54 protein-coding genes and 7 pseudogenes (1 of these 61 running past the window's edge) are annotated in these 56,993 nt (G+C 59.3%); 32 read left to right on the top strand and 29 right to left on the bottom strand.

What is annotated here, in order from left to right; translation table 11 throughout:
• The 3 genes from IB272_RS35715 to IB272_RS35710 all read left to right on the top strand — a co-directional run.
• A protein-coding gene (locus IB272_RS35715; RefSeq protein ID WP_348646837.1) for a hypothetical protein crosses the window boundary here: on the top strand, positions 1–378 show its 3' portion. 6 nt of this gene lie to the left of the window's left edge; 378 of the gene's 384 nt are visible here — the last part of the coding sequence; its start codon lies off the left edge, out of view; the stop codon is at positions 376–378.
• 783 nt (positions 379–1,161) lie between these two features.
• On the top strand, positions 1,162–1,416 hold the full coding sequence (locus tag IB272_RS32885; RefSeq protein ID WP_034800476.1) for a hypothetical protein: 255 nt from the start codon (positions 1,162–1,164) through the stop codon (positions 1,414–1,416).
• Positions 1,417–1,545: 129 nt separating this feature from the next.
• Positions 1,546–1,905: a DUF6766 family protein gene (locus tag IB272_RS35710; protein WP_348646840.1), complete on the top strand. Its 360-nt coding sequence runs from the start codon at positions 1,546–1,548 to the stop codon at positions 1,903–1,905.
• Between the two features lie 168 nt (positions 1,906–2,073).
• Here the strand turns inward: IB272_RS35710 and IB272_RS32880 are convergent.
• A pseudogene (locus IB272_RS32880) lies at positions 2,074–2,253 on the bottom strand (hypothetical protein); the annotation flags it as partial.
• A 382-nt stretch (positions 2,254–2,635) separates the two neighbouring features.
• Here IB272_RS32880 and IB272_RS32875 point away from each other — a divergent pair.
• From IB272_RS32875 to IB272_RS32865, 3 genes are all read left to right on the top strand, one after another.
• On the top strand, positions 2,636–2,830 hold the full coding sequence (locus IB272_RS32875; RefSeq protein WP_029742771.1) for a hypothetical protein: 195 nt from the start codon (positions 2,636–2,638) through the stop codon (positions 2,828–2,830).
• Between the two features lie 360 nt (positions 2,831–3,190).
• A complete protein-coding gene (locus IB272_RS32870) occupies positions 3,191–3,580 on the top strand; it encodes a hypothetical protein (RefSeq protein ID WP_029742772.1) in 390 nt (129 codons plus the stop codon).
• Positions 3,581–3,715: 135 nt separating this feature from the next.
• Positions 3,716–4,243: a DUF4142 domain-containing protein gene (locus IB272_RS32865; RefSeq protein WP_192445774.1), complete on the top strand. Its 528-nt coding sequence runs from the start codon at positions 3,716–3,718 to the stop codon at positions 4,241–4,243.
• Positions 4,244–4,431: 188 nt separating this feature from the next.
• Here the strand turns inward: IB272_RS32865 and IB272_RS32860 are convergent, their stop codons facing one another.
• Both IB272_RS32860 and IB272_RS32855 read right to left on the bottom strand, forming a co-directional pair.
• A complete protein-coding gene (locus IB272_RS32860; protein ID WP_112975839.1) occupies positions 4,432–5,049 on the bottom strand; it encodes an NAD(P)H-dependent oxidoreductase in 618 nt (205 codons plus the stop codon).
• 75 nt (positions 5,050–5,124) lie between these two features.
• The gene (locus IB272_RS32855; RefSeq protein WP_192445773.1) at positions 5,125–5,721 is read right to left on the bottom strand and encodes a cysteine hydrolase; all 597 of its coding nucleotides are present in this window, start codon (positions 5,719–5,721) and stop codon (positions 5,125–5,127) included.
• Positions 5,722–7,214: 1,493 nt separating this feature from the next.
• On the opposite strand from IB272_RS32855, the gene IB272_RS32850 reads away from it, so the two are divergent.
• From IB272_RS32850 to IB272_RS32835, 4 genes and pseudogenes are all read left to right on the top strand, one after another.
• On the top strand, positions 7,215–7,529 hold the full coding sequence (locus IB272_RS32850) for a hypothetical protein (protein ID WP_029742638.1): 315 nt from the start codon (positions 7,215–7,217) through the stop codon (positions 7,527–7,529).
• A 74-nt stretch (positions 7,530–7,603) separates the two neighbouring features.
• Positions 7,604–7,768: pseudogene (locus IB272_RS32845) on the top strand (DUF899 family protein); the annotation flags it as partial.
• An 18-nt stretch (positions 7,769–7,786) separates the two neighbouring features.
• Positions 7,787–8,115 (top strand): annotated as a pseudogene (locus IB272_RS32840) (DUF892 family protein); the annotation flags it as partial.
• 239 nt (positions 8,116–8,354) lie between these two features.
• Entirely contained in the window at positions 8,355–8,657 is a 303-nt protein-coding gene (locus tag IB272_RS32835; RefSeq protein ID WP_029742639.1) for a hypothetical protein, read from the top strand.
• A 176-nt stretch (positions 8,658–8,833) separates the two neighbouring features.
• Here IB272_RS32835 and IB272_RS32830 read toward each other — a convergent pair whose 3' ends face one another.
• On the bottom strand, positions 8,834–9,940 hold the full coding sequence (locus IB272_RS32830) for an AI-2E family transporter (RefSeq protein ID WP_113080034.1): 1,107 nt from the start codon (positions 9,938–9,940) through the stop codon (positions 8,834–8,836).
• Between the two features lie 919 nt (positions 9,941–10,859).
• Between IB272_RS32830 and IB272_RS32825 the strand changes: the two genes are divergently transcribed.
• The gene (locus tag IB272_RS32825; RefSeq protein WP_034800491.1) at positions 10,860–11,597 is read left to right on the top strand and encodes an NYN domain-containing protein; all 738 of its coding nucleotides are present in this window, start codon (positions 10,860–10,862) and stop codon (positions 11,595–11,597) included.
• A gap of 234 nt (positions 11,598–11,831) precedes the next feature.
• On the opposite strand, the gene IB272_RS32820 is transcribed toward IB272_RS32825, so the two are convergent.
• Complete coding sequence (locus IB272_RS32820) at positions 11,832–12,092, bottom strand: hypothetical protein (protein WP_113080032.1); 261 nt, start codon at positions 12,090–12,092, stop codon at positions 11,832–11,834.
• Between the two features lie 873 nt (positions 12,093–12,965).
• Here IB272_RS32820 and IB272_RS35705 point away from each other — a divergent pair.
• The 3 genes from IB272_RS35705 (at position 12,966) to IB272_RS32815 (ending at position 15,382) form a co-directional block, all read left to right on the top strand.
• Positions 12,966–13,265: a hypothetical protein gene (locus tag IB272_RS35705; RefSeq protein WP_348646839.1), complete on the top strand. Its 300-nt coding sequence runs from the start codon at positions 12,966–12,968 to the stop codon at positions 13,263–13,265.
• A gap of 51 nt (positions 13,266–13,316) precedes the next feature.
• Positions 13,317–13,439, top strand: coding sequence for a hypothetical protein (locus IB272_RS35480; RefSeq protein WP_029742645.1), 123 nt, complete (start codon positions 13,317–13,319; stop codon positions 13,437–13,439).
• A gap of 164 nt (positions 13,440–13,603) precedes the next feature.
• Positions 13,604–15,382, top strand: coding sequence for an SLC13 family permease (locus IB272_RS32815; RefSeq protein ID WP_113080031.1), 1,779 nt, complete (start codon positions 13,604–13,606; stop codon positions 15,380–15,382).
• Between the two features lie 286 nt (positions 15,383–15,668).
• On the opposite strand, the pseudogene IB272_RS35230 reads toward IB272_RS32815, so the two are convergent.
• The 13 genes and pseudogenes from IB272_RS35230 to IB272_RS32765 all read right to left on the bottom strand — a co-directional run.
• Positions 15,669–15,846: pseudogene (locus IB272_RS35230) on the bottom strand (Na+/H+ antiporter NhaA); the annotation flags it as partial.
• 147 nt (positions 15,847–15,993) lie between these two features.
• Positions 15,994–16,155, bottom strand: coding sequence for a Thivi_2564 family membrane protein (locus tag IB272_RS35700; RefSeq protein ID WP_089046019.1), 162 nt, complete (start codon positions 16,153–16,155; stop codon positions 15,994–15,996).
• Between the two features lie 415 nt (positions 16,156–16,570).
• Positions 16,571–17,092, bottom strand: a complete 522-nt coding sequence (locus tag IB272_RS35225) for an NAD-binding protein (RefSeq protein ID WP_348646838.1) — start codon at positions 17,090–17,092, stop codon at positions 16,571–16,573.
• Positions 17,089–18,315, bottom strand: a complete 1,227-nt coding sequence (locus IB272_RS32810; RefSeq protein ID WP_246810502.1) for a cation:proton antiporter — start codon at positions 18,313–18,315, stop codon at positions 17,089–17,091. The genes IB272_RS35225 and IB272_RS32810 overlap by 4 nt, the downstream gene beginning before the upstream one ends.
• 179 nt (positions 18,316–18,494) lie before the next feature.
• Complete coding sequence (locus IB272_RS32805) at positions 18,495–19,004, bottom strand: PTS sugar transporter subunit IIA (protein ID WP_060529277.1); 510 nt, start codon at positions 19,002–19,004, stop codon at positions 18,495–18,497.
• 378 nt (positions 19,005–19,382) lie between these two features.
• Positions 19,383–19,991 carry a ferric reductase-like transmembrane domain-containing protein gene (locus IB272_RS32800; RefSeq protein ID WP_246810501.1) on the bottom strand — a complete coding sequence of 203 codons (609 nt, stop codon included), beginning with the start codon at positions 19,989–19,991 and terminating at the stop codon, positions 19,383–19,385.
• Positions 19,992–20,001: 10 nt separating this feature from the next.
• On the bottom strand, positions 20,002–20,490 hold the full coding sequence (locus IB272_RS32795) for a twin-arginine translocation pathway signal (RefSeq protein ID WP_110819467.1): 489 nt from the start codon (positions 20,488–20,490) through the stop codon (positions 20,002–20,004).
• A 123-nt stretch (positions 20,491–20,613) separates the two neighbouring features.
• Complete coding sequence (locus IB272_RS32790) at positions 20,614–21,528, bottom strand: hypothetical protein (protein WP_113080029.1); 915 nt, start codon at positions 21,526–21,528, stop codon at positions 20,614–20,616.
• 127 nt (positions 21,529–21,655) lie between these two features.
• Entirely contained in the window at positions 21,656–22,723 is a 1,068-nt protein-coding gene (locus IB272_RS32785) for a DUF2218 domain-containing protein (RefSeq protein ID WP_113080028.1), read from the bottom strand.
• Positions 22,720–23,559: an ABC transporter ATP-binding protein gene (locus IB272_RS32780; protein WP_192445772.1), complete on the bottom strand. Its 840-nt coding sequence runs from the start codon at positions 23,557–23,559 to the stop codon at positions 22,720–22,722. Before IB272_RS32780 ends, IB272_RS32785 begins: the two co-directional genes overlap by 4 nt.
• Complete coding sequence (locus IB272_RS32775; RefSeq protein WP_192358763.1) at positions 23,556–24,596, bottom strand: iron ABC transporter permease; 1,041 nt, start codon at positions 24,594–24,596, stop codon at positions 23,556–23,558. Before IB272_RS32775 ends, IB272_RS32780 begins: the two co-directional genes overlap by 4 nt.
• Positions 24,593–25,528 carry an iron ABC transporter permease gene (locus tag IB272_RS32770; RefSeq protein ID WP_210339552.1) on the bottom strand — a complete coding sequence of 312 codons (936 nt, stop codon included), beginning with the start codon at positions 25,526–25,528 and terminating at the stop codon, positions 24,593–24,595. The genes IB272_RS32775 and IB272_RS32770 overlap by 4 nt, the downstream gene beginning before the upstream one ends.
• A 31-nt stretch (positions 25,529–25,559) precedes the next feature.
• Positions 25,560–26,555 (bottom strand): iron-siderophore ABC transporter substrate-binding protein, encoded by a 996-nt coding sequence (locus IB272_RS32765; RefSeq protein WP_060520245.1) that lies wholly within the window; start codon positions 26,553–26,555, stop codon positions 25,560–25,562.
• A 297-nt stretch (positions 26,556–26,852) separates the two neighbouring features.
• On the opposite strand from IB272_RS32765, the gene IB272_RS32760 reads away from it, so the two are divergent.
• A complete protein-coding gene (locus IB272_RS32760; RefSeq protein WP_192358766.1) occupies positions 26,853–28,994 on the top strand; it encodes a TonB-dependent siderophore receptor in 2,142 nt (713 codons plus the stop codon).
• A 39-nt stretch (positions 28,995–29,033) separates the two neighbouring features.
• Here the strand turns inward: IB272_RS32760 and IB272_RS32755 are convergent.
• Both IB272_RS32755 and IB272_RS32750 read right to left on the bottom strand, forming a co-directional pair.
• Positions 29,034–29,931 (bottom strand): annotated as a pseudogene (locus IB272_RS32755) (AraC family transcriptional regulator).
• Positions 29,932–30,411: 480 nt separating this feature from the next.
• Positions 30,412–30,897: a DUF3016 domain-containing protein gene (locus IB272_RS32750; RefSeq protein WP_063891190.1), complete on the bottom strand. Its 486-nt coding sequence runs from the start codon at positions 30,895–30,897 to the stop codon at positions 30,412–30,414.
• Positions 30,898–31,553: 656 nt separating this feature from the next.
• Between IB272_RS32750 and IB272_RS32745 the strand changes: the two genes are divergently transcribed.
• Positions 31,554–32,768 (top strand): diguanylate cyclase, encoded by a 1,215-nt coding sequence (locus IB272_RS32745; protein ID WP_246810504.1) that lies wholly within the window; start codon positions 31,554–31,556, stop codon positions 32,766–32,768.
• A gap of 240 nt (positions 32,769–33,008) precedes the next feature.
• Complete coding sequence (locus IB272_RS32740; protein WP_134887132.1) at positions 33,009–33,266, top strand: hypothetical protein; 258 nt, start codon at positions 33,009–33,011, stop codon at positions 33,264–33,266.
• Between the two features lie 78 nt (positions 33,267–33,344).
• Here the strand turns inward: IB272_RS32740 and IB272_RS32735 are convergent, their stop codons facing one another.
• The 6 genes from IB272_RS32735 to IB272_RS32710 form a co-directional block, all read right to left on the bottom strand.
• A complete protein-coding gene (locus IB272_RS32735) occupies positions 33,345–34,514 on the bottom strand; it encodes an alpha-hydroxy acid oxidase (RefSeq protein ID WP_113080024.1) in 1,170 nt (389 codons plus the stop codon).
• Positions 34,515–34,644: 130 nt separating this feature from the next.
• Positions 34,645–36,153: a tripartite tricarboxylate transporter permease gene (locus IB272_RS32730; RefSeq protein WP_082566397.1), complete on the bottom strand. Its 1,509-nt coding sequence runs from the start codon at positions 36,151–36,153 to the stop codon at positions 34,645–34,647.
• 10 nt (positions 36,154–36,163) lie between these two features.
• The gene (locus tag IB272_RS32725; RefSeq protein WP_192445771.1) at positions 36,164–36,628 is read right to left on the bottom strand and encodes a tripartite tricarboxylate transporter TctB family protein; all 465 of its coding nucleotides are present in this window, start codon (positions 36,626–36,628) and stop codon (positions 36,164–36,166) included.
• Positions 36,628–37,584: a tripartite tricarboxylate transporter substrate binding protein gene (locus IB272_RS32720; protein ID WP_110819478.1), complete on the bottom strand. Its 957-nt coding sequence runs from the start codon at positions 37,582–37,584 to the stop codon at positions 36,628–36,630. Before IB272_RS32720 ends, IB272_RS32725 begins: the two co-directional genes overlap by 1 nt.
• A 157-nt stretch (positions 37,585–37,741) precedes the next feature.
• Positions 37,742–38,425 (bottom strand): RraA family protein, encoded by a 684-nt coding sequence (locus IB272_RS32715; protein ID WP_060520252.1) that lies wholly within the window; start codon positions 38,423–38,425, stop codon positions 37,742–37,744.
• A gap of 47 nt (positions 38,426–38,472) precedes the next feature.
• The gene (locus tag IB272_RS32710) at positions 38,473–39,462 is read right to left on the bottom strand and encodes a hydroxyacid dehydrogenase (RefSeq protein WP_192445770.1); all 990 of its coding nucleotides are present in this window, start codon (positions 39,460–39,462) and stop codon (positions 38,473–38,475) included.
• 194 nt (positions 39,463–39,656) lie between these two features.
• On the opposite strand from IB272_RS32710, the gene IB272_RS32705 reads away from it, so the two are divergent.
• From IB272_RS32705 to IB272_RS32635, 15 genes are all read left to right on the top strand, one after another.
• On the top strand, positions 39,657–40,523 hold the full coding sequence (locus tag IB272_RS32705; protein ID WP_244496886.1) for a LysR substrate-binding domain-containing protein: 867 nt from the start codon (positions 39,657–39,659) through the stop codon (positions 40,521–40,523).
• Between the two features lie 196 nt (positions 40,524–40,719).
• Positions 40,720–41,262 carry a hypothetical protein gene (locus tag IB272_RS32700; RefSeq protein ID WP_113080022.1) on the top strand — a complete coding sequence of 181 codons (543 nt, stop codon included), beginning with the start codon at positions 40,720–40,722 and terminating at the stop codon, positions 41,260–41,262.
• Between the two features lie 857 nt (positions 41,263–42,119).
• On the top strand, positions 42,120–42,839 hold the full coding sequence (locus tag IB272_RS32695) for an IclR family transcriptional regulator (RefSeq protein ID WP_029742651.1): 720 nt from the start codon (positions 42,120–42,122) through the stop codon (positions 42,837–42,839).
• On the top strand, positions 42,840–44,576 hold the full coding sequence (locus IB272_RS32690; protein WP_060610091.1) for a hypothetical protein: 1,737 nt from the start codon (positions 42,840–42,842) through the stop codon (positions 44,574–44,576).
• Positions 44,573–45,289 (top strand): hypothetical protein, encoded by a 717-nt coding sequence (locus IB272_RS32685; RefSeq protein WP_113505536.1) that lies wholly within the window; start codon positions 44,573–44,575, stop codon positions 45,287–45,289. Before IB272_RS32690 ends, IB272_RS32685 begins: the two co-directional genes overlap by 4 nt.
• An 11-nt stretch (positions 45,290–45,300) precedes the next feature.
• The gene (locus tag IB272_RS32680) at positions 45,301–46,272 is read left to right on the top strand and encodes a dipeptidase (RefSeq protein ID WP_134887130.1); all 972 of its coding nucleotides are present in this window, start codon (positions 45,301–45,303) and stop codon (positions 46,270–46,272) included.
• A gap of 104 nt (positions 46,273–46,376) precedes the next feature.
• Positions 46,377–47,450 carry an extracellular solute-binding protein gene (locus IB272_RS32675; protein WP_134887129.1) on the top strand — a complete coding sequence of 358 codons (1,074 nt, stop codon included), beginning with the start codon at positions 46,377–46,379 and terminating at the stop codon, positions 47,448–47,450.
• A gap of 131 nt (positions 47,451–47,581) precedes the next feature.
• The gene (locus tag IB272_RS32670) at positions 47,582–48,433 is read left to right on the top strand and encodes an ABC transporter permease (protein ID WP_113294291.1); all 852 of its coding nucleotides are present in this window, start codon (positions 47,582–47,584) and stop codon (positions 48,431–48,433) included.
• Positions 48,430–49,260, top strand: coding sequence for an ABC transporter permease (locus tag IB272_RS32665; protein WP_029742658.1), 831 nt, complete (start codon positions 48,430–48,432; stop codon positions 49,258–49,260). Before IB272_RS32670 ends, IB272_RS32665 begins: the two co-directional genes overlap by 4 nt.
• 15 nt (positions 49,261–49,275) lie before the next feature.
• Positions 49,276–50,325, top strand: a complete 1,050-nt coding sequence (locus tag IB272_RS32660; protein ID WP_113294290.1) for an ABC transporter ATP-binding protein — start codon at positions 49,276–49,278, stop codon at positions 50,323–50,325.
• 39 nt (positions 50,326–50,364) lie between these two features.
• Positions 50,365–51,750 carry an aspartate aminotransferase family protein gene (locus IB272_RS32655; protein ID WP_192358779.1) on the top strand — a complete coding sequence of 462 codons (1,386 nt, stop codon included), beginning with the start codon at positions 50,365–50,367 and terminating at the stop codon, positions 51,748–51,750.
• A gap of 14 nt (positions 51,751–51,764) precedes the next feature.
• Positions 51,765–53,225: an NAD-dependent succinate-semialdehyde dehydrogenase gene (locus tag IB272_RS32650; RefSeq protein WP_192445769.1), complete on the top strand. Its 1,461-nt coding sequence runs from the start codon at positions 51,765–51,767 to the stop codon at positions 53,223–53,225.
• Positions 53,226–53,251: 26 nt separating this feature from the next.
• Complete coding sequence (locus tag IB272_RS32645) at positions 53,252–53,638, top strand: RidA family protein (RefSeq protein WP_029742662.1); 387 nt, start codon at positions 53,252–53,254, stop codon at positions 53,636–53,638.
• Positions 53,639–53,649: 11 nt separating this feature from the next.
• The gene (locus IB272_RS32640) at positions 53,650–54,033 is read left to right on the top strand and encodes a RidA family protein (RefSeq protein WP_034802064.1); all 384 of its coding nucleotides are present in this window, start codon (positions 53,650–53,652) and stop codon (positions 54,031–54,033) included.
• 200 nt (positions 54,034–54,233) lie between these two features.
• Positions 54,234–54,485, top strand: coding sequence for a hypothetical protein (locus tag IB272_RS32635; RefSeq protein ID WP_234824651.1), 252 nt, complete (start codon positions 54,234–54,236; stop codon positions 54,483–54,485).
• Between the two features lie 95 nt (positions 54,486–54,580).
• Here the strand turns inward: IB272_RS32635 and IB272_RS32630 are convergent.
• The 3 genes and pseudogenes from IB272_RS32630 to IB272_RS32620 all read right to left on the bottom strand — a co-directional run.
• Positions 54,581–56,107 (bottom strand): annotated as a pseudogene (locus IB272_RS32630) (MFS transporter); the annotation flags it as partial.
• Positions 56,104–56,541 carry a DoxX family protein gene (locus tag IB272_RS32625; protein ID WP_113294287.1) on the bottom strand — a complete coding sequence of 146 codons (438 nt, stop codon included), beginning with the start codon at positions 56,539–56,541 and terminating at the stop codon, positions 56,104–56,106. The pseudogene IB272_RS32630 and the gene IB272_RS32625, both read right to left, overlap by 4 nt.
• Before the next feature lie 221 nt (positions 56,542–56,762).
• Positions 56,763–56,993: pseudogene (locus tag IB272_RS32620) on the bottom strand (amidohydrolase); the annotation flags it as partial.

Genomic DNA, 56,993 nt, shown 5'->3' with positions numbered 1-56,993 from the left:
ATGGCCAAGCGCAAGCGTTATCCCAGTATCCCCGATAAGGGCGGAGACAGTTGTGCGCCTGATAGCGAAGTGGGTCGCAGTATGGCTTCACGGCCTCAATGGAGGAGCGGCTCTACTGAAAAAAATCGACGTCAGATGGACCCCGGTGAAATCCCGGCCTTCGTCGACGACGTCATCGAGGCAGGCTGCGACATCTGCGCCGTGGGGCATGACAGCTACGTGATTAGCGAAATTGAGGAGCAGACCGCAACTAAGGAAAAGCTTGACCGAATAGTAGAGAAGTACGGCGATCGCGACGCCCTGAGGTGGGAGATCGTCGCCTACCTTTGGTCGATTGGCCGGTTCCTAGAGCTTGCGTCCGAAATCACCCGTCACTAGTTTCGCAAACTCCCGCGGGCAGACACAGTGCCGAGGCTACGGGTAGAATAAAAGCCTCTGCCGGGATCGGCAGAGGCCAATGCACGCTGGTGCAAGCGGCTCGTCTGAGCGGATGGAGCACGCTTCAAAAGCTACTGATGAAGGGCGGGGCGACAATTCACCCCAATGGAAGTGCATGCTCCGCCGACATGGAAAGTTTCGCTTCTTGAGCTACCATTGGGAGCGCGCCATATGGGAACGGTTTAGGCTGCACGCCTCTGGGTCTTGATCGCCTTGGAAGTTGGCTTGTCGCCCTTAGCCCTGACGCCATAATTTCGTATGTCTTCAACTGCCCGCCGTCGACCTCCTGCAGAATCCCCTTCATCACGTGCCCGAATAGCCCGAAATGGGTATTTCCCCGGTGGAACCAGGCAAGCCCTGCCGACGTTTTGTGGACGCGAATACCACGAACGCTTTGCCGCCCTTCATGGGAGGTCCCAAATGTACTTTCATTCGGATGATCTCAACTGCGCTCTCGGCCCTAAAGACGTAGAAATGCTGCATCGAGTATTTGAGAGGACCTGCTTCTTAGCGGGATTTCCCAAACTTTCCAAGCGAGGCAATCAACTGGCAAGATTCCTGATTGACGAGTTCCGTGTCGGCCATACCGACGAGGCTTGCCTCCTGGAGTGCGCTCTCTGGTTCACAAAGCGGGATACGCGACAATCGGAGTTCTCGTCTCGTCGTGGGCTGGGTGAAATATCCCGTGTTCGTGGCCCGGCACATGAGTAATCTGGAGGCTACATGGGTTTAGTTCACCTCGGACGGGCGCGCTTGGCAATGGCTCTGCCCGCTCATCGCGAACGATTGCGTTCAGTCAAAGATCATGGTTTGTACGACCTCTTCGAAAAATATGCGTTGGCGGCAAATACACTCGATGCTCTTCAGCGCGAGACGCCCCGACGGGAGGAGCGAATCCATGATTTTCAGCAGCTTTGCCTGGATTTACAGGCTGAGGTCGTCGTCGTGCTTGACCGGCTGCACGAGGAGAGCTGGTAGTCAGACGCAAATTGCATTCACAAACGTGATACGTCTGATCGCCTCAGCGAAGCTCACACCGAATGCCATCACCGCTTGAGGGATGATGTTACGGTCGGAATCAATTCCTCTCGCGCCACCTGAAAGGCGATAGCCCAACACGAAGCAGTCAGGCGGAGAACGCGGAAGTCTCGAGCCACGGGGATCCTCTGTTTCAGTGACCGATCACCTCGCCAGCTCTCAGTTCCGATTCGCGTCCTTCAGAACTGGCAAAGTGCATTTCTATCGACCGCCGTTCTCGTTACTCTCTCGATCTTCCCTAGGGTCCGTGGTTCCTCTTTCTGCCCCCCGCAATGGGGCATAAGGACACCTTGGAGATGGCTACCAGGGCGTATTCGACAGCGGCAGCCCGCGCACCTCAACTGGCCCGCGACCGGAGGGCAGGCCCCTATAGCGTGGCCGGAGAGGACATCGACGCTGCTCGCTGAGAGGCGCGGGAGCGGGTTCTGATTTCCCAACTCAACCAACGCGTTAGGAACATTCTCGTGGTTGTTGCGGCAGTTGACGCATGTTCTTGAGCTTCGTTGATTGAGCGCCGGGGATATTCGTCTTGGAAAATCTCGCGGGTGCGACGGTCGTTCCCACGACCGCTCCAACCGCGCCCACTCGCCGAGCGAACTATTCTTTCGACCGGTCCTGATCGAACCCCACGTCCCAGTCTTTCGGAGGTTCCCTATCTCCTGGCGGACTGCGGTGACCCGACATATCCTCAGACCCGGTGATCACGGTCGGCTTGGCGCTCGATACTCCCGTGCTCTTGCGGTTGCCTTGGGGGTCCGCAAACTGGCCCTTCGCGTCGGCCCTGGTCTTGGTCGCGTCAGAAGGGTCATTTCTCGCGGGTTCCCGATTGTTTTCGCCGGCCGCATCCCGATCCTTTTCGGGATCATTCGGCCTCGTTTTCTCCGGCCCTTCCCATCGCGGTGACTGGTCAGCGCTGCCCGGCGCGCCATCGTTCGGTTTGGTAATCGACATGTCTGCCTCCTTTTCGAAAGGCCGAACAGGCGATGCGCGTTGAAGTTCCCATCGGGATGCATCCGCACAGGCAGGCGCGCTGCACGTATGCGGGTTCGACACCCAACGTCGCGGGGCGATTTTTTGCTCGGCGGGGAACCATATCGATCCCCCACGCTTCTGTTGGTCCCCGCCGACTCTAGGGCGGGACCAACCGAGGAGAACGACAATGGCAAATCAACGCAGCCAGGGCGGCAGCAGCGAACAGCATCGCAAGGCTGGCGAACAAAGCCATAAGAACGACGACAAGCAGCGACAATCCGGCGGTCGCGAAACCGGGGCTGGCAAGAGTGCCGGTTCGGGCGGGGCTAAGAGTGGCGCTGGCACCACGGGCGGCGGTCGCGGCACCGACCGCAAGAGCTGAGGTTCCATGGAAAGGCGGCCAAGGACGTGCACGACTCGATGACGTCGACCGAACCCAGAGGTTTCGGGAAGTCGGCAGGTCACAGTGCCTCGAGCCCTTCCCGGGATCAGATGACGCGGAAGTCCGTCTGGAGACTGAGGACGAAATGCGGACTGTCTGCCCGGTTCCAGGCGAGGTCGCGAGTGCCGATTTGTCCACTCGCTAACCGGACGGGCTGGCTCATCCTAGTTTAGCATGATGACCGTCCGCCATCCCGGCGGGCGGTCCTTTTTGCATGAAAGCGTTGACAATCTTCGGAACCACCGGTCGCCGAACCGTGTTTTGCGTTGGCGTGTACCAACGAGACAGGAGACAGGAACCATGAACATCATCGCACAACAGGTGCTCACAGATCCCGGAGGCGTGATGACCGTCGAATGGGTTGCAGAAGGCGGAGATGTGATTTCCGTTCGCCTACAAAGCACTGGCGGAGACCTTGGCGTCGATGCGGCCGTGACCAAGGCCAAAGCTATGATGGTGCAAGTAGCCGCGTTCGAAGAGGGGGATGACCGCGAAATCGTCGGTGGCGATGAAACGGGATCGCCGGCGGTGGAGTCTTTGAGAAGCGCGCGCAGCGCAAAGGATACCGGCACTCTGGAAGAACAGCTCGACGAAGGTCTCGAGAGTTCGTTTCCCGCAAGCGACCCGGTTGCCGCGACCACCAGCTCTATTCCGACCGGACGCTCCGATCCCACGAAGAACGAAAGCTAGACACGCGGCCCGCGCGCACGTCTTCTTTGCTCGATCGCCAGCGCGTTGCCAGCGGGCGCTCGGCTGCACCCCGGATCCCGCATACGGCTTAACTCTTTCCACTTGGCAGTTGGACCTGCCGACAGGAGACCTATCATGAAACAGCTCGTTCTTGCTTCACTCGTGCTCACTCTGGCCGGTTCGGCCCTCGCCCAGTCCGCAATGGAAAAATCCGGCATAAACTCGCTGATCGGTGCTGCACCTAAAACACAGGATTTCGTCCAGGAAGCGGCGACAAGCGATCTGTTCGAAGTTCAGTCCAGCAGGCTTGCTTTGGAAAAGGGCGATGCCGCAACGAAGGCCTTCGCTCAGAAAATGGTCCAAGACCACGAAAAGACGACTGCTGACCTCAGTGGCCTCGTCTCCAGTGGCAAGGTCAAGGCGACCCTGCCGAAGACCATGACGACCGCTCAAAAGGACATGCTCGCCAAGCTGAACGATCTCAAGGGCGAAGACTTTGGGAAACAGTACCGTTCCGATCAGCAGGAAGCGCATGAAGATGCGGTGGACCTGTTCAAGCGCTACAGCGAAGGCGGAGAAAACGCTGAGTTGAAGGCTTGGGCTGCAAAAACGCTTCCGGCCCTGGAGCACCATCTAGAAATTGCGAAGAACCTTATCAAATAGCGCAATGGCGGTTCGAGGGCACGGCCGCGACTATCCGAGATGAAGCTCGATGGGACGAGGATCGCGGTGCGAGCGTCCGGGTCTAACTGGCGGGGCGCAAAATTGCGCTTTGATCGATTGAGCCGCAGCATCATCCAGGTTTTAAACCCGGTACCGATGGGGCTTACTTTGGCGCTTGTTGGAGGGCCTTAGTTCTCGTCACCCGGATATGCAGAGTTCTTCAGCAGGGTGGCAACATGGGATGCATTGCGGGCAAGCATTGCAATCATCGTTTTTACCGGCTCAGGGGTCTTTCTCAGATCGACGAAGTTGGTAGAGCCCATCGCTTCGCCAACCCAGTAAGCGACCGCATTTGCCGGAATGGTGAAGCCGACGTCGTTGAGTGCCTGAAAAACTTCAGCGGAAACGTGATGGGCGCCGTCTTCGTTGCCGACGACAGCAACGACGGCAATCTTGCCGTAAGAAACAATGCGCCCTTTTTCGTCGGTTTCATCAAGGAATGCGTCCATCCTCTCCAGGGCACGCTTGCAGACACTCGATGGCTGCCCGAGCCAGATGGGCGTGCCGATGAGCAGGATGTTGGCATCGAGGATCTTCTTGCGTATATCGGGCCAATCATCCCCCTCACCTTCATCGGAAGTCACGCCTGGTTTTACGTTGTGATCGGCCAGGCGGACCGTCTCAGTGTCGACGCGATGCTTCTCGAATTCCGCCGCAATAAGACTTAGGATTTTATCGGTGGACGACGCCTCGGTGGCTGCGGAGGATTTTAAGGTGCAGTTTAAGGCAAGCGCTTTCAGGGGCATCGACGGATCCTTCTCACTCGGGACGGGTAACCGGGTTGTTCAAACGACCAGATGTCGTTGACGCTCCGGACTGCGTTACGCTTCACGGCGAGGCGTCGCCGCTAAGAATTCTTCGGTCTTCACGAGTTCGAGCTGGACTGAATACCGATCGCTGAGCAGATCCATGGCGGCATCGTGCGTTTCGTCGGCGCCGCTATAAACCGCATCGCAAAGCACGGTGACGCCAAACCCGAGATCGATCGCGCCGAGGATGGTCGCCAGGACGCAGATATCCGTCTCGCCGCCGGTAACGACGAGGGTTTCCACGCCTTCTTGTCGAAGGTGCGAAAACAACCGGCCATCAACCCAGGGCGAATAGGTCGTTTTGTCGAAGACGCGGGCTGGCGGCACAAGGTTTTGAAAGGAGGGCGGCAGCTCGAGCATTTCTTTAGGCAGGTGCTCGCCGGTCATCATCCACCATTTTTGATAGTAATCCCTCCAACTTCCCGCCGCGTCGCGTGGATTCTGGGGTGGCATAAATCGGGTGAAGATTGTGTTGCTCGCATGGCGTTCCGATATTTCGACAAGTTGCGGTAGCACGTTTTTCATCCACGGCACGTGCCACGGCGTCTGCTCCAAAAACATCCGCTGGGCATCGACGCAGATATGCCGCCACTTGCCGACTGCTTCCATGCCCCGGTGCCTCCTTCAAGATCAACCGAACCCGCGAACGGCGTGACTGGTTCCCGGATGCCCGGAGTTTTCTGCCACAGGCCAATCACCACAGGCACACAGAACCTTCTTGCAGGCTCCGCGTTCTCTCTTGAGACAGGAGAGCATCAATAGCCTCACAAGCAGACACACCGATTTCGACCCGATTCTCACCCCACGAACGGGCATGACCAGTCCTGGGCTCAACAAGCGAGAATTCAGGCGACGATATCTCACACAATGAGAGGCCGCCAGCGTTTGAACACCTGAAGGCCCAGCTTAGTGACATCGCCAACGCCGCATGGGATGCCTATATGAGTCCAGAATGAGCCCCTACACCCGCAGGGCGGGACCCGGCTATAGAGATCCAGCCTACGAACTCTGTGTTGACTGGATTGCCGCGAAAAGCGATCGATGAGGCGAAAGTACGTCATGACGACAATACGTCGGCCATCTGGAATTCTGTTGGTCAACGCATCCGCGCGAAGCGAGCACACCTGTCCGGGGAGAATCCAAGTTCTATCGCAAGCTGGAGTTGGCTAAGGCGTCGATTGAAGAAAGAGGCGATGTTGACGTCGAATTCCTGTCGCTCGACCGGATAGCCTCTGAGTACGGTCGAAGCATTCACCCCCGCACGGCTTGCTTCTCCACCTCGCCAGCACTTTGTCATTGGCCCTGAGATGGACGGCTGGGCTTACCCGCGGCATCTCAAGGGCCGGATTTTCTCCGTCGTCGTGAGCGACACCGAAGGTGCGAAGAACACGCGGCGGGGCCGCGATCCACGTGGGCCGACAAGGGCGCGCCTTGAGATATGGACCGAGCCTCGTTGGTGAGCATGCAGAACCCGATGTTCTCGATGAGGTCGAGACCGTTTCGGTATCGCCTTGGTCGTGTATCAGTTTGCTTCACCTTTGATGATTGGATAAAACGGCGGCTGCCAGGCTGAAGTTCCACGAGCGCCCGATCACGCGGACGGCGCGCCGCCAAAACCGGCACTCCATCGGAGGCCAGACTACTTTGCTCTGCGTTGAGCCAGATGCATTCGAGCAGGTGCGCATCCACGGAACTTGTTTGGACCTGCTGGATTGACCAGGGTGGAGGCGCTGGTCTTGCCGAACACAATCGACGGGTAACGCACCACATACCATCGCTCTGCGCGAGGAATCTGCGATGTCTATGCTCGTCCTTGTTGCTGCTGCTTGTGGTTTCCTCGGAGTGCTGTCGCTCCTCTGGGAAGCACTGCGAACCCGGCCTCTCAGTGACTTTCACCGATCCGCCCGCTCAAGACCAACACTAGAGCCCAAAGGTCAGGCCTTCGCTTTGTCGGGCCGGTCAGAAACCGGATTGGCCTGAGCTTGATCGTGGCCGGCATCTTCATCTTTTTGACCGTCATGTAGATCGGCCGCTAGACCACGGAGCGGAACCTTGCCTGTTATCGAGAGTTTGAACGCGAGGTAGCGAGAAGGAGCGAAACCATGCCTCGAGGTGACAAGTCCGCATACACCGACAAGCAAAAGCGCAAGGCCGAGCATATTGAGGAGGGCTATGAAGACCGTGGCGTTCCGAAAAAGGAGGCCGAGCGTCGAGCCTGGGCCACGGTGAATAAGGAAAGCGGCGGCGGCAACAAGTCCGGTTCGGGCCGTGGGCACCCGGAGAGCAACGCCTCGTCTGAAAAGGGTGGAAGAAAAGGCGGACAAGCCGCTGCTTCGAGACCTAAAGCAGAGCGATCGGCCTCCGCAAAAAAGGCGGCTGCAACCCGTAAGCGCAACGCGGAAAGCGTCCATCATTGATCCACGACACAGGCGGCGGGTGCCGGTGTGGGACGTAACGTTCAAGGAGAAAACATGATGGACTGGGATCGCGTAAAGCGATCGGTCCGATCTTTACGCTCCTGGACCTCACGCCACTTGGCCGACAGGAAACCTGGCAGGACGTGCCGTCCGGCCGTACGCAGGGAGATCCATACAAGTGGTGGGGGCTTCACGACCACTACGGAACCGCGAACAAGCCTGACATCGTTAGCCCGTAGCCCCTGCTGAAGGAGGATGTCTAGCGGCTTGACGAAGTGTTCAGGATCATCGGCAAAAAGCCTGAAAAAAGATGTGGCGCAATCATGGGAAGGCGGCTCGATCATGGAAGTGTATCAAGGCTCGCCCGCGCTCGACGCCGGACTGCTTGCAGCCGCACAGGCTGTCGAACACTACGAACGGCTCGCTGAGGACCTGGGCGCTGCAGCTGGGCATGAAAGACGCCAAGCTGCTTATGACGACGCTTGACGAAGAGCAGGCGACGGAGATCGCCCTGACCGCGACCGCCACCAAGGTCGTCAATCAGACCGCCGAAAAGCGGCCTGACGCAAACACCAGCCCGGCTTGATCCTTTTATCGAGCCGGGCAAAGGCTCCGGGCTCAAGCTTGGCGTCGGGACCGCGACTCTGGCAAAGCTTCCCGGCTAAAGCCGGGGGTCCAGTCTGTCGTCTCCAACTCATGATATCAGACTGCGATCACGAAAGTGCTTCCCATATCTTTGCAGCGGGATCACAGTGATGGCAGGCAAACTCTTAAGCAGGCCTCAAGTTCGGTCTGCGGATATGCCTCCAACCAAAGGAGGACAAGATGTCTTCCAACGTAGCCTCCCATGTCCCCGTTCCCCTCGATATGCTCAAACGGGTGCTCGACACCGTCGGGATATTCGATGTTGGGAGTGCGTGGCACCGCGCGAAAAGACGAGCCGCAGCTCGATTGCTGATCTCGGCTTTTCAACGCGGCACTTGCTCCGAAGCAGCGCTCGTCACCATTCTGATGAGCCAGATCGAAATGCTCTCGCCACCTTTCCCTTGTGAAGATGTCGACCGCTGGGAAAACGAAGGTGGCGGCGTACAGCCTGATCTCGCTGCAGCGCCGGAGACAGTCCATTGATCGGATGGGGCACCAATTGCCGTTTTCTTCTGCATTGCTCACTTTGGTGCCGGTAGCCGCTATCTCTTCGACAGGCAAAGCATGAGGTCACTGCCAGGCCATTGTTATCGCCGGGCCGCCGGTGAGAAGCGCCCAGCCAGACAGGAACTTCAGCAAGGCCAGATTTACAACGTTGCTCAGTTCTTCGAGTTGGTTTCCAAATCCACGGGCAAGCCGGAGGCTGCTTGGACCCGTCCCTCGATCTCGGCTGCCACCCACTCGAGAAACAGATTGTACGCGACCGCCAACAATGTGGGTCCAAGAAAGAGCCCAATCAACCCAAAGGCGAGCACCCCGCCAACCAGTCCAAACAAACTGAGCAACACCGGCAGATTGGTGTTTTGGTTGAGCAGGTACGGCCGCAGGAAGTTGTCGATGCTGCTGACAAGAAGAAAACCCCACAAGCCGACGAAAATCGCCCAGCCCATGGAACCTTGGAGCAGAAGCCAAAGCCCCACCGGCACCCAAAGAAACGGTGGACCACCCGGCACGAATGACAGCGCAAAAGTTAGGCAACCCAACAATACGGGCTGGGGCACACCGGCGATCCAGAAGCCGGTACCGGCAAGCAAGCCCTGCGCAAGCGCGGTTCCGATCATCCCGTAGACGACCCCCTTTACGGTCGCACCGATGACCGTCAGCAGCCTCTTGGACCGCGGGCCAGCAACGCGCTCGCTGATCTGGCGCATGAAGCCGATCATGCGACGACCATGCAGAAAAAGAAAGAAGGTGATGAATATGCTGAGGGCAAGTTCAATCAGGACGCCGCCGAGGGCCGCTCCGCCTGAAAGCGCGATATCCGTGATTGGGCCTGTTAATTTCTTGAGCTCAGCTATGAACGCTGGAGCATCGTGAGCGAGGTTCTCCCAGTAGGCCGCGACGCCTTCGCCGATGATGGGTAGACCGTTGACCCAGTTGGGTGGCGCCGAAGGCCCTTCCTCCAGGACCTGCGTAATCGCTTCTGCCAGGTTCTCTATGTCGTCCACGAGCGCGGTCACAAGGAATGCAAGCGGTGCTGCCAAAGCAAAGACCACCACCATCGTCATTATCGCCGCGGCAGCGGCACGGTATCCTCCGACGGCACGTTCGCATTGGCGGTAGAGAGGCCACGTCGAAAAACAGATAACCGCAGCCCATAGCAAGGCCGACAGGAAGGGCCAAAGGACCAGCGCGCAGCCGACAAATAGAAGTGTAAGCGCACCGAGAGCGAGTAAAGAGCCTATCCAGCTGCGAAGATCTAACATTACCGATCCGCCTCCTCTGGACCGATCGCGTTTTGCCAGAAAGCGGGGCGACGCCTCGCATGGCAAGTCGCATTGGACGGACACTGCGGAAACGCTGAAACCTGGCAGCGGTCAGAGGTTCAGAACGAGTAGCTCCGACGAGCGTTGCTGAAACACTCTCGGAGCTAGGGATGCGCGTGACCGCAATAGGAGGAACTCACTGACCCATAAGGCTGCGATCCGGTCACGATGGGCCTCAAAGGGATCGCTTCGAGAAATTCGATCAGTCCAGGATAGGGGAGTGCCCGCCCGTGACGAACGGCTCAATACCAGCGACCGCGACCGTACCAGCCGCCCCCCAGCAAGAGAACAACGAGAACGATGATGAGTAGTGTGGTGATATCCATCGGGGCCTCTTGGGAGTACCTGGTTATCGTCGATCAGGATGATTGACGATGCTATTTCCTGCCGTACTCCAACGTAGGATGTAACGCGCCAAATGCGCGTTCGTTCCGGCCCCAGCGGTGGGCGACGGTAAACCCGCTCGCCATTGTTCAGAAGTGTTATTTGGCGCGACGCCAGACGCCGTTGATACCATCGCCCATGACGTTTCCCGTCTTCTCTTAGCGGCTTGCCGCCATAGGCCCTCCGTCGAGCCGCACAATCATCTTCGATGACCTTTCGCATCTCCAAAGGACCAGGTCCAATTGCCGGACTACGCCTCCATAAATGTAAGCGTGATCACCCTTGGGGCGGGGTATATCAGTTTCGCCGGGCGGCTATCTCAGGGATCTGATCGGCAAAGCGCGGCGGGGGAATTCTCCCTCGGCCCGATGCTGATGGCGTTGATGCGGGTGAAAAAGAGTGCTGGCTGGAAAGCCGGATAGTGCTATGGCGAAGCGGTTGCTAAGCTTTGATGATTGGACAAGGGGAGCAAAGCATGCCGTTCGAGCCTCGATCACCACGCCTGGCGGTCCTTATCGACGCTGACAATACCTCGGCAAAGATCGCCGACGGGTTGTTCGAAGAGGTGGCAAAGATCGGGGAAGCGAGTGTCCGCCGCATTTACGGCGATTTCTCGGGCACGCGTTCCAAGGCCTGGGCGGATGTGCTCGCGAAACACGCGATCATTCCCCAGCAGCAGTTCGCCTACACTACCGGCAAGAACGCATCAGATATCACGCTTGTGATCGACGCCATGGACCTGCTGCATAGTGGTCGTTTTGATGGTTTCTGCCTCGTTTCGTCCGATAGCGATTTCACGCGTTTGGCCGCCCGTATTCGCGAGCAGGGCATCGACGTTTTTGGCTTTGGCGAACAAAAGACTCCGGAGAGCTTCCGGCAGGCCTGCCGCCGATTCATCTACACTGAGAACCTGCTCGCAGACGCAGGGAAAGACGAACAGGATACCGCATCAGCCGCAAAGTCCTTGCAACCGGTGAGCGCCGCCGTGCCGTTGATAAAAAAAGTTCTTGCCCAAGAAGAAACCGAGGAAGGTTGGGTAAACCTCGGTACTGTTGGCAAGCAACTGCTCAACTTGGCACCAGACTTTGATCCGCGTACCTTCGGGTTTCGAAAGCTCAGCGACCTCATCCGAAAGACAAACAAGTTCGAGGTCCAGCATGCGGAGGGCCGGCCCGTCAGCATTCGCCTGAAGCAAGGTACCAAGGCACAGTAAAGATTGCAGGCATACGCCCTCCAACATACTCGCATCGGACGACATAGTCAGCCGTTGACGTCGCCGGGTTCAGAGCTCCGGTAACGCCTGGGAGTGCAACCGGCGGTATCGGCTCCGCAGCGGGCTCTGAGCATGGAATAGCGATCTCCGAACGTAGTAGGGCTTCGGCCGATGGAATGCTGGGCAGACGCCGGGCCGCAGCGCCTCCTATCAACACACGCTGCGAATGTTTCTTCACGGGCGGAGGCGACTGCCGGCCAGCTTGGGGCTATTGAGAATACGCAGCGCTCGCGCTGCATTTTTAGGGCTGAGCCCTTCCATCTTCCAGGTGCCTATTTCTGCGGTCTTTCCCGTGAAGAGGTGATAAATCGAATAGGTTCCGTCTCCGTCGAAACGGCGACCATACTGACCGAGCTGTTCAGACCTGTTCGGCGCCCCCCCTTCGGATTCCCATGCGCTGATGACGAACGCGTGTTCTTCGTGTTTGCTTTTCATTGCGGCAGCCGATGTACCACGACTGGCGACACTGCTCTGCTATCGGCCGCCATGCCCTGTTCATCGGCTGCGGATTGTCTTTCGTTGCTCTCTTGCTCGTGGCCGAGTTCATCATTGCGGATGCGATACCGAGGCGAGATGTACCTGAAGCGGATTTGGCGATGTGGATCGTTTCCGCCGCACGGGGTGAAATATTTGCGCGATCTCTATGGCCCACTGACAGACCGGTCGGGATCGATGGTGACACTTTAACGTTGCCGATACGGTTAGGGTGACGGCAAGATTGCGGCTATTCGCCAGGTGCCACTATCTCGCCGAGGTCTAGCATCCAAAATGGTCGGTCGAAATGGACTTTCGATGTTTCGTCCGGGCAACACGCTGCCCTCCTTTTCTGCGGCATACGTGGGCGAGATTCAGCCGAGATCGGGCCGTTTGGCGTCAATCACTGCGCAGCGCGCCGCAGGTGAATATGCGAAATCGAGATCGATAAGTTTGGTAAAGCAAAAAGCCAATCTTGCGCCAAAAGCAATCAAAACTCTCTATGCCTTGAATACGTCTTTACTTTGTTTGTTAATTGCTAATCTGTTTTATCGAAAAATACGTCCAGACTCTATAAATATACGAGCACTGATAAATCGATATGCGGTCGTTTTCGGCTCAAATTTATGCACGATAATTATTTGAAACGTACTTTTTAATGAACAATTGAATTGGTTGTTTACATTAAATCTTTTAAAGCGCACTGTAGTAAATCTGGATTGCCATTGGCTCCTGGTCGGAGCGCGGGCCCGCAACGATCCCGATAATCACCTGATTAAAGGGAATTAATCCATGACCTTCGGACAAATCCTTTAACATGCAAAACCCTACGCCATTGGTTTGGTGGTCGGGCTTTTCTTCAGCCCAATCATCGGCTTCAATGCGGGATGGCTCACCACTACGACTGCCAGCAATCTGGCGGCAGAAACGGCCAGAGTGGACGCCTTTGCCGGCATCTGTTCAGACACCGCTGGACGAATGGCTACTGCCACCAGCACGGATCTCGCAACGCTTCAGGGCTACGCCAATCGTGCGAAGCGTGACGAACTCGTAGCGAGCATTATGGCCAACATCCAAGTTCCAGCTGACGTCGTCAGCAAGGTCAGCACGAGTTGCAGTCGCGCACTATCGTGAAGCGCGGTAACGCGGCTCGTTGGGAATCTCGACGAAACATAGGAGATCGTTATGAAAAACCTCATTCCCGCCCGCTTCTCTACGTACGACTTCACGCGCCTGTTGGTATCGCTTGCGTTTACGCTGGCGATTGCAGTGATTGTCTATTCGGTCCTCTTCGGAAGCATCCTGTAGTCGCCTGATCATGCGTGCATCCGGGCTACGAGGCTGGAAAACGTCCTGGATGGACGTTCGGGGTGCCGCGCCTTTGAAAAAAGCTGGTAAGCAATCCAGACATTAGCTCTTTCAGGCGAGTAAAATGGGCCCGGCATTGGGAAGAGTTGGTCGGGACTTTATCCATGACACAGGCTCAGGCTTTCGCCTTCGCCATTCTGATCGGCCTGATGGTCGCTTTCATTTGGGGACGGCTCCGCTACGACCTCATTGCGGTTCTCGCGTTGCTTGCCGCAGTTTTCACCGGGATAGTGCCCCACAAGGCAGCGTTTTCCGGCTTCGGCGACGACATTGTCATCGTTGTAGCCAGCGCGCTGGTCGTCAGCGCCGCGATTGAGCGAAGTGGCGTCATAGAGGCACTCCTCCATCGGGCGGCGCCAAGCGTGACCTCTGTCCAGGGTCAGGTTGTCATTCTCGTGACGACTGTCTCGGTTCTCTCCATCTTCATCAAGAACATCGGCGCTTTGGCGATGATGATCCCAGTCGCATTCCAGATGGCGCGCCGGTCGAAAGCCTCCCCGTCGTCTTTTCTCATGCCTATGGCGTTCGCTTCCTTGCTTGGCGGTCTCACGACTCTCATCGGAACATCGCCAAACATCGTCGTCTCCCGGATGCGCGAGGAACTGACGGGCCGCCCTTTCAACATGTTCGATTTCACCCCCGTCGGCATAGGGCTTGCCGCAGCGGGCGTGATCTTTCTGGCGTTTGGTTACCGGCTGCTTCCAAAGGAGCGCAAGGCGGCCGCGACAATGGAGAAGGCGCTGAACATTAACGACTACATGACAGAGGCCCGCATCACTGCGACTTCGTCCGTCATCGGCAAGTCGATCCGTCACCTGTCGATCTTGTTGGACGAGGAGGTTCTGGTCACTGGCCTCATTCGCAATCGGGTCGAACCGCTGATGCCCCTGCCGGAGGTCATTCTCCATCAAGGCGATATCGTTCTGTTGGAAGGAGACCCTCAGGCGCTCGAACGGGGCATCAGTCGTGCGCGTTTGGAACTTGAGGGGCACGACCGCCCGACGGAAGCAAAGGGAGCCGATGAGGAGATTGCCGGAATTGAAGCAGTGATCGGCCCGAAATCAGTCTTGATCGGGCAAACCGCCAAACGTTTGGCGCTGCATGATCGCTTCAATATCAATCTACTCGCGGTAAGCCGAAGCAGCGAACGATTCACTGATCGATTGCGCGACATCGTGTTAAGACCAGGCGACGTTCTCGTTTTGAAGGGCGATCTCGTGCTTCTCCCGACCAGGTTGATGGAACTCGGACTTCTTCCGTTGGTCGGACGCGAAATCCGCTTGGGGAACCCCCGAAAAGGCCTGATGCCGGTGGTGGTCCTGGCTGGTGCCATGATGCTAACGGCATTCGGCCTGCTGCCCGTCTCCACGGCCTTCTTTACGGCTGCCGTGCTGACGGTAATGCTCGGTTCACTTTCGCTTCGGGAAGCTTACGAGGCTGTCGATTGGCCCATACTGATAATGTTGGGCGCTCTCATTCCGGTCAGCGAGTCGATCCGTGTGACCGGTGGTGCCGACCTAATCGCCGGCGGCCTCGCTCAACTTGCTGCCACGTTGCCTCCCTATGGGGCCCTTGCAATGATCATGGTGGTCGCAATGGCCGCAACACCGTTCCTGAACAATGCAGCCACCGTTCTCGTCGTCGCGCCGATCGCTGTCACCCTTGCTCAGCGCCTTGGCTACAATCCGGACGCCTTTTTGATGGCAGTCGCGGTGGGGGCGGCTTGTGATTTTCTTACGCCTGTTGGGCACCAGTGCAACACCTTGGTGTTGGGACCCGGCGGTTATCGTTTCAGCGACTATTGGAAGTTGGGGCTGCCGCTCTCGTTCATTGTGGTCGTGCTGGGCGTGCCTCTGATCCTGTGGTTTTGGCCGCCCCTTTAGCGCAAGCGTTGTTTCAATTCCATTTTCAGGTTCACCGTGGTGGCACCTAAGGTCTGCCGGTGGCACGGGAGACGAGCACCTCAGACGCGGAATTATTATTCCGCTTTTCAAGTTAAGCCGAATGTATGCGGTCTTACTCCCGCACTCGAGGGGTGGCTGTTCGAACATCGCGTAGACGGGGTGCTACTATGCCCGGCCGCGTCTCTCGCGAGTTGAGGGCAGGCAATCGCCGACCCAGACAATAGAACGCGGAGCGGCGCCGATGGAGCGAGCTACGACAACTGCCAGGAGATATCAGCCAGTTCAGCGCCAGGATACCCAGGGCTGCAGAGATGACGGAAGCGCTGGGAATGCCGAGCTTGACGGAATCAGAAGCTCGGCAGGAACAGAGCCATGGTGAAGCCGAACCCGGCGAGGAGGCTTCCGGCAGCCAACAGCGTCCATATTAGCTCGTCTGGACAGGCCCCAAAAACGCAGTTTCACGGCGCGGGCGGCAACCTTCACAATAGAGTCTCGATAACACCGGCTTCAATTTCGTTGCAAAGGCGGGCAGTGAGCAACTCCTGGCCGAACCGTCGTCTGGATCGAGTAATGGCAAGCTAGTGCAATGATCAGAATACGTCCAGAGAGCTGAGCAATAGAATTATGCCGACGACTACAACAACGATCTGGGCCATCTGCTTCATCGTCGAGTCAATCGGAAGTTTTTGCACAAGATACAGCACCAAGGGGATGATAAGGGCCGTGACCAGGACGCTAATTATGATGGACATGCCCAGGTTTCCTTCGAAGGAACCGCCTGCCGGCAGCGCAACACCGATCATGCGCCGATAAAAAGAGAACGTCAGCGATGCTCTTAGTATCTAGGCCCACAGTCTAAATAGTCTTACGTAGATTGATATCGGCATACATCAGAGGAAGCACATGGTTTCAACGCACTCGAAACTTTCGAGCGGCAGAAACCCGAACCTTAACCTTATTGATGCCACGTAAGCTACAATCGCGAAGGTTTGTTTTCGCTAGCAGCTTTAATATAGATCGATGATCGAAAAGGGGTCAAGTAATACCAAATTTATACACGCCGCCTGACGATAAGCCGACTTCGACAATTCTTATCCCTACGTGTGAGATACCCGCTCTTCCATGGCAGCCCCGGAACATTTCCCCGTGCTTTGGAGTGATTTCGTATCACGTCAATTTTCGCGGTCGGATCGCATGCCGTTCCCTGCCAGAACTGTCCTCTGGCTGTAGCATCCTGCGAAACTCATCCCGACGTTCATGAATGGAGGCTATCACTGGCCCCATGGGAATGCCGATGCCAACGAGCACCGCCTGCGACAACTGGAGGCTGGCTTCGATGGTTTCTGGCACCGCATCTGTCACTTTGAGCTCGTATAATTCAGTTGCGTGCACCGCATCTCGTGCGCGCGCGACAATAGTGAGATCCGCCCGCTCGGATCTTGCAGAAGAGACGATAGACGCCACTGCCTCGGCATCGTCCAAGGTCACAACAAGCGCGCGAGCACTCTGGATTCCGCAGCGTCGAAGCAACTCGGTTCGGGTGGCGTCGCCATAATAGATCGTGGTGCCGCGCCCTCGCTCCTTGCCGACAAGCACGGGATCGGCGTCGACCGCCAGGAACCTCAACCCATGTCGCGTGAGCATCTCAGCGACCAGTTGCCCGACACGTCCATATCCAACCACGATCACACGCTCCAAGCCGTCGTCATGCTCAGGCGTTTTGCCCGGTCGCGGTCTAGCAGTCGCACCAGCAAGGGAACGCCGATCATCGTTAAGGTTGCCGCAACCGTGGCAGTGGCGGCAACGGCACCAGGGACCACATTGCCGGCCACAGCAGCACCGATAAGGATCAATGCGAACTCGCCACCAGGTCCCAATACAAGCGCGACCTCGCCGGCATTGCGGGTCGTTAGTCCTGATAGGCGCGCGATGGGAAAAAGGGTGAGAGCCTTTGTGGCAAAAAGGCCGATGGCGACGCCAAGGGTGACGACAGGGTTGGCAATGATCTCGGATAGATCCAGGCGAGCTCCCACGGAGACGAAGAAAAGCCCAAGCAAAAGTCCCTGGAACGGTTGGATGGTAACCTCGACCTGACGACGATACTCGGTTTCAGCGAGCAAGAGACCCGCAACGAAAGCACCCAGCGCCATCGACTGACCACTGAGGGCTGTGATTAGACCGGAGCCAACTACGACCAACAGGCATGCAGCGACGAACAATTCGTTACTTTTTGTCGTTGCGACCAGCTTGAACAAAGGGCGCAGAATGAGGCGACCGAGGCCCGCCATCGCGAAAAGCGCTACAACGGCTGGCGCCAGAGCATACAACAGGCCGGCACCGAGCCCCGTCCCCCCACGTGTGCCCAAAATCGTCACCATGAACAAAAGAGGCGCCACCGCGAGATCCTGGAAGAGCAGTACGGCGAAACTGGCCCGTCCAACCGTCGTGTTCAGCAGTCTGCGCTCAACAAGCGACGGTATGATGATCGCCGTCGACGACATGGCGAGCGCACTGCCCAGCACCACCGCTGAAGCCGGTGTCTGGCCCAGCAAGCCCGCAATCGCCGCGAGGATGCCTGTCGCGGTGAGAACCTGCAAGCCACCCAATCCGAAGACGAGTTTGCGCATGAGCAGAAGACGGCTCCACGACAGCTCGAGCGCGATCATAAAAAGCAGGAACGCCACGCCGAACTCCGCAAGATGCGCGATCTGCCCAGCGTCAGTGATAGAGATTGCCGAGAGCCACGGCCAATCTCCAACGAGCGCTCCAAGACCGAATGGACCAAGCAGGATGCCGGCTGCGAGAAAACCAAAAACCGGGCTCACTTTCAATCGCCCAAACAGTGGTACAATGACGCCGGCCGTCGTCAGAAAAAGCAGAAGCTCTTTGTAATTTTCTGGTCCTGGTGTCATCGATAGCTCACACCCCTTGGCTCAGAGTGACGGGCTCATACAAGCCGACTTGCATCTCTTTTCCTCCACTGAAGGATCCTACTCTCATTTTCAGAGGGATGTCCCCAGTGTGGTATCCAAGACTGGCGCTGCGACAGCTCCGTGCCCAGACGAATGGTTTCGTGACGTTAGCAGGTCATCTACCGCACGAGCGGGCCGTATGAGGCCGTAACAGAGCTTTGTGCATTTAGAGCAGCTTTAGAAGCGCTCGCCGAAATCACGATTAAGGCCTCTGCTTCAGATCGTACCCCTCGTAGGGCGGCCAACAGCTTCCTTGAGCGAAAGACACGACAAAGCTTGGAGAGGAACTGCAAGAAGCCGTCATGTTGGCCGTGGGGCCATATCACCGCGAGCAATATATCGACTGGTTCGTCGTCAGGTGCGTTGAACTCGATCGGTTCGCGCAGGGTAACAAGGACTTTGGTCGGAGCTACCAAACCCGGAATAAACGCGTGCGGCAAGGCAAAGCCTTGCCCGAAACCCGTGGAACCAAGAGCTTCCCGTTCAAGCAGGCCATCTAAAATGACATCGGGTGGGACGCGCGTGCGCTGCGCCAGGTGAGATGAAATAGCTTGGAGAGCCGCCCGCCCGCCCCTCGCCGGCACGCCGAGCATCAAGTCATCTTCAAAGCGGAGGTCTTTACCATTCATCTTTTCTTCACCGCTTCTCTCTTGCCGGGCAAAGATCGGGCTGGTTTCATTCCCTATGGCCCAAAATTGAACTGGTGCCTCGTCCCTCCGATTTCAAGCTATGGCGCTGCATTCGATCGGGAACCAGCAAACCAGAACACACTAGCACACCGCGGCCGACACTTCGGTTGGTCGGTCGGCATCAGGTGTTTATTCGTCCCCCAGCGCTCAACGCCATTGCAATGGCCGCCATTTCAACCCGCAGCTTGTCCATGCGCCGCGGCAAGCCTTCCAACACAAAGTCGCAGTCGCTTGCCACGACAGCAATCGTCCGCGATAAGCGATTCCCAAGTCCGACGACACGAGCATTCGATCCTACGACGTCCGGGTTCCAGACGCTCATTTCTTGCCGAGAGCATGCCGTTTTGCGCGCCGCCCGGAGGCTGCCACCGCGGCCAAGGTTGCGGCAATCGCCAGAGCGCAAAGCACGGCCTTCGATGTCGTCTCCATCGTGCCCTCGACCAAGAGAGCGTGGACGGCGCCGCCAAAAACGACGACGCTGACGAGGCTCTTATGGCCCACCCGCCAGACATGCGCCGAGAAGCGACGCCGGAGCGCAGCGAACAATGCGGCGGCGAAAAGTGCCCACATGGCGCCGACACCGAAGACAGAAAACGGTGTCGGCGAGCGCAACAGCAGCGCGTCAACTATATCGGGTGGACTAGTGATCCACAGGCCCACGACGTGAACGACAACCGCCGCGATCAGGATGACGCCCACCGCGCGGTGGGCCCGCCGTCCGCGCAGCAAGTGGAGGCCGGGAAGCCAGCCGCCCGCGAGCAGCGGCTGCACCAGCGCGAGGCAGAGCGCCACCACGCCGGCAAAGCCGGCCGCGATATAGACCGGGTCGCGCGAGGCCAGATATTCGCTCGTCGCGGCAAAAGTCATCGGCATGATGATCGCAAACGCCAGGCCGGTCCAGATCAGCAGAGGGCGGGCCAAGTGCAACAAAGCGAGCTCAGGCCGGCTGCAAGACGAAATGTGCCTCGAGGCTGGTGTCCTTCGGACTAGATAGCAAAGGCCGAAGAAAAACGGTCTCGTACTCGCCGCTGTCATAGGTGAGGTGCGCATGTGCCTGGCCGAGCGCCGGCACGATCTGCGGCATTTCAAGCCGGAACGCGCCGTTGGCGTCGGTCAGCGTCGCCCCGTGACTGTGCCAGTCGCGTTCGCTGCCTTCGGTGGTATGCGCCCAAATTTGGATGCGCTGGCCCGCCAGAGGGGTGCCGTCGCCGGCCCGACGCACCGTGCCCGACATCCAGAAGCCGCCGCCCCCGATGCGCTCGACGATCGGAGCACCGGGCATGTAGTTGTTGGCTCCCCCGCGCATCGAGGGGGTCGCGGCAAGCCCCGCGGCACGGGCAGGCAACTTGAGGCTTGCAAGCCCTGCCACAGCAAATGCAGCGCCAGCGGCAAGCAAGGTTCGGCGCTCGAAACGGATGCCAGACATTCCGATCTCCTTCCCGAATTCGATGATGAACGGAGTGGAAACTTAGCGCCTTTTCGGTCGCCGACCAATCGAGGCGGCGAACAAATGAGGGCACGGTTTCGTGATGGCGAGAGCGTCAGCCAACTACCGGGCGATCTGTGTTGAAAACAGGCCCGCAGGGATATCGGGGTTGTCGGCATCCGTCACAAGAAGAAGTTCCACAGCCCCGTCGCCCTCGGTGGCATGTATGCCCTCTATCTTGTGCGGGTATTCGAGTAGTTCAAAGGCAACAAGCATGCCTCGCTCGTCGACAATTCCAATGCCCGCACCAAGACACGGACCGTCAAGATAGGCGTTCTCCGTATTCTCGGCCACGGCACTGAAGACCATGTCTCCATTGGGCAAGGCTGCCGCATCCGTAAAACCGAAGGGCGTTCCCTGGATGGCGCCCAGATCTAAGCGATCGACCGCTGAGGGCCCCAGCGGATCAACTTGATCGTTCGAAAGCGCGTTGAGCACCGCACGCAGCGGGTAGCGAGCGATGGCATTGTCATTGCGGTGCTTGTTGCCGCGCTGAAGCAAGAGAAGTTCTTCACCGACAACCACTGCGCCTTCGATGTTGAGCTCGCCAAATTCCCCCGCGAGCGGATCGAGAATGAATGAGAGATCAACGTTTTTGGGAGGTGTGGAGATGGCGCTCTGCGCATCGAGACCGAGCAGAACGCCTTTTTTACGATTGGGCCGCGATCCAGAACCGATCGCAAAGAGCGCCCCATACGAAAGGTCGCAGAAAGGCGGGAGAACGGTCAGCGCTTCCAAATCGGGCTTGCGTTTCTTGCGGTCGCCCTTCGTCTCGGGCAGTTCGCCGTCAAACAGACGGATCAAGCGACCTCGACCTGAGCCAGCAACCGGGAACACTCCAAGGTGAAGTTCGTCGTCCGCGATCACATAGAGCGCCGCACCCAGGCATTGCAGCCCGCTTGCAGCACTTAGGTGCAAGGAACGGGAAGCCGAGCCCACATCGATGTCGAGATCGCGCACCTTCTCAAGCTTGATCACGGCCGATAGCTCCTTCGAAACGACCTTGCGTGTCTGTTCTCAAGCTGCAGGCGACGCATTGTGGGATGGTTACCAGTCGCGCCGGAGATCCTTCGCCCGCGGAAAGAACAGGGTTCCCATCAGTACGTCATGCGTTGTTCACATCGCGTTCCCAGTACCAGGCAACATACATCATCCTGCGATCATGTTTCCGCGCTTTGAGAAATGTCTTGATCGTTCGTACATCCGTCTTTTCGCAGGCAACCCAGACAAACGTCTCGCCGTCGGCCCCCTCAATTGCTGCTTTCGCCTCGGACACGAGAACATCGGCGGCGCCGTTCGGGTAGCTCGCCCGGTGCAACCATTGCACATTGAGCACGCCATCGGTTTGAAGCGGCTGCTCTTCCGCCTTGTCCTCAACCTCGATGATAGCACGCAAATTGGTTCCAGGAGGAGCCTCCGCCGCAATCCTCGCTATAGCTGGCAGCGCGCTCTCGTCCCCGATCAGCAAAATGGACCGCGCCTCCGGCAGTCCGCCAGCGCCCGGACCAAGCAGGGCGGCGACATCACCAGGTCGTGCGTCGCGGGCAAAATCCGCACCTGGTGTCGATACGCCGGGAGCTGGGTGTTGCAGGAAATCGATCCACAACTCGCCCCGATCGCTATCGACGGCGCGGATGGTATAGACCCGGACAAGCAGCGCGTTCTCACCCTCCGGCCAAGCGATACGGCCGTCTTCCCGGAAGCCGGGCCAGGCCGGCGGTTTGCCCTTCGGCGGCACCAACAGGCGGACGTGCATGTCGCCATGCACGAAAGGCGTCACATTGGTGCAGGAAAAAATCACGCGACGCATATGCGGCGTGACATCGTGTGCGGAAACGACGGTCACCTCGTGGAGGTTCGGAAGCGCCGACAGAGAAGTTGGCTCCGACCAGGTCAATTCGAACGGCTGGTCTTCGGCAAAATAGAAAAGATGTTCCGCCAGGATCGTGCGGCTCATGTGCAGCGTTTCGCGCGTCGGGCAGTCGAGCTCGATCTGCAGCTGTGCGTTTTCAATCCTGATGCGGGCGACGCCGAGCTTGCTTCGCAATACCGCAAGGTCGTCTTTCCGTTCGACCTCGGCATGCTCGACAAAATGCTCACAGATCTCCTCCAGCATGTCGGCCGGACTGACGGGGACGGCTATACCGGACAGCTTGAAATTAGCCGCGTTCATGCGCTCTCCCTTTGTGATGCATCACCCATGCCGCCGATGGCGACCATCCGGTGTCGCCCGATCGGTAGCATGATCGGCCGCCCTGAAGTCGGGTCACTGATGACGCGGCTTTCGAGCCCGAAAACCTGCCGTACGGTCTCTTCGGTAAGCACCTCTTCCGGCGTGCCCGAAACATGCACACGCCCACCAGCGATCGCCACGAGATAGTCGGCATAGCGGGCAGCAAGGTTGAGATCGTGCAGCACCATGACGACCGTCGTGCCACGCGTACCGTTGAGATCGGTCAGCAGATCGAGCACTTCGATCTGATGGTTGATGTCGAGAAAGGTCGTCGGTTCATCGAGCAGCAGGATGTCGGTCTGCTGTGCGAGGGCCATCGCAATCCAGACGCGCTGCCTCTGGCCGCCTGAGAGCTCGTCGATCGGCCGTGCGGCAAGATCAACTGTCTTTGTTACCGCAAGTGCGCTGTCGACCGCCTCGTCGTCCCGTCGCGTCCATCTAGAAAACAGGCTTTGATGCGGATGCCGTCCCCTGCTGACGAGGTCGGCCACGGTGATACCTTCCGGGGCGATCGGCGATTGCGGCAGAAGTCCCAGTGTGCGGGCGAGCTCGCGCGACGGCGTCCGGTGGATGGACTTGCCGTCAAGCAGAACCTGGCCTTCGCTGGGCGCGATCAATCGCGAGAGCGTGCGAAGAAATGTGGACTTGCCACAGGCATTGGCGCCAACGATCACCGTGATCTTACCCGGGGGAATGGTAAGGTCGAGCCCGCGCAGGATTTCGGTGTTGTCGTAGCCGGCCGTCAATCCGCTGGCGACGAGCAGATGATCGGTCATAATGACCCTCCGATCCGATTGATGCGAACGATGAGGTAAAGGAGGTAAGGCGCTCCAAGTGCTCCGATTACGACCCCAACTGGGTAGCGGCCCGGCAGAAGGTGCTGACCGACATAGTCGGCCGTAAGCACCAGAACGGCGCCCGTCAGCGCAGACGGTATCAGCAGCGAGCCGTCGTTTCGTACGATCCGGCCGGCGATCGGTCCTGACAGGAACGCGACGAAAGCAATGGGCCCCGTCGCGGCGGTCGCCGACGCGATCAGGCCGACCGCAGCTACAATCACCAGCATCCGCGTCCGCGACACCCTCGTTCCAAGGGCGGCCGCCATTTCGTCGCCAAGGCGCAGCGTCTCAAGATCGCGACCGCTAACGAGCAGTAGCCCGCCGAAGAAGAGGAGGGCGAGCAGGAGCGGCAGCGCCTGGCCAAGCTGAGCCCCGTTGACGCTGCCGGTCAGCCAACGCATCGCTTCCTGCAAGTTCCAGGCCGGTGCTGACTGCAAAATGTAGGCGATGACACTTTGAAGCATGGCGGAGACGCCAATACCGACGAGGATCAGCCGGGTACCGGCGACGCCGTGCTTGAAGGAAAGGCCATAGACGAGCAGAGCAACCCCGAGGCCCGCGACAACGGCGATGACCGAGACCATTGGTCCGTTCACCGACAGGACGACAATGGCGAAAACGGCAGCCGCCCCCGCCCCGGAACTGATCCCAATGATATCCGGGCTAGCGAGCGGATTGCGTAACATGACCTGAAACGCAACGCCGCCCAGTCCGAAGCACAAGCCTGCAAGAACCGACATCACCGCGCGCGGCAACCTCAGTTGTCCCACCGTGAAGGATACGCCAGGAACCGCTTCCCCCATCAACACCCGCAAGACATCGCCGGGGGGTGTGATGGATTGCCCAACCGACAGGGTGACGGAGAAGATCGCTACGACCAGGGCCAGCAACACGGCAAGAATGAACGCATGCCTGCGCACGCGCTTGCGACGGTGTGCGATGACGACATCGGGGGTGGACGAGGAAGTTGTCACAGTTCCCTCACGCGCTGGCGCCGGACGATCCAGATGAAGAAAGGCGCACCGATCAGCGCGGTGACGATGCCGACGTCGATCTCCGAGGGGCGCGCGACGGTGCGCCCGACAACATCCGCAGCAAGCAGGAGGCACGCGCCTGCAAGCGCCGAAAAAGGCAGCAGCCATCGATGGTCGACGCCGATCAGCATGCGGCAGGCATGCGGCACGACCAGGCCGAGAAAGCCGATCGGCCCGCACACGGCGGTCGTGGCGCCACACAGAAGGATGGCGCCGATGGAGGCGACGGCGCGTGCGGTTGCAACGCTTTCACCAAGGCCGGTTGCAAGCTCGTCGCCGAGCGCAAGAGAGTTGAGTTTTCTGGCCGACAACAGGCTGATCAGGAAACCTGTGAGCAGAAACGGCAAGACGGGAAGGATGCGATCGTAAGTCGCGCCACCGACACCACCAATCTGCCAGGAATGAACACCGCCCGCGATGTCGCCACGGGACAAAACGATGGCGATAACCAAGGACGCAAACGCGACCGACGTTGCCGCACCCGCGAGCGCCATCTTGAGAGGTGTTGCGCCGCCCCTGCCGAGCGAACCTATGGTGTAGACGAAGATCGCGGCGGACCCGGCACCCAGGATCGCCACCCAGATATACGCATAGAGCGACGACATCCCGAACCACGCGACGCCGACGACGACAGCAAGAGACGCGCCCATGTTGACCCCGAGGATGCCAGGGTCGGCAAGCGGATTGCGGGTCACGCCTTGCATGATCGCTCCGGCCAGGCCGAGGGCACCGCCGGCCAACAGTGCCAGCAAGGTCCGAGGGATGCGCAAGGCGACTGATGCACGACCGATATTGTCTTGCGCTCCGGCCAGCGCCGCGAGGATATCTCCCCACCCGACATAGCGCGTACCGACCGTGACAGAGGCGACCAACGCCGGTCCGATATCTTGACGATCCCTGCCTTCATTTCGCCTTCTTGGCTGCCTCGCTCAGCAGCTTCACGTAGTCCTTCAGGACCCAACTGATCGACAGAGGCGTGGGATTGGCGGCATTGCCGACCGCGTTGTTGCCGAGCATCACGATCGAATCTCGTGCAACGGCAGGCATGTGCAGCATCAGCGCGTTGGCTTTCAAAGCATCGAATAGCATTCCGTCGCCGTAGGTCACGAGAATATCGACATCGTCGAAGGCATCGATCTCTTCGGCGCTGACCGAACCTGAGAACTTTCCAGGCTGCGACGCCTGCACCACGCTTTTCGGCGACGCCAGCCCAAGATCTGCGAAGAACCGGACGCGCGTATCGTTGGTCGTGTAAAAATTGACGGTGCTGAGGTCCCAGGAGCTCAGATGCGTGATGAACATCGCCGTTTTGCCCTTGAGTTCCGGATGACCGCCAAGCGTTTGGGCAATGTCTGCTTCAATGCTGGCGATCAGCGCTTGCCCTTCAGCAGCCATGCCGAGCCCCGCGCTGTTTAACCGGATCGTCTCGCGCCAGTCGGTTGACCAAGGAGCCTCCGGATAAGCGATGACAGGTGCAATCTGGCTCAAGGTGTCATAGTCCGCCTGGCTAAGACCGGAATAGGCCGCCAAGATCACGTCCGGTCGCGTGGCGGCGACCGCCTCGAAATCGATGCCATCGCCCTCATCGAAAAGCACCGGTTTTTCAGCCTTGAGCTCGTCCAGCCGTGCGGCCACCCATGGCAGAATGCCATCACCGTCATCGTCACCGAAGTTGGCCCGCGCCATGCCGACCGGAACGATGCCAAGAGCCAGCGGTACTTCGTGGTTCGCCCAGGCAACGGTTGCGACCCGCTCCGGCTTCTTTTCCAGGACGGTCGTGCCGAAGGCGTGCTTAATCGTGATGGGATAAGTCGCGCTCTCGGCAGCGAACGCAAGGTCGTGCCTGCCGGGCCAGCAAAGGGCGATCATCGCCAACACGGCGAAACGAACTAGCTTCATCGCCCCACTCCACTCCATCCGATATTAAAAGTTGACCCCAAGTCTCAGCTTAATTACCCGACGTCAACGTCAAAGCAGCCGATCTTCTGAAAGTGCGCGGAGATTCCCGGAGGATCGTACAAAACCAGGGAAATATACAATACTGGACAAAAGCGCTCCAGTTAATAGCGGCAATGTGGGACAACGACTTCAAGACGGGGACGTCCGGCGCCACCGGACGGGAAGACGCGATGCAGCTCGGCGTCCTCCAACGGCATTCATGGGGCCAATCGCTTCCGCGTTTACGTCAATTGGAAAATGGACATGGATATTCAGATAAGCCGCAGCCCGAAGCAGGCGCCGATCCGCTACCGCAACGCGCTTCTCCTTGGTTGCACGACACTCTTTGCCTTGGCGCCTGCCCTGTCGTTTGCACAGGAGGCAGACACGCAAGGCGGTGCAACGACGCTGGAGAAGATTGTCGCCGAAGTGAGGAGAGGCGGCAGCGTGCTGAACACCGATGGCGATTCGAAATCGATCGTCGCCACGGAAACCACCGGCGTCGGCAAGATGCCGACCGATATCCTTGTCGCGCCCGCCTCGGTTTCCGTCATTACCTCAAAGGAAATTGAAGAGCGCGGCGCAGACACGGTCGAGCAGGTCGTGCAGTATACGGCCGGCGTGGTGACCGACTTTTATGGTTCTGACGACCGCTTCGACTATTTCGACATTCGCGGTTTCACGCCGTACACTTATCGCGACGGCCTGGCCATCGGCAGAACTTTTGCCGGGGTTCGGGAAGAACCCTACGCGTTCGAACGCATCGAGGTGTTGAAAGGCGCGAGTTCCTCGAGCTTCGGAGCGGCGGAGCCGGGCGGATCGGTCAACTATGTCACGAAGACACCGAAGAGCGATCGTTTCGGTGAGGTCTACGGCACGGGCGGCTCGTTCGCGCATAAGGAACTGGGTTTCGATTTCGGTGACAACCTCACCGCGGACGACACACTGTCCTATCGCCTGACCGGCAAGTTCCAGCGCTCGGATGCTGAGTACGACTATTCGCAGGATGACGAGAACTTCATCATGGGTGGCCTGACCTGGCGCCCCACCGACGCCACGAGCCTGACATTTGTCTTCGATCATCTCGACAAGGATGGCGTGCCCGGCAGCGGCGGCCATCCGCTCGGTACCGATTTCGACAGGGACATGTTTTTCGGCGAGCCGGACTATTATTTCACCGAAACGAACCGCAACACCTATAGTGTCCTCTTCGACCACGATTTCGGCAATGGCCTCAGTTTCAGCTCGAATGCGCGCTACAGCAACCTGAACGACGGGTTCGGCAGCGCCTATATCGGCAGCACACCGACGAACGGGTCGACCGTGGCCGGCCGCTATTTCTTCGGAAACGACAAATCGACCGAACAATTCGTAATCGACGCACACCTCATGTACGAGGCAGGTTTCGACAATGTCGAGAGCCGCACTCTATTCGGCGCCGACTACAACAAGTACTCTGCGGACAGCGCCAATTTCTATACGCCCGCACCGTCGATCGATTGGGAAAACCCTGTTTATTCCGGTGGTCCTGGCGCGATGTCCCCCTATGCCAAGACGAACAACGACCAGCAGACCAACGCCATCTATCTACAGCAGGACTTGACCTTCTTCGACAAGCTGACGGTCAGCGTCGGCTTGCGCAACGATTGGCTGGATCTCAGCGAGACAAACCTGCTTGCAGGAACCGCACGGAGTGGCAACCATAGCGAATTCACAACGCGCGTTGGTGCGAGCTACAAGATCACCGAGGAGCTGGCCCCCTATATCAGCTACGCCGAGTCGGCGGCACCGCCCGCTGTGGGCAGCGATCCGACAACGGGAAAGCAGTATGAGGTTGGCATCAAGTATCGCCCGGACGCATTTCCGGCCTTGTTCACCGCATCCGTCTACGATCTGACGAAGGGCAACATCACCGTCTTCGACCAGGTCACCTATCTGCCGCAAACGGTCGACAAGGTCCGACATCGCGGTTTCGAACTCGAAGCCAAGGCGGAGGTGACAGACAACATCAGCGTGATTGCCGCCTATAGCTACATCGATTCCAAGATCGAAGAACCCGGCGGCGCCAATGACGGCAACCGCCTGATGCGCGTTCCCAAAAACATCGCTTCGGTGTGGGGTACCTACACGCTGGAAGGCGAAGGTGCGCGCGGCGACATGATGTTCGGGCTCGGGGCTCGCTTTACGGACGCCTACTACACCAACATCACCAACACGACGTCATCGGACAGCGCAGTCGTGTTCGACGCGGCCTTCACCTACAAGGTCCAGGAAAACACGACATTCCAGCTGAACGTCAACAATGTGTTCGACGAGAAACACGTGGCGAGCAAGGACACCGGCGCGGTGTACTACAATCCGGGACGCAGCATACTCGCGACGCTGCGCCAGACTTGGTAGACATGGGTCATCCCGCCGGAGATATGCCGGGCGGGATCCTCACGATTGCCGGAATTGCTGCATCCGCCGCCAAGCCGCCGGCGTTTCGCCAACGATCTGGCGGAAGACTTTCGTCAGATGTGCCTGATCGGAAAAGCCGAGCTGGGCGGCGATACTGGCGACCGGAAGATCACTTTCACCGAGCAACTGCTTCGATAGCTCGATACGCTTTGAAAGCTGCCACTGCCATGGAGTGGTACCGGTTGTTTGCTTGAAGACATTTGCAAACCAGCTTTCCGATAGACCGACGACCGCAGCCATATCGGCGACCGACATGCGATAGTCACCAAGCGCGTCGACATGCGAGACGAGCCGGTTCATCTGCGCCTGCGTCAGCCTGCCGTCGGCCCTTTCCTCACGATTGGCCGGAATATCCAGAAGCCCGGCGACGATGCTTCCTATCAGGCTTTCGGCATAGACTTCATGCTTGGAGGGGTTCCTGATCTCGTCGGCCAGCAGTTTCGCCAGAGCGTCGATTGCAGCCACGTTTTGAAGCTCGACCGGGCGGCGCAACGCCGACTGCGCTACAGAACTCCCGACCGATGGAGCCAGATAGCGCAACACCCGATCCTTATGGAGGTGCAGGTTGAGGTGGGAGAAGCTGTGTGCCCTCCGGCTGCCCGTCCACAAGGGGATACCGGCTGGAACATACGGCGCGCGCCATGGGGCGCGAATTCCTCGTCAGATCGTTGTCCAGATTCGAGATGCGAACGTTCGGCGAGACGTCGTTGAAGAAGAACATGATACGCGGATCGTCCGCGAGGTAATAGCCGCTGGCACCGGCCTGGCTTTCCGCCTCCCAGAGAACGCTGACCATCCCATCATACTGGCGCCATTGGACTGGTGCCGTGACCCGGATGCCTTCGGTTCTCCAGGACATTGAATGCCAGAAGCCCATTTTTCGATCAGCTCTTCCTCTTCAGGTGTCAGATGCCTTGACGGTCAGGGAAATGCACTGTTGCTGACACCGTCACCTCAGATTGTAAGTTGACGCTAATTGTCATATTTACCTGGATGTGGCAAGCCGACCTTCCCACGCTCGTCTAATGTCCGAACAGGAGTCCACCCCGTCGGGGGACCCGCGAGTTTCGCCGCCGAAAGCTCGCCGCATGCGCTGATGCTCATCGACATAGAGCGTCGTCAATTCGGAAAGTTCGCTCGTCAGTCCTACGAGGGTGCCGGCAATGGTCCGCAGCGCGGACACGTTTTCGCCACACTTTCCGCGGCCGGCAAGATAACCTTCGCAAGACATTCAAGACTTATCTTGAACCTCTGCAGGGGAGACAGTCTTCAAGGCACAAGGCGCAAGTCAAGTTCACCATCCGAACGCACGTGCTCCGGGACAACCATCCCGTATCCATCGTCAGTGTCGTGCAGGCTAAAGCTTAACGAGACGCTTGCAGAACCAGTCGCGCAGCATTTCCTTTTCATAGGGGTGTCGCTCCATCGCCGTACGGGCCGACGACGTCCAGAGGTAGTTGAGGTCACTAACCACCTCTTCTCCCTGCGCCAGCACCCGTCCCCCTTCAGTTAACTTGTAGCGAAGCTTGAACCTCGGCGGGGTTGAATCGCGAAGGATGCGCACGTCGTCGAAATAGGGCCGCCAGGGTTCGTACTGACCGGCGAGCGTGACATCGAGGACGTCGATCCGAAGCGCCTGCCCCTTCTTCAAGCAGCGGCCCGCAAGCGTCTCGAAATAGCCGCGAAACTCGGAGATCAGGCGATTGCGCTCGCTGAAGCTGCGGAAATCGGGATCCCGGAATTTCTCCGGGTGCACGAAGTCGACGGATACGGACGCGTACGCGGTGCTGCCAAGGAGCAATGCGACAGTTACGGCAAACGCAAAGCGGGTTGCAAAGCGCATGTCAGCCTCCATCGATCATTTAAAACGTAGGCCGAAAACCCCTCTCCACAAGGGCACTAAAGTGCGCAACAGTCATCGTGGGACGCAAGCAAGCTTCGTCGCCGGGATGGCACGCCGGTCGCGAACTCTAAACCTTTTGCGAAGACGTCAGACCCATCGTTGAAGACGCGTCACCCTCTCATACTGACAACCCGAAGTTGGGAAAGCGATCTGGCGCCGTTCGACCTCTCGAGACGAACACATTTTCCACCAGAGCGAAACTTCCTGGGGGCGCATCTCACGATGTTCCGCCGGCTACCGGGACAGCAAATAAATCAGATTATTGAGCAGCTTGAACGGGTCGCTGAAAGCACAGGCGTTATTGTGTGCGATCGGATTGAAACGCGCCTATCCTCCCAATGCCTGGGAGATAGCTGCCCAATCCATGCAGGCCGATAGAACTCAAGTCGACCGACGTGCGCCGATCTGAGACACCGCCATGCGGGATGAGCGCATCGACACAGGTCGTTAAGCCAGATCGGTAAGGTCGCGCGCAGGCCGACAGCTCGTTCTTGCCATCGACACGACCGCCCCTACATTGCCAAATCATGGACACGCATCGAGCATCAGGCGTTTCACCAGCAAGCGGTGTTTCAACACAAACAGGCCCTCAGCGATTGGCGCCCACGGTTGTCAACGAAATCGACCGCCTGCTTGCCGGACGAACGCGCGACATCCGTCTGAACGCGGAGCTTTCCCGCCTCTTCCGGATGCGGTCGTGGCCACAAACGTCGAAGATCATTCGCGCCTGGATGGTTTGGGTGGTCATTCTCGATGTTCTGACGCTGGCTGTAAACGCGGCCTTGCTGCCGTCTGAAGCCGTCATGAAGATGCTTCTTCCAGCATCGATCCTGCCACCTGCAGCCATCGTTACGGCGATCGTTTTCATGAAGCCGCGCGGGCTAAAGATGGAGGCCTTAGCGCTCCACCTTGGCATATTCTTCATTCTGCTTTCAGTCGCACTGGTCGGCGTCACAACGGGCGGTGAATACTACGAACGACATCTGACGATCATGCTCTTTGTCGCCGTGACCGCGATCATCATATTCCCGGTTCCGCTCGAGTGGTCGATGGCGATCGCCGCCTTCGCGCTCGGCCTCTATCTCGTCTTTCAAGTCCAAAACCCGGATATCGCCGCCGAGAATGCGCTGGCGGGCGCCCTCTTTTTCGCAAGCGGCGTGATTGCGACCGTCGTTGCGCGCCGGACGGCAGGCATCCTGGCGCACAAGACTTTCCTGCTTGAACTGCGCGATCGGTCTCGCCTTGCCGATTTAACGGACGCAAATTCGCGGCTCGAGCTACTTGCACGAACCGACCCCCTCACCGGCATCGCAAATCGGCGCTGGATGGTGGAAACGCTCAATCGTGTGTGGAGCAGCGGCGTCGCGCAGACTAAAGGTGCGGCGATACTCATGTGCGATATCGACCACTTCAAGCAGCTCAACGACAGCCTCGGGCACTCGGAAGGCGACCGGTGTCTGGTCAAGGTCGCAGGCATCATCCAGAGCAGCATGCGCGACGAACGCGATCAGGTCGCGCGTTATGGCGGCGAAGAATTCCTGGTCCTCCTGCAGGACGCCAATGAGGAGGATGGCGTGTCGGTGGCCGAACGTATTCGACGGCGCGTCGAGGCTGCGTCCTTGCCGAACCCCAGATCGACCGTCGGCGCCTATGTCACGGTCAGCATTGGACTGGCGGTCCTGAAAGACGGCCATGAGGTGGGCTCATTTGAAGCCCTGCAAGGGCAAGCGGACGAAGCCTTGTACGCAGCCAAGAAAAATGGACGCAACCAAGTGACCCTTCACGTGCCACCCCAATCTGCCCCTGCCTGAGCTTTCGGGTATCGCGCTCGACGCGGGCTGCTTTCGCCGGAAGAGCCTAGCACTAAATCTTTCGCCTTGAAGAGGGTTGAACCGCCGACACCTGCTTATTTTTTGCGCAGTGCTATTGGTGCAGCACTGAAAAACGGTCGAACCGGTCCCCGTTGATTGGTCCACGTGCTTGGATTGACGTTGCTATCGGCAATTTTGTGGAGGACAATGACGGATCCTGGATCTGAGAGGCGACAGCCATTGGACTTCGAGAAAATCGGCCGAGCACGCCTCATGATCCGGCTGCCACGACACCGCAAACAGCTCTCAGAATTGCGATTTCTGGCATTGAGCACTCTGATCGAAGCCTACGGCCTAGCTGTAGTCACTCGCAATGAGTTGAGCGAGCATGCCATGTCTGATGAACCGCTGAAGGCTGAATACGCCGACAAATGCCGGGCGATCGAAGACGAGGTGGTGACGTTGCTCACTAATATAAGCCCTCGTTTCGTCAATTAACTCCAGCTGGGGCATTGGCTGCGTTGGGCAAGACCCCGACCGTCACCTACAGCGCTTACTGCAATCAAGCGTTAACCGTCACGCGAGGCGATCACGGCGAACGACGAAACTGCCATCGATGTCATCTATCGCCACGGCTCCGAGGAGCGCCATGTCCTGATGGATTTCCGATTTTAGGATATCGATAGCTTTACGGATAGCTGGACTGCCGGCGACAACCGCCGCGTAGAGGAAAGGCCGCCCGACAAAAACGAAGCGTGCGCCCAACGCGAGTGCCTTGATTACATCGGTGCCCCGCCGGAAGCCGCCGTCGACCATGACAGTGGTTTTGTTGCCGATCCGCGCAACGATCTCAGGAAGCGCGCTTAAGGGCGACATGGTGCCGTCGAGTTGACGCCCGCCGTGATTGGACACGATCAACCCATCCGCGCCCACGTCATGCACGCGCGAAGCGTCGTCTGGATGCAAAACACCTTTGACGACGAGTTTTCCCGGCCAACGCGCGCGAATGCGCTCAAGGTGGTCCCAATTCAGGTGATCCCGCCGCCCGAAATCGCGCATGATGTTCGACGAAATGATCGGCGCTCCACGGTCCGCATAGGAGTTTTCAAAATGCGGGACGCCCTGCGTCACCAGAGTGCGTAGAAAGGTGCCGATCGTCCATCGCGGATGGGAAATGCCCTGCCACGCCAAACGCAGGCTCGGGCGCAGGGGAGTAGAGAAGCCGGCGCGTATATTGTTCTCGCGATTTGCCAGTGTCGCTGTGTCGACCGTGAGGACCAGCGTCTGAAAACCGGCGCGTTGCACGCGGTCGACAAGTGCATCAATCCGATCGGGTTCTCCTGGAAGATATGCCTGGAACCACGAGCCCGGGGCGGCACCAGCGACTTCTTCGAGCCGTGTTAGCGACGATCCGCTCATGATCATGGGAATTCGACCCTTTGCGGCCGCCTCGGCCAGCGCAACGTCGCCGCGGTAGGCCATCAGCGCACTGATACCCATAGGCGCGATCCCAAACGGCGCGTCATATGTTTCGCCAAGCAGTGTCGTTTGGGTGCTGCGCCCGGAGACGTCTCGAAGGACACGCGGCCGAAACGCATACGCGTCGAAGTCCTCTGAATTGTAGCGCAGAGACGCATTGGTTTCGCTTGCACCCGCGATGTAGCCGAACAGCGGGCGCGGAAGGCGACGCCTGGCCGCAGTTTCAAAATCATTCAAGCAGAGATACTTTTGAAGGGGATCGCCCATTATTTGTCCACCAAAGTCGCTGGCCGCAGCTTCCAACGATCAGGTTGCCGGGGCAATGACGCCTTACATCATTTCGCGAAAAAACGGCCGCGCGAAGCGGCCGTCATGGAGCGTCGTTATCAACCGGTGGTCACGCTTCTTCATCTTGAAACGCTACCTCGCGCGTCCGACGGAACGACGGCAGCACCATCAGTACGAGCATCCCAACCGTTGCGATGAGCAGGACCAGACTGATCGGGCGCTCGTAGAAGACGCTCGGATCGCCATGGGAGATGGTCATCGCGCGACGGATGTTCGTTTCAAGGAGCGGACCGAGAACGAAACCGAGCAGCAGCGGCCCTGCTTCACATTTCGCCTTGCGGAACGCGTAACCCAACAGACCGAACCCTGCGGCGAGGACAACATCGAAGATGCGGTTGTTGATGCTGTAGACGCCAACGCAGCAAAACAGCAGGATAGCCGGATAGAGCAGGCGATAGGGAACCGTCAGCAGCTTCACCCACACACCGATCAGAGGCAGATTGATCACGACCAGCATTAGATTGCCGATCCACATGCTGGCAACGAGACCCCAGAAAATCTCCGGCTGAGTCGCAAGAACGGTCGGCCCTGGCGTGATGCCGTGGATGATGAAGGCGCTCAGCATCATTGCCATCATGTTGTTGGACGGAATGCCGAGTGTCAGCAACGGTATAAACGAGGACTGTGCGCCGGCATTGTTGGCAGCCTCCGGACCTGCGACACCTTCGACGGCACCCTCGCCGAACTCGGACGGGTTCTTGGAGATCTTCTTCTCCACCGAGTAGGCGCAGAAGGACGCAAGGGTCGCCCCACCGCCGGGCAGGACACCAAGGAATGTACCGACGCCCGTCCCACGCAGGACTGCAGGCCATGCCCGGCGGAAGTCCTCTCGCGTTGGCCACAGCCGGCTTAGCTTACTCACGAGCACGCCGCGCGCCTCATGATTTTCGAGGTTCTCGATAATCTCCGCAAAGCCAAAGAGACCAATGGCGATGACGACGAAGTCGATGCCGTCGAACAACTCCACCGCGCTGAATGTCAGGCGCTCCTCGCCTGAACTGGCATCAATGCCCACCATCCCGAGGAGCAGGCCGAGCAGGATCATGCCAATGGCTTTCAGAATCGGTCCGCGAGCAAGCACCGTTGCCGCGAGTAGGCCGAACAGCATGAGCGAGACGTATTCGGTCGGCCCGAACGACAGGGCAAAAGAGGAGAGCGTCGGACCGGCAATGGCGATGCCAAAAGTCGCGACCGTACCGGCAAAGAAGGAACCGAGAGCCGCGACAGCGAGCGCCGATCCCGCTCGTCCCTTCTGCGCCATTTTATAACCGTCAATCGCCGTCACCACCGAGGAGGCTTCTCCCGGCAGGTTGACCAGAATGGCCGTTGTCGAGCCACCGTACTGAGCGCCGTAATAGATGCCGGCCAACATGATAAGCCCGGCGAGCGGCGGCAGGTAGAAGGTGATCGGCAAAAGGACGGCGATCGTGGCAGTGGGGCCGATGCCGGGTAGCACGCCGATCAGGGTGCCGAGCAGTGCGCCCAAAAGGCAGAAGCCGAGATTTGTGGGCGTCAGCGCCTCGCTGAATCCCAGCATGAGGAGGTCGATAAAGTTCACAAGTCCCTCCTCAGAATGGCCAGATGGGCATCTGAACGCCCAAGCCGACAATGAAGACCAATGCGCCAAAGGCCGTCAGCCCGGACGTAAGCAGGATCACTTCGCGCAGTTTCGAGTCACGATCGGCAATGCTGCCGACGAGCAGCAACCACACGGCCGCTGCGACGAACCCGAAGAATTCAGCAATGAAGGCAAAGCCGACGACCGAAGAAAGAATGATGGCCACCGGCCAAAGCTTCGGTGCGGCGATCTCCTGGCGATCACGAAAGGCACCAATTCCGCCGACTGTCACGCCAACGATGATGAGAAGCCAACAGACGATCGTGGGAAGATAACCTGGTCCCATGGCAGACGCCGTCCCAAGGGTCAGGTCGCGCCCGGCCCAAAGGCCAAGCGCGCCAAAACCCACGAAAAGCAAGGCGGTCAGGAGGTCCGGACGATCGCCCGCCCCGCCAGCTTTGCGCGGCGCCGACATTACTGCTGTTCCTTTGCGAGCTTCCAGATGGCGCCCAGCCGCCCTGCCCGAACCGGCAATTCCTTGCCCCAGTCTTCAGAGGAGAGGTAGGAAAGGGCAAGAGACTGTTGTTTGGCTTTCGCCTGGAATTCCGGATTATCGAGCGCTTTTCGGATAGCGTCGGAGAACTTGACCCGGACATCTTCCGGCACGTCGCAGCTCATCGCAATGCCGCGCTCCGAACTCACCAGAATTTCAAAGCCCTGCTCCTTTGCCGTCGCCAGATCGGGGGCGATCACAGCGCGTTCTTCTGCGAACTGGCCCAGATTCTTGAAGGCTGAATGATCGCTGCCAACGAATTCGCCGACGTTGATGCCAATCGTCATGACATGGCCGCCAAGAAGCGCGGTGCGTGCCTCGTTCGCACCGTTGAAGGTTACGGCGGTGAGATCGACACCGGCAGCTTTTTCAAGCTGAAGCATCGCCAAATGCTCGTCGGTGCCTAGTCCAGTCGTACCGACCGTAACCGCCCCCGGATTTGCCTTGGCGAAGGCAACAAGATCCTTGAGCGAGTTGAACTCGGAGTTGGCCTGGACGATGAACGAACCCGGATCCTCAACGATGCGAGCAACAGGGCAGATCTTCTTGGGGTCGAAACGGACCTTTCGATCCATCTGCATGGTCAGATAGCCGGGCGTGTTTAGCGAGGAAGCGGTGTAGCCGTCCGGACGGGCTTCCGTCATCGCCGTGTAGGCGATTTCACCCGAAGCACCCGGCCGGTTCAGAACCGTGATTTTCGCGCCGAGTTCCTTCTCGACGTATGGCGCAAGGGTTCTGTTCATAACGTCCGTGCCCCCGCCCGGAGCGAAAGCGACGATGAACTCGATCGGCCGATCCGTCGGCCATTCGGCATGTGCAGCACCCGCGCCCAAGAAAAGGGTCGTCGCCAGCGCGGTGTTTCGGATCAAATGCTTCATGCTATCCTCCCAGTGATGTCTGTTATCGAGCGCGCCTCGCGCTTCGAGGTTTCATTGGGCCCGACACGGACTTGCCGTGACGAGCCAGGATCTTTGTTTTGGCCGGTGAGCTTCAACTCCTCCGTGAAGCGCCGGCAAAATTCAGTCGCTCACGCGATCAAGGTTCAGGCGGCAGTTCGCAACCACCCTTCGTGAGCGCGTCGTTGAACCAGGTCGGCTTGTGCGTCCCGGCCTTGATGTTTTCCATCTGCTTGTTTTCGGCGGCGTGCTTGGCAGCGGTCCGATCGTAGACCTCAGCCACGTCATCGATCGGGATCACGACCACCCCATCCGCATCGCCAAGGACCAGATCGCCCGGCATGACCACCATGCCGCCGATGGCAATCGGACAATTGATTTCACCAGGGCCGTTCTTGTACGGCCCCCGGTGAGTGACCCCGGCGGCAAATGAGGGAACGTTCAATTCGAGAAACGCATCAGCGTCGCGAATGGCTCCGTTGAGAACGAAACCGGCCACCCCGCGACCCCGCGCATGGGCAAGCATCATCTCGCCCATTAAGGCATTCGTGACGTCGCCGCCCGCATCGATGACGATGACGTCGCCTTCGGCAGCCATGTCGATTGCCTTGTGCAACATGAGGTTGTCACCGGGCGGTGCCTTGACCGTGATGGCGGGGCCGGCGAGTTTGCCAGACCGGTGCATCGGCCGAAGCTGGGCGCCGGCGGCATGCATGCGGTGCATGCTGTCACTGACATTGGCAACCGGCAGTTCCCGAAACTTCTCGACCCACGCTTGCTCGACGGCCCGGGGCCGACTGCGAACTCTGAATCCAATGGTCAAAATACTCTCCTGAAAGTGCGATTGATGATGTTGAATGAGCTCGATCGTTAGGCTGTGGCCGCCAAGGCCCGGAAGTTCACGATCCTCTCGCGACCGAGACCACGCTCCTCCAAAATTGCGAGCACTCCCTCGACCGCATCGATGCCGACACGGACATTCGCCTCCGTCGTAACACCACCAATGTGGGGTGTGACAACAACCTTCGGCTCCTGCCAGAACGGGTGGTCGGGTGCAGGTGGCTCGGTCTGGAAGGTGTCCAGTCCGGCGCCCGCAATATGATCGTTGGCTATGGCGCGCAGCAGCGCGTCTTCGTCGATGAGGCCGCCGCGAGCGGTGTTGATGACGTAGGAGCCCGGCTTCATCCGAGCAAGGCGCTTGTCGTCGAGGAGGTTTCGTGTCTCGGGCGTCAGCGGGCAGTGCAAGCTGATGATATCCGAGCCAGCGAGGATGTCCTCGACTGTGTTCCGCCGGGCGACGCCGGCCTGTTCGAACGTGGCATCATTCGTGAACGGGTCGTAGGCGCTGACGTGGATGCCAAAGGGCTTCGCGAGCGCTGCCGTATGACGTGCGATTGCGCCGAAGCCGATAAGTCCAAGGGTCATGCCCGAAAGCTCCTTGCCCGAAAAGCCCGGCTTTTCCCACTTTCCCGCTCTAAGCCCGGCGTCGAGCGGCAAGACGCGCTTCACGGTTGTGAGGAGAAGAGCAATCGCGTGTTCGGCGACGGATCGAGCGTTGGCACCGGTTGCAACAACGACAGGGATTTCGCGGCGGGAGGCAGCATCGAGATCGATATTGTCGACGCCTACCCCATGTTTGGAAATCACCCGAAGCGAAGGGGCAGCGTCAATCGCCGAGGCACCGAAGCGGCCCATGCGAACAATGACACCAACCGGATCGGCGCCGGCCACGATGCCTACGAGAGCTTCTTCGCTCGTATAGGGCGGTACGTAGACCAGACTGTAACCGCGTTCTTCGGCGAGCTTCACTGCCCGCTCATTGATCGCCGGGCCGGTGACGAGAATGTTTTGGCTTGGCATGCGTACCTCGATTGGCAATGGCGAGGACGCAAGAGCACTAAGGTGCTTTTGCCAGATCCTCCCTCGTGCCCGAACTCCCGTGGGCACCTCCTACACAAGACGGTAGCATAAGCATTTCTTGATAAAAGCGAATAATTCTGTCAAAGATAAACAGAAAATCTTAATTCGATAGGTGCCCGTTGGACATTCGTCAGTTGAAGACCTTCATCGCGATTGCAGAACACGGCACGTTCGCGAAGGCGGCCGACGCGGTTGGTCTCACACCGTCTGCTGTGAGCCAACAAATTCAGGCGCTGGAATTGGAAGTGCGGGCAGAACTGTTCGATCGCTCCACGCGACCGATCACGCTGAACAGTCAGGGACTTCAAATGCTAGAGGCAGCACAAGGTCTCGTGCGTTCTGCCGATGATATCGTTGACGCTATTTCCGGGAAATCGGTCGGTGGCACGTTTACCATCGGCTCGGTGCGCTCAAGCGCCCTGTCTCTTTTGCCGAAGGCGATCATCGCACTCAAGAACGACTTCCCCGGCTTGAAGATCAAGCTCCACGTTGCCAACACCGATGAGCTGCTCAACGATGTCGTTACCGGACGCCTCGATTCAGCGATGGTGGCCGAATATTCCAGCGTCCCATCGACATTGCGGTGGAGCCCGTTCATCCAGGAACCCCTCTTTGTGATCGCTCCAAAGGGGACGCGGATCAGGCCTGCGGCGGAGATGCTTACGGAACTTCCCTATGTGAAATTCATCAGCCGGTTTCGCCTTGCCAACATTATCGAGACCGAAGTCGCGAGAAGCGGGATCGTCACGAATGTCATTGCCGAGATCGACACGATCACAGCAGTCGTCGCCTGCGTGGTCAATGGGCTGGGAGTTTCAATCGCGCCCTGGAGCGCCTTAAAAGAAGCCGGCGGCGAGGTGGTTGCCGTGCCCTTTGGCGAGCCGCCAATCTATCGCCAGATCGGCCTTATAGAGCGCCGGGCCAGTCCTCGAGCAGCGGTCATCGACCGGCTTCACCAACACCTAGTCAGTTTCAGCGGGGAATTCGGGCTTACTCGATGACGGATGTCGCTCGATCAAACGCAGCGGCTGATTTATGGGCGAACGCGTGATTGCGTAGCTCCCCCAGATTTAGCGGCAGGCGTCCTAAACAACCTGCCAGCTTGAAGTTTAGATCTAACTAATATCTACTAGCTGGAATTGTACTATGCACGGCTCCAAGCTCTTGATCATGGGATGGCTTTGCTGAGGATGCTTCATGTTTTTGATCCGCACCGATCTTGATGAAGCCGTTCAAAAATGGCGCGACATCATATTCACATCCTTACCATCTGACCGACTTGGCGCGTACGTCGCTTTGCGCAAACACGATCTGACGATCGAACTTCACGACGTCGACGAGGAAAGCGATCTTCTCGTCTTTGCCTCCGATGGCGAAGCGTTGGCCGAACGATTTCGTTTGGCTTATCCCTATGTCGTGACATATGCAGGGAATCCCGGCTATCCGCTAGAATATCTAGTTTGGCTTTCATTTCACATGCAAGCAAACTTCGATCGGCTAGGTGTCCTCGAAGTGAGCGCGACTTATGAGGATCAAGGCGGCGAAATCGAAAACATGTCTGCCGTTGCGATGGGCTTCTCGCACCAGACCGACCTTGAAGAATTCATAGATCGGTTTGACGGTCAGGACCTGAGCAAGGATCCACACTTCGGCCACGAGGTGTATGTTGCCGAAGTCAGAGGCCCCTCTCCACCCCCTGGGAGTTCACCGATGATCCCGCCTCCGCTGGACGCCGACTGAGCCCGATCGTGAAATCTTGAAATAGCCCGGCGGTTGCTGCGTAACTCGAATTGATTAGCCAGGCCCCCTAAAAATCCATTGCCTTTGAGCGCCCCACTTGAAACAATATACCTGTAATTGCGCAACCACAAAGCACACGTTAAATGAGATTCGTGCTGGTCTTATTGCCGCGCAATTCCTCCATTTATCGAACGCGCACCTTGATTAAGCCTCCGCCCGTCGCGGAGGCTTAATCATCCATAGGGGGCCGACGTCACTGACGAAGGTTTTGCGTCAGTCCCTATAGGCCGATCCCTCGCCGAGCTTGCTTCTGTCCGCAGTTCGAGCTGGGCCGCTGCTCAATAGAACTGCTGAGGGGACGTCGATCCCTTCTACTTTGCGGTGGATCCCTTTTCATCACGGAGCCGCTTTTGTGATCGCGTCAAAAGGCGCACCCCAAATGCCGCCGGCACCCGACACTCACGACCGATCATCGACGATTGACCTTGCCCCAATGTCCTAGCCAGTTTTGAGTTCGCTCCAACGGAAGCCGGCGCAACCGGCCGCAGAAGTTTACCTGGTGGTTCGCGTGGCCTTTGCCTTGCCAATGTGGGTACCGGTCCAGATGTCTATGAGAAGTGGTCCGCCTACAAGCCAGCCCCAATGCCCGGCCAGCAACGAGCGGTGCATTGCGTGGGTTCGCCGAAGATGTTGCCACATTCAAACTGTTAGCGCCTGGTCAGCCGCGAGCGCGCTCGGGCGCAGATATTTTTCACCCAGCCACACGATTCCCAAGTTGACAGTTATCAACATATCGTCCAACATAAATATACAACGTCTTCTAATATTGGACAATAGGAAAAAGGAAGAAATTTCGAATGGCAGTCCGCCCCCTTTCATCCGTGCTGAAGACACTTGCTGCATTCGACTGTGTCGCGGCCGCCGCGGAACCGATGCGGCTGGCCGAGGTCGCCAAGCAGCTCGGAGAAGCCCGAGGCGCTGCCCACCAGCGCCTCGTCACGCTGGTCGAAGCGGGCTGGATCGAGCAGACGCAGGACGGTCGCTACCGGCTGACACTGCGGGTCGTCAGTCACGCAGCGATGGCGTTGGAGCAGTCCAATCTCGGCGCGCGCTTTGCGGGGGTTCTCGAGGAAATGGTGACGCAGAGCGGTGAAACGGCTTCGCTTGCTGTCCTCGATGGCAAGGATGCGGTCATCGTTCGCCGGGTGGAATCGCGCGGTGTTCTTCGGGCCGACCTCAAGGTTGGTGCGCATCTGAGACTCGATCGCACGGCATTTGGCCGCGTCCTCGCTTCGCATGCACGCCCGGAAATCATCGAGCGCCTTCGGGTGCAGGGCGTGAGCCTGCCCGATGACGAGATGATGACGCTGGTTCGCCAGCAGGGATACGCAATTTCCGAAGTCGAGGGCCCGCGCACTGTCTCGGCTGTGGCCGCCCCGATCCTGGATGCGCAGGGCGAGTGCATTGGAGCACTGGCCCTTTCGGGCCCGTTCCAAGGTTTTGACACTGAAAAATGCGCTGGGATCGTCGTCGCGGCAGCGGCGGCGAGCTCTGGACGCATGCGAGGAGACCAATAAATGACTGCCCTTAGAAGTCCTGCTCCGGAATCGGACACCCACCGCATCGCGCGGCTAATGCGTTCAGCCGGAGAAATGATGGCGCCCGAACGCCTGGCCGCGATCCAGCCGTCGCGTGTCAGCGCATCGCGCGCATTGCTCAGCCAGGCAATCCGCGGTCGCTGGCAAATCCAGTGCAAGCGCTTCGAGATCGATGAGAAGGGCAACGGTGTCGCTGAATACCGCATCGATATTGGCGGATGGCGCTTCAGCTTTCCCGTCTATTCCTTTGAGCCCTCACCCCACGGCCGCACCGGCCGCATCATTGGCCGGGCCTGGGACATGATGGGCGCGCTGGTCGAAGGCGATATGAGCCGGGCCGATTTCGAGACGACGGGCGCTGAACTTCCCAAGCTCTATGAGGGACGCGCCACAGCCGGCACGCTCATTTGGTGCCGTTCCAACCGCAGCGGTCGCTTCTTCGAGAGTGCACGCCAGGCGCTTGCGTCAGGAAGGCAGCCGGACGTCGCTGAGCTGGCGCAGACCTGCTACCTCATGCGCAACACAGGTCTCGACGGCAACGGCACGTTTGGAACCAAGACATTCCTTGCCTTTGAAAAAGATCACCCCCTGCGCTGGTCGCTCGCCGCGCAAATGCTGTGCGCCTACATGATGCGCGTCTTTGCCCAGGACCTGCTGCAGCATCTTGTCCGCCTCGGCTCGCCGCAGGCACCCGACATGGCCAAGGATCTTCGCCGTTTCCTCGGCGTCGGCAACGGCTCGGCTCTCGGCCTGATGCTCTTCGTCAACAACCACCCGCGGCTGATCGAACGCTGGCTCTTTATTCGCGAAGAGGCCATTGCGCGAGCCAAGGCGGTTCTTCCCGACGCAGAAGGTTCTGAGATTGCCAAGCTGCTTGCCCTCGTCGACAAGGCGATCACTTTCCGCAGCCAGGACCGCGCGGCCTACGAGAACTTCACGCGCTCCGATGTGCTTGCTGAAGAGCTGCAAACCATCCGGCGCGCTGTCGCCGACCTTCTGCAACGCTGGCAGGCGGGCAACCGCTTCGAGGCAGAGCCCTTCGCAGAGCTTGCGGCCTCGCTTGAGGGCCGCGTGCACGCGGAGGCGATGGAAACCCTTCATTCGCTGCTGATCGAACTCGTGCCCGATGAAGCCGACGCCCTGGTCGGGGGCCTGGTCATCGATGAGGAATTGACGGGGCGCCCGGAGATGCCGGTCCACCGGCTGCGCGACCTGGTTCGCAATGACTATGCATGGGCGTTCAATCTTAATCTCGAGGTGCCCGCCGGCGAGCGCTACGTCTGGTACAAGTCAGTGACCGCGGAAGAACCGCGTCGCGGCCTTGCAACGGAGGTCGGTCACGATGTCGTCAATCTCGGCCTCGACCTGCCACGTCTCGTGGTGGCGCTGGACCGCGACCTTTCTGCGGTTGACCCCAACCTCAGCACGGCGCGCTTCCTGTTCGCCCATCCGCAGCACCGCGCCATCGTCACCCGCGTCCAGGCGCTTGCCGGCACCAGCCTGCATTCGCCGCACGCCGACATCATGAGCGGCTCGTTTACGCCAGCCCATATCACCCGCCTTCTCAATGTCGGCATTCACGGCATCGACAAGACACGCGACTTCCTCGACCGCAACCTGCGCGGCGTCCTGTTTCATGGCGCGCCTCTTCCCGAAGACATTGCTTCTGGAAACGCCGACGCGCTGTGGTTTTATCCTGCGGAGCCAAGCCTGTGAGCACCTGCCAGTCCAACCTTTCGAACTCGATGACTGTGAGCCTGCGCGAGATGCGCATGGTGTTCGAGCGTCTCCTCCAGGTCACGCGCATCGAAAGCGGCCTCGTCCCGGCCCTTAGGGATTGTGCCGTCTACTCTGCGGCCCTCGGTCTTGGCGGCTTTTCGCGTCTGACCGCAACGCTCGAGACGATCAGCAAGGCCACCCCAAAGGCCCTGTCACTCGACGTATCGGGCGACCCCGTCATCGACTGTGGCGGCCAGCATGCCTGGCTCGCCGCCGATGCCGCGCTCGAGCTCGCGGTCGAAAACATGAAGACAGGCGGCAGCGGCGTTGTCACCGTGCGTAACGCCAAAGACATCGGCGAACTCAAAGTCATCGAGGCACTGGCGCAGCGCTTCAGCCTGAAGGCAACAGTCGCCGTCGACGTCGACCGCGCGGCTATCGCAATCACACAAGCGCCTGATCCCGATGAAATCGCCCTTCTCGACAAGATCCGCCGCAATGGCGTTGCCGTCGACGCCGCGACTTGGTGGGAACTCTACCATCGCTCGGCGGAAGCCCTTGCGCCCGACAGCTATCTTTCGCGTCGCCATGCCGGCCCGATCATCGTCGAGGCCGACGGCAAGGTCATCGGCCGCCAGGACGAAGACGAGACCGATTTTTCCCTGCTTCTGGCCGACGCGCCCAAGAGCGCTGCTTCCGGCAAACACTGAATGAAATAACCATGATCATCGATGCTCTGCAATGCGGCCACTTTGACCGCTCGTCCTTCCAGGCCCTGCAACGCGGCGGCTACAGCGCCGTCACCCCGACGCTCGGCTTCTGGGAGGGGACAATGGAATCGCTCGATTCCCTTGCCCGCTGGCGCGACATGGAGCGTGAGAACGCCGACATCGTCCTGATCGCCCGCACCGCCGCCGATATCGAGCGCGCCGAGCAGGAAGGAAAGCTCGCTGTTGTGCTCGGCTATCAGAACTCCAATCTCTTCGAAGACCGCATCGCCTATGTGGAGTTCTTTGCCGAACTTGGTGTGCGCGTTGTCCAGCTCACCTACAACAACCAGAACGAACTCGGTGGGTCCTGCTACGAGGAAAATGACAGCGGCCTGGCCCGGTTCGGCCGGGACGTCGTGCGCGAAATGAACCGGGTCGGCATGCTGGTCGATCTGTCGCATGTCGGCGACAAGACGACGCTGGACGCGATCGAATGGTCGCAAAAGCCCGTGGCCATCACTCATGCCAACGCCGCCTCGCTCTTTGAGCACAAGCGCAACAAGTCCGACCGCGTAATCAAGGCGCTTGCCGCCCGCGGTGGTGTGATCGGTTGCGTAGCCTACCGCAACATCACGCCCGCCAGCGCCTGCGCCACGGTCGACGGCTGGTGCGAGATGGTGGCGCGAACGGTCGATATCGCCGGCATCGACCATGTTGGTATCGGCACCGACATTTCCCACAACCACACCCAGCGTGACTACGACTGGATGCGAAAGGGCCGCTGGACACGATCCGTTCAGTACGGCGCGGGTTCGGCGGCCACGCCTGGTGCGGTGCCGAAGCCGGAATGGCTACTCAAACCGGAAAACCTTCAGGACGTAGCGCCGGCGCTCCTTCGGGTCGGTTTCAATCAGGAAGAGGCGAACAAGATCCTCAGAGACAACTGGCTGCGTCTTTACGGCGAGGTCTTCCGCGCCGACTGACCGGTTACGGAAACGAATTTCCAACGAAAGAAGGGCCGCCGCCAGGCTCGCGAGCGGCCACGGGGAACAGCAATCAACGACCGTTCGACTAAGGAGAACAACGAATGGACACGTTCAAGAAAGCATCGGCAATACCGGTGTCGCGACGCGCAGTGCTCGGTGCTGGTCTTTTTGGGGCCGCCATGCTCGCCTCACCCCTCGTGCGCCGCGCAAGTGCTGCGGACAATGTACTTTATGTCAACACCTGGGGCGGCGACTGGGAAGCTTCCGTTAAGAAGTTCCTCTTCGATCCGTTCACGGCCGACACCGGCATCGAGATCCGCACGGTTTCGCCGATCTCGTTTGCCAAGCTCGCCGCGCAGAAGACGACCGGCGTCTTTGAGTTTGACGTCACGACGCTGGGCGTCGCCGACGTCGCCCGTGCGAATGCAGCCGGCCTCTTGGAAACGCTCGGAGACCATGTCGATGCGTCCAAACTTTGGCAGGGCGCCATCTATGAAAACGGCCTGTCGACTCACGGCTTTGCCACGCAGCTCGCGTTCAACAAGACGAAGTACCCGGATGGTCTGAAGAACTGGGCCGACTTCTTCAACGTTGAAAAATTCCCGGGCAACCGCAGCCTGCAGCGCCACGCCGCCCGCGTACTCGCCATCGCCCTGCTCGCCGACGGCGTTTCCCCGGACCAACTGTTCCCTTATGATCTCGACCGTGCCTTCGCCTCGCTCGACAAGGTCAAGGACAACGTGCGTGTCTGGTGGACAGCAGGCCCGCAGGCCCGCCAAATCCTGACCGACGGCGAGGTCGACATGGCCGGCCTTTGGGACAGCGATGCCGCCGGCGCCAAGAAGGCTTCCAAGGAGCCGATCGAGATCGTCTGGGATCAGGCGATTGTCGACCAGGCATGCTGGATCGTCGCCAAGGATAGCCCGCGTGCCGAAAACGGCTTCAAGCTGATCAGCCATATCGGCCAGAATGCAGAAGGGCTCGCGAAGTTCTGCATCGCCGACCAGAATGGCCCGATGAACCCGAAATCGTTCGATTTCATCCCAGCTGAGGTGGCCAAGACCATGCCGACTTATCCCGATCACCTCGCCCGCGCCGTCATGCTTGATGGCGCCAAGCTGACGGCACAGATCGACGAGTTGAGCAGCCGGTTCGAAAGCTGGGTCGGTCTTTGATGCAACCCTCCCGGTTCCGCGAGAAACGGAACCGGGTTGGTCTAAGAAACAGGTGCATTGCCTAGGGGCGGCCCGCCGCCGCCGGCGTGTGGATCGGGGTTTCCCGATCAGGGTACTGAGGGAGCATTGACATGAAACAGAGATCGTTTTCGCCCATTGCGGAGGGGCCGATACCGCTGATGGCCCCGGCAGCGGTCTTCCTTGCGGTGTTCTTCCTGGTGCCGCTTGCCTATGTCGGCTGGATGAGCATCTCGCAGCCGGTGGTCGGCCTGCAGAACTTCGCACGGCTTCTGCATTCGAGCCTGTTTGCGTCCGTGCTCTATCAGACGTTCAGGACCGCCTTCCTCGTCACCGCTCTTGCGCTCCTCTTCGCCTATCCGCTCGCCTATGCTGCCGCCAACGGATCCAAACGCTTCGCCACCTTTCTCCTGACCGTGGTCGCCCTTTCTTTCTGGACGAGCTATCTCGTGCGCACCTATGCCTGGATGGTCATTCTCGGCAACCAGGGGCCGGTCACGGCACTCCTTACCTGGCTCGGCTTCGATCCTGCGCCGAAGCTACTCTTCACCACGTTCAGCGCAACGCTTGCCATGACCCACGCGCTCATTCCTTTCATGACCATGTCGCTGTTCTCGGTCATGAAGCGCATCGATCCTCTCTATGTTCGCGCTGCGGAAAGCCTCGGCGCGAGCCCGCTTCGTGCCTTCCTCGCAGTCTATCTGCCGCTTTCGGCACCGGGCATCGTCAACGGTTGCACGCTCGTCTTCATCTCCTGCCTCGGCTTCTATGTGATGCCCGTGCTGCTCGGCAGCCCGCGCGACCAGATGATCGCAGGTATCATCGGCGACCAGATCGAACAGACACTCGACTTCGGGCTTGGCTCGGCAATCTCGATCGTGTTGCTCGGTCTGACGCTCGCAGTTTACGCGCTCTACAACCGCTTCTTCGGACTTAACCGGCTATGGGCAGGAGGTGGCCGATGAACCCGTTCGTTCGCGCGCTTGCGCTCCTCATCGCTTTTTTTGTCGCTGCACCGATGTTCATCGTCATCCCAATGTCGTTCAGCTCGGCTGCGTCGCTAACCTTCCCGCCGCCCGGCTACACGCTTGCCAACTACATCAACTTCTTCTCGGACCCCAACTGGACTGAGCCACTCATCAACAGCGTCATCATCGGTCTTGGAACGGTACTGGTGACGCTCTGCCTTGCCATCCCCGCGTCCTTCGCACTGGTGCGGCATATCTTCCTCGGCCGTGAATTGTTCAATCTCCTGATCATGCTGCCAATGATCGTGCCGACCATCGTCATGGCGCTCGGCTACTACATGTACTTCGGTCAACTTCGCCTCGTGCAGAGCTACCTTGGCGTCATCCTTGCCCATAGCTGCATCGCCATGCCGATGGCGACCCTGATCCTGACGGCGGCACTCAAAGGGTTCGACCGGTCCGTCGAGCGGGCTGCCATGAACCTTGGCGCGTCGCCCTTCACGACATTCCGGTTGGTGACCTTCCCAATCCTGCGTCCCGCCTTCACCGTCGCCGGTCTCTTTGCCTTTATCGCTTCCTTCGACGAAGCGGTGATCGCGCTCTTCATCTCCGGCCGCGACAGGGCGACCTTGCCGCGCCAGATGTTCAACGCCGTCCGCCAGGAGGCAGACCCGACCATCTCGGCGGCATCCTCTTTCCTGTTTCTGCTCGTTCTGGCTGGCGTCTGTGTCTGGCTTGCGCCGCAATTTGTGCGCCGCCGGTCCGGGACAACACGTCAGCCGCTCGAAAACGGCGCCACCAACACCGCTGCGGCGGCATCCTGATCAAGGAGCACAGCCATGAACGCCCGTTCTCTCACACTCCGCAACGTCAACAAGAGCTACGACGGCAAGCATATGGCGGCCGACAACGTGTCGCTCGAGATCAAGGCTGGCGAGTTCGTCTCCTTCCTTGGTCCCTCCGGCTCCGGCAAGACCACGACGCTAATGATGATTGCCGGCTTCCAGCATCCGACGAGCGGAGAAATCCGGCTCGGCGAACGCGCCATCGACAAGCTGCCGCCGCACAAGCGCAATATCGGCATGGTCTTCCAGAACTACGCCCTCTTCCCGCACATGACGATTGCCGACAACGTCGCCTTTCCCCTGCGCATGCGCGGTGTGGAGAAGGCCGAGAAAGAACGGCGCTCGCGGGAGGCGCTGGCCAAGGTCGGCCTGCAAGGTTTCGAGAGACGCATTCCCTCGGAATTATCCGGCGGACAACAACAGCGTGTGGCCCTTGCCCGCGCACTTGTCTTTGAGCCCGATATCATTCTGCTCGACGAACCGCTCGGCGCGCTCGACAAGGCGCTTCGCGAGCACATGCAGGTGGAGTTGAAACGCATCCACCGCGACCTCGGCGTCACCATGGTCTACGTCACCCACGACCAGTCGGAAGCCATGACAATGTCGGACCGGATCGCCGTTTTCAACGAGGGACGCATCGAGCAGGTAGGCACCCCAAACGAGATCTATTTCGCGCCGAAGACCCACTTCGTTGCCTCGTTCATCGGCGACAGCAACATCCTCGGAGCTTCCTCGCTTGGCGATGGCCGCTACGAGACGCCAGTCGGCGTCGTCGACACCAAAGCTGCAGGCGGTGACCGCAACAGCAAAGCCGAATTGCTGTTGCGCCCGGAGATGATCCGCCTCGCCGATGGAGCGGATCCAAGCCGTCAGGCGATGAAGATCGACAGCACTATCAACTATGGTGACAACCTGCTGGTCATCGGCAAACTCGGCGCGCAAGCGATCCGCATGCGCGTGCCCGGCGTCGATGCACGAAGGCTCGACGGTGCTTCCGAGTGCCACGTCACCTGGCGCAGCGAAGATGTGCACGTCATCGCCTGACAATCGCGAAGCGCAATCAAGCATACCCTGGAGCCTGCCATGAACGACCGTCCCAACTCCCTTCACGCCCTGGACCGGCAAAGTCTCGTGCACCCCTACACCAACCTTGCGGTTCACCAGGAAGTGGGGCCGCATGTAATCACCGGTGGTGAGGGCATTTACGTCGTCGACGATCAGGGAAAACGTTACATCGAGGGTCTTGCTGGCCTCTTCTGCGCGGGGCTCGGCTTCAGCGAGCCGCGTTTGGTGGAAGCGGCGACGCGGCAGCTGAAGACGATGCCATTCTATCATTCCTTCGCCCACAAATCGACGGAACCGGGTATCCGCCTTGCAGAGAAGCTGCTCGAAATGGCGCCGGTACCCATGTCGAAGGTCTTCTTTGCCGGTTCCGGTTCCGAAGCGAACGACACGGCGATCAAGCTGGTCTGGTACTACAACAACGCGGTCGGACGGCCTGAGAAGAAGAAGATCATTTCGCGCCGCAAGGCTTACCATGGCGTAACGGTGGCGACTGCAAGCCTCACGGGTCTTCCGTTCAACCACCGTGATTTCGATCTGCCGATCGCCAAGATCCTCCACACCGATTGCCCGCATTACTGGCGGTTTGCAGAACCTGGTGAGAGCGAGGAAGATTTTGCAACCCGGCTTGTCTCCAATCTCGAGGCTATGATCCTCGAAGAGGGTCCGGAAACGGTGGCGGCCTTCTTCGCCGAGCCGGTCATGGTGTCTGGGGGAGTGATCACACCGCCGAAGACTTACTTCGAAAAACTCCAGGCGGTCTTGAAGAAGTACGACATCCTTCTGGTGGCAGATGAAGTCATCTGCGGCTTTGGGCGTACGGGTAACATGTTCGGGTCGGAAACCTACGGGCTGAAACCGGACATGATCAGTTGCGCAAAGCAGCTTTCGGCCGCCTACATGCCGATCTCCGCGCTGATGATCAACGAGACGATCTCTGACGTCCTCCTCGACCAGAGCCGCAAGATCGGAACATTCTCGCATGGCTTTACTTATGGTGGTCATCCGGTCGCCGCGGCCGTGGCTCTGGAGGCCCTGACTATCTACCAGGAGGTAGACATCGTCTCCCACGTCCGCGCCGTCGGCCCGCGCTTTCAGGAGGGCATTCGAAAGCTTGGCGAACATCCGCTGATCGGTGAAGCCCGCGGTGTGGGTCTTGTCGCCGGCCTCGAATTCGTCAAGGACAAGGTAACGAAAGAGAACTTCCCACCTGCCTGGCAGGTCGCCAACCATGCCGGCAAGTTCGCAACCGAGCGCGGCGTCCTCACGCGTGGTCTTGGCGACATGGTGAGCCTGTGCCCGGCCATGATCATCAACGAGAAGCAGATCGACGATCTCATGGCACGCATGCAGCTTGCTCTCGACGACACGCTTTCGTGGGCGCGCAGCCAAGGCTACATCGCGTGATGCCGGAGATCGACATGTCCACCCGTCCGCCACATTCCTATGAACGGCTCGGCATGCTGATCGGCGGCCGCTGGATTTACGAGACCGAGGGGCAGGACGCGGTCATCGACCCGGCAAGCGGAGCGGTCATCGGCTATTTGCCCTGCGCCACCGACGCCGACCTAGCGGCGGCCGTCGCCTCCGCGCAGCGGGCGTTCGGAAGCTGGAAGGATCGCTCACCGCTCGACCGCGGGCAGATCCTGCGGCGCTTCGCCGATCTTGCTCGCACGCACGCCGAGGAGGTCGGCCGCAACATGGTGCTTGACCAGGGCAAACCGCTGACGGAAGCAATCGGTGAGATCCGATTTGCCGCCGACCATGCCGATTGGCATGCGGAGGAAGCGCGGCGCATCTATGGTCGCCTTATCCCTTCGCGAGATCCACGTGTACAGCAGGCGGTCACGCGCGAACCCGTCGGCGTCTGCATCGCATTTACCCCTTGGAATTTCCCGTTTAGCCAGGCACTGCGCAAGGTCGTGGCAGCCTTGGCAAGCGGCTGCACGATAATCCTCAAAGGGCCGGCGGAATCGCCCTCCTCCACGGTCGCGATCGGCCGGTTTATGCAGGAGGCGGGTCTGCCGGACGGTTGCCTCAATATCGTCTGGGGATCGTCTTCGCATATTTCCGAAACGCTGCTTTCGGCGCCCGAGGTGAAGAAGATCTCGTTTACGGGGTCCGTCGAAGTCGGCAAGCTGCTTGCTTCGCTCGCAGGCCGCCATATGAAGCGCTCCACGATGGAGCTTGGCGGCCACGCTCCGGTTATCGTCTTCGACGATGCCGACGTTGAAGCATCTGCCGACGCGCTTGCCGCGCAAAAGGTCCGCAATGCCGGACAGGTCTGCGTTTCGCCGACCCGCTTCTACGTTCAAACAGGAGCATATGACCGTTTCCTAGCGCGCTTCGCCGACAAGGTGGCCGCCACGAAGGTTGGCTATGGCTTTGCCGAAGGAGTGCAGATGGGTCCGCTCTGCCACGCCCGCCGGGTCACGGCTATGGAAGGCTTCGTACAGGATGCCCGCGAACGGGGAGCGGAGATCGTGACCGGCGGCAGTCGCATCGGCGACGCCGGCTTTTTCTATGCGCCGACGGTGGTTGCCGGTGGTTCCGACGCGTTGCGGCTGATGAACGAGGAGCCCTTTGGACCCATTGCGGTCGTCGCGCCTTTTTCTGGTTTTGACGACGTGATGCGGCGCGCCAACAGCCTTCCTTTCGGCCTTGCGTCTTACGTGTTCACCGCCTCCAGCAGTCGAGCCCAGCACGCCGCAAAAGCGCTTGCCGCCGGGATGGTCAGCATCAATCACTTCGGCCTGGCGCTACCCGAAACGCCTTTCGGTGGCATCAACGACAGCGGCTATGGTAGCGAAGGTGGGACTGAAACCTTTGACGGCTATCTCAACACGAAATTCGTGACCCGCTTCGACGCGCGGCCCGAATGAGCAGCCTTACTTTCTTGGAGAACAAAATGTTTGAAGCCATCGATACCGGATCAGACCCCTCAGACGCGCCAGTCAGCGAGGTCGTGCGCGCCGGCAATCTCGTCTGGTCGGTCCATATTTCCGAAGACCCGGTGAATGGCGACCTCGTCACAGGTGACATCGAAACCCAGACGCGCCGAACGCTTGGAAATCTCGACATCGCGATCCGTGCTGCGGGCGGCACGCTGGCCGATGTCGTGCAGGTTCAGGTTTTCCTCACTGAAAGATCGGACGCACCAGGAATGAACAAGGTCTACGCCGAGTTCTTCAAGGAGCCCTATCCGGTGCGTGCGACCGTGGTGGTAAAGGAGCTTTTGGCCGAAGGCCTTCGCATCGAAATCCTTGCCCACGCCGTTCTCGGCAACAGAGCTTAAAGTGGCCGATCATGTTTGAGAAAGTCGAAACCGGTATCGCTTCGTCAAAGGCGCCTTTGAGCGCTACGGTCAAGGCAGGCCGCATCGTGCGATCCGCGCATATTGCAAAGAATCCGACGACGGGCGAACCCATTACCGGTGACATCGAGACACAGGCACGCCAGGTGTTCCTGAACCTCCGACAGGCGCTCGAAGCGGCCGGCGGAACACTTGCCGATGTTGTGCAGATCCAGGCCTATCTCACGGATAAGGCGGATGCAGGCGGCATGAATAGGATTTACCGGGAGTTCTTTACTGCACCTTATCCGGTTCGTGCCACCGTCGTAGTCGATCTTCTCTCCAGCGGAATACGCCTTGAGGTACTCGCAACGGCTGTCCTTTCCTCCTCGGCGTGACGATGGTGTCTCGCCTGTTTGGCGCTGTCTGTCCAAAAGAGATAGAAGACGGCAACCGGCGGCACCGGCCTCTACCGAGAAAAGGGACCTGGTCCCTAACCAAGTCTTTTTAACAATGACAGACATGCCACGAACGTATGTGGAAACGCCGCCTTCCGTTCCTTCTTCATCCGTTGATTGGCTTCCACCACAGAGCGCTCATGCGTGATGTGCCGGTGGCGACCGAGAAGGAGATTGGAGACGAGGCGGCTCGGGTGACCGATTCGTCCAAGTCATTCGATACGCCAGAATTCATGAAGGGCAAGTTCAGGGTCCGCGCCGGGGCGGCGCAAGGCGGCACCTACGGCAACTCAGTGCGAGAGGCGCTAGACGTGATCTATGCCCTCGACGGAAGCCGGCTCAAACCTTTGACGGTGCGGTTGCGCCGCAGAACAGGTGGGCTGAGGTTTTGAGCAAGGGGTCTTGCGGCGGCCGCTCCGAACCAAACGGTTCCCCACGAACACGAGGGGAGCATTGCGCTCCCCTCCCCGATGTCGTCACATCAGGTCAGAACCTTGCCCTGCAAGTCTGCGTCGGCGTTGGAAACCCGCTGATGCTGGCGAAGGTGTTCCGCCCAGGATTCCACCATGAACCACTCAACCATCTTTTCCGGGTCGGCGGAGTCTTCGGTCACGCCCCAGCCATAGGCACCATCGCGGCGACGTTCCTGGGAGAGCGTGTCGAGCGCATGGAGGAAGGCGCGGCGGTGATGTTTTTCGACCTGGTACTCGATCAGGATCAGGACGGGACCACGGTCATGAGCGACAGGTTCGGCAACAAGCGGTTCCGGCCAATGGTTCGAAGGCACCAAATCCACATCGCCGGCTGGCAGCTTCAGTCGGTGCATGATGAAGCCGGCGGCAAGCAGTCCGGCAGCGCCGATCAGCAGCGTCCCCTGGATACCCGCTGCTTCGCCAACTGCACCCCAGCCAAGGCTGCCGGCGGTCATCGCCCCGTTGAAAACGGTGAGGTAGACCGCGAGACCGCGACCACGCACCCAGTTGGGGAGAACGGCCTGTGCTGCGCCATTGAGGGTTGTCAGCGCGGTGATCCATGCGCCACCGAGGAACAGAAGGGCGATGATGGCAACCCACTTCGGGAGGGAAAGCGAAAGTACGGCCATGACGATCGCGGTGACAACGGCCGCCCCGAGCAACAGTCCATCGGCGCTCAGCCGGTCACGCAGCTTCGGCATGACCAATGCTCCTGCGATCGCACCGGCACCGACAGCGCCGAGCAGAATGCCGTAGAAGCTTGCGTCCCCACCCAGGAGTTGGCGGGCGACCAGCGGCAAAAGTGCCCAGACCGCGCTCGCAAAGGCAAAAAAGATCGCGGCACGCAGCAGGACGACATGCAGTGGACGACTGGCGCGGGTGTAGCGGAGACCGGCACGGAATGCGCCAAAGAAGTTTTCAGACAACGCATCGTTGGCGCTTTTTGCCCGTGGCCACCAGAGAAGCGCGGCGATGACGATGATGTAGCTGGCCACGTCGGCACCATAGGTGACGCCTGCGCCAAACGCGGCAAGCAAAAGTCCGCCTGCCGCGGGGCCGATCGATCGTGCGATATTGATCCCGAGTGAGTTCAGCGCCACGGCGCTTTTGACGTCTTCTCGCTTGACCAGTTCTGGAACGATCGCCTGCCAGGTCGGCCCCATCAGTGCGGCACCGATGCCGCCGAGGAAGGTCAGACCGATCAGTGCGCTGACGGAGAGCATTCCGGTCTGCGCCAGAACCATCAAACTGATACTGACGGAGGCAAGCAAGATCTGAACAGCAATCAGGAACTTGCGCCGATCGAGGATGTCGGTGAGCACACCGGCCGGGATGGCGAGCAGGAAAATAGGCAAGGTTCCCGCCGCCTGCACCATCGCAACTGCGGCAGTTGAAGCGGACAGGTCAGTCATGAGCCACGAGCTGGCAACGTCACGCATGAAGCTGCCGGTATTGCCCAGGACTGTGGCCGTCCAAAGGACCGCGAAAACCGGTTGAGCCAGGGGAGCGAAGCTTCCGCCGACAGATTTTTTGTCGCTCATTTGCGATCTCCTTTTGTCAGATCGATTGCGGCGACAATGACGAATGCGCCGGCGAGGCCGAGATGCTCGAAGAAGGCATTGCCGGCCATCGTGCGATCCATGCCCGGTGCCATTTCCCAGAAGCGAAGGGCAATGAAGGTTGCAAGAAGAGTGAACCCCGCGAGTGACAGCGCGCCAGCCCAACGCAGGATGCCTGATACCACCATGGCCGAAGCCGCAAGCTCAAAGCCGATGACAGCAACCGCGAAGAACGCCGGCGGATGAAGACCGAAATGCGCCATCTCGGCGATCGCGCCATCAAAGTCGAAGGTCTTGGCAAGCGGCCCCTGAATGTAGGCGGCGCAAAGGGCAAGCAGCGCCGCGGTCCGCATTGCGGGAGCCGCGATGACTTCGGCAAAATGCCCACGGATTGAAGAGGTCGGGTGATGGATCATTTTTGCTCCTGCGATCGTCGCTGTTTCTGAAACCGGCTATGTGGTTCGTCTGATAGAGCGATATTGACCGGGAAGTTCCCTACCAACAATTGCATCAATATTTGCTATTTAATTGCATTTTTTTGCAACAATAGAAGCGCATTGCATGTGCTCCAGCCAAACACCAAAACGGGCAGCGACCGAGCTGCCCGTTTTGGTGTTCATGCATGATTTGCGTGCCTTCACACCGCCCAGCAGGAGCATCCAAGCGCGCCGAAGAAACCCTTAAGGTCGGCGATCGGCAGTTTCGACGTCCAGGCGCCGGCATGATCGTGGCCATGGACGTCGCAATCGCTGGCGCAGCCGCACGACGTGATCGCGGTGCGCCGGAGCGAGCGCTTTCCGGCGCCCTCGGGCTCACCCCAGGCGGCATAACCGCCGAAGGTGCGGACCGGCGACCAGTCGGGCATTGC

The organism is Ensifer sp. ENS08 (assembly GCF_014852195.1).
GTDB classification, from domain to species: domain Bacteria; phylum Pseudomonadota; class Alphaproteobacteria; order Rhizobiales; family Rhizobiaceae; genus Ensifer; species Ensifer adhaerens.
The sequence above is the reverse complement of the archived record's forward strand: the minus strand, read 5'-3'. Positions and strand labels throughout refer to the sequence as shown.

Coding starts and splice junctions, on each gene's coding strand:
- IB272_RS32640 (WP_034802064.1), top strand. CDS start 53,650: ATGTTTGAGAAAGTCGAAACCGGTATCGCTTCGTCAAAGGCGCCTTTG.
- IB272_RS32870 (WP_029742772.1), top strand. CDS start 3,191: ATGAACATCATCGCACAACAGGTGCTCACAGATCCCGGAGGCGTGATG.
- IB272_RS32885 (WP_034800476.1), top strand. CDS start 1,162: ATGGGTTTAGTTCACCTCGGACGGGCGCGCTTGGCAATGGCTCTGCCC.
- IB272_RS32670 (WP_113294291.1), top strand. CDS start 47,582: ATGAAACAGAGATCGTTTTCGCCCATTGCGGAGGGGCCGATACCGCTG.
- IB272_RS32725 (WP_192445771.1), bottom strand. CDS start 36,628: ATGTCGGCGCCGCGCAAAGCTGGCGGGGCGGGCGATCGTCCGGACCTC.
- IB272_RS32720 (WP_110819478.1), bottom strand. CDS start 37,584: ATGAAGCATTTGATCCGAAACACCGCGCTGGCGACGACCCTTTTCTTG.
- IB272_RS32805 (WP_060529277.1), bottom strand. CDS start 19,004: ATGAATGGTAAAGACCTCCGCTTTGAAGATGACTTGATGCTCGGCGTG.
- IB272_RS32865 (WP_192445774.1), top strand. CDS start 3,716: ATGAAACAGCTCGTTCTTGCTTCACTCGTGCTCACTCTGGCCGGTTCG.
- IB272_RS32660 (WP_113294290.1), top strand. CDS start 49,276: ATGAACGCCCGTTCTCTCACACTCCGCAACGTCAACAAGAGCTACGAC.
- IB272_RS32830 (WP_113080034.1), bottom strand. CDS start 9,940: ATGTTAGATCTTCGCAGCTGGATAGGCTCTTTACTCGCTCTCGGTGCG.
- IB272_RS32655 (WP_192358779.1), top strand. CDS start 50,365: ATGAACGACCGTCCCAACTCCCTTCACGCCCTGGACCGGCAAAGTCTC.
- IB272_RS32860 (WP_112975839.1), bottom strand. CDS start 5,049: ATGCCCCTGAAAGCGCTTGCCTTAAACTGCACCTTAAAATCCTCCGCA.
- IB272_RS32785 (WP_113080028.1), bottom strand. CDS start 22,723: ATGAACGCGGCTAATTTCAAGCTGTCCGGTATAGCCGTCCCCGTCAGT.
- IB272_RS32855 (WP_192445773.1), bottom strand. CDS start 5,721: ATGGAAGCAGTCGGCAAGTGGCGGCATATCTGCGTCGATGCCCAGCGG.
- IB272_RS32850 (WP_029742638.1), top strand. CDS start 7,215: ATGCCTCGAGGTGACAAGTCCGCATACACCGACAAGCAAAAGCGCAAG.
- IB272_RS35700 (WP_089046019.1), bottom strand. CDS start 16,155: ATGTCCATCATAATTAGCGTCCTGGTCACGGCCCTTATCATCCCCTTG.
- IB272_RS32650 (WP_192445769.1), top strand. CDS start 51,765: ATGTCCACCCGTCCGCCACATTCCTATGAACGGCTCGGCATGCTGATC.
- IB272_RS32665 (WP_029742658.1), top strand. CDS start 48,430: ATGAACCCGTTCGTTCGCGCGCTTGCGCTCCTCATCGCTTTTTTTGTC.
- IB272_RS32625 (WP_113294287.1), bottom strand. CDS start 56,541: ATGATCCATCACCCGACCTCTTCAATCCGTGGGCATTTTGCCGAAGTC.
- IB272_RS32675 (WP_134887129.1), top strand. CDS start 46,377: ATGGACACGTTCAAGAAAGCATCGGCAATACCGGTGTCGCGACGCGCA.
- IB272_RS32710 (WP_192445770.1), bottom strand. CDS start 39,462: ATGCCAAGCCAAAACATTCTCGTCACCGGCCCGGCGATCAATGAGCGG.
- IB272_RS35480 (WP_029742645.1), top strand. CDS start 13,317: ATGAAAAACCTCATTCCCGCCCGCTTCTCTACGTACGACTTCACGCGC.
- IB272_RS32645 (WP_029742662.1), top strand. CDS start 53,252: ATGTTTGAAGCCATCGATACCGGATCAGACCCCTCAGACGCGCCAGTC.
- IB272_RS32735 (WP_113080024.1), bottom strand. CDS start 34,514: ATGGGCGATCCCCTTCAAAAGTATCTCTGCTTGAATGATTTTGAAACT.
- IB272_RS32815 (WP_113080031.1), top strand. CDS start 13,604: ATGACACAGGCTCAGGCTTTCGCCTTCGCCATTCTGATCGGCCTGATG.
- IB272_RS32825 (WP_034800491.1), top strand. CDS start 10,860: ATGCCGTTCGAGCCTCGATCACCACGCCTGGCGGTCCTTATCGACGCT.
- IB272_RS32780 (WP_192445772.1), bottom strand. CDS start 23,559: ATGACCGATCATCTGCTCGTCGCCAGCGGATTGACGGCCGGCTACGAC.
- IB272_RS32700 (WP_113080022.1), top strand. CDS start 40,720: ATGTTTTTGATCCGCACCGATCTTGATGAAGCCGTTCAAAAATGGCGC.
- IB272_RS32690 (WP_060610091.1), top strand. CDS start 42,840: ATGACTGCCCTTAGAAGTCCTGCTCCGGAATCGGACACCCACCGCATC.
- IB272_RS32760 (WP_192358766.1), top strand. CDS start 26,853: ATGGACATGGATATTCAGATAAGCCGCAGCCCGAAGCAGGCGCCGATC.
- IB272_RS32810 (WP_246810502.1), bottom strand. CDS start 18,315: ATGACACCAGGACCAGAAAATTACAAAGAGCTTCTGCTTTTTCTGACG.
- IB272_RS32835 (WP_029742639.1), top strand. CDS start 8,355: ATGTCTTCCAACGTAGCCTCCCATGTCCCCGTTCCCCTCGATATGCTC.
- IB272_RS32695 (WP_029742651.1), top strand. CDS start 42,120: ATGGCAGTCCGCCCCCTTTCATCCGTGCTGAAGACACTTGCTGCATTC.
- IB272_RS32875 (WP_029742771.1), top strand. CDS start 2,636: ATGGCAAATCAACGCAGCCAGGGCGGCAGCAGCGAACAGCATCGCAAG.
- IB272_RS32795 (WP_110819467.1), bottom strand. CDS start 20,490: ATGTCTGGCATCCGTTTCGAGCGCCGAACCTTGCTTGCCGCTGGCGCT.
- IB272_RS32635 (WP_234824651.1), top strand. CDS start 54,234: ATGCGTGATGTGCCGGTGGCGACCGAGAAGGAGATTGGAGACGAGGCG.
- IB272_RS32680 (WP_134887130.1), top strand. CDS start 45,301: ATGATCATCGATGCTCTGCAATGCGGCCACTTTGACCGCTCGTCCTTC.
- IB272_RS32820 (WP_113080032.1), bottom strand. CDS start 12,092: ATGAAAAGCAAACACGAAGAACACGCGTTCGTCATCAGCGCATGGGAA.
- IB272_RS32750 (WP_063891190.1), bottom strand. CDS start 30,897: ATGCGCTTTGCAACCCGCTTTGCGTTTGCCGTAACTGTCGCATTGCTC.
- IB272_RS32765 (WP_060520245.1), bottom strand. CDS start 26,555: ATGAAGCTAGTTCGTTTCGCCGTGTTGGCGATGATCGCCCTTTGCTGG.